This window comes from Bradyrhizobium sp. USDA 4353 (genome assembly GCF_054063215.1).
Window position 1 is genome coordinate 7,020,106 of sequence record NZ_JBSSGB010000001.1, and the last position, 57,408, is coordinate 7,077,513.

At 63.1% G+C, this 57,408-nt stretch carries 48 protein-coding genes and 6 pseudogenes (2 of these 54 cut by a window edge); 11 read left to right on the forward strand and 43 right to left on the reverse strand.

The window, feature by feature from the left end:
- Window positions 1-452, reverse strand: the 5' portion of a protein-coding gene (locus ACVILH_RS31620; protein ID WP_456716396.1) for an alkene reductase. Its footprint begins 616 nt before the window's first position; the window shows 452 of its 1,068 coding nt (coding positions 1-452); its start codon is at window positions 450-452; the stop codon falls past the left edge of the window.
- Between the two features lie 164 nt (window positions 453-616).
- Between ACVILH_RS31620 and ACVILH_RS31625 the strand changes: the two genes are divergently transcribed.
- A complete protein-coding gene (locus ACVILH_RS31625) occupies window positions 617-1,507 on the forward strand; it encodes a LysR family transcriptional regulator (RefSeq protein ID WP_456716397.1) in 891 nt (296 codons plus the stop codon).
- A 296-nt stretch (window positions 1,508-1,803) separates the two neighbouring features.
- On the opposite strand, the pseudogene ACVILH_RS31630 reads toward ACVILH_RS31625, so the two are convergent.
- Window positions 1,804-3,140, reverse strand: a pseudogene (locus ACVILH_RS31630) (MFS transporter).
- 448 nt (window positions 3,141-3,588) lie between these two features.
- Window positions 3,589-4,581, reverse strand: a complete 993-nt coding sequence (locus ACVILH_RS31635) for a hypothetical protein (protein ID WP_456716398.1) — start codon at window positions 4,579-4,581, stop codon at window positions 3,589-3,591.
- A 101-nt stretch (window positions 4,582-4,682) separates the two neighbouring features.
- On the opposite strand from ACVILH_RS31635, the gene ACVILH_RS31640 reads away from it, so the two are divergent.
- On the forward strand, window positions 4,683-4,838 hold the full coding sequence (locus ACVILH_RS31640) for a hypothetical protein (RefSeq protein ID WP_456716399.1): 156 nt from the start codon (window positions 4,683-4,685) through the stop codon (window positions 4,836-4,838).
- Window positions 4,839-4,852: 14 nt separating this feature from the next.
- Entirely contained in the window at window positions 4,853-5,074 is a 222-nt protein-coding gene (locus ACVILH_RS31645; RefSeq protein ID WP_456716400.1) for a hypothetical protein, read from the forward strand.
- 4 nt (window positions 5,075-5,078) lie between these two features.
- Here ACVILH_RS31645 and ACVILH_RS31650 read toward each other — a convergent pair whose 3' ends face one another.
- The 27 genes and pseudogenes from ACVILH_RS31650 to ACVILH_RS31780 all read right to left on the reverse strand — a co-directional run bounded on the left by ACVILH_RS31650 (window position 5,079) and on the right by ACVILH_RS31780 (window position 33,663).
- Window positions 5,079-9,575 carry a PAS domain S-box protein gene (locus ACVILH_RS31650; RefSeq protein ID WP_456716401.1) on the reverse strand — a complete coding sequence of 1,499 codons (4,497 nt, stop codon included), beginning with the start codon at window positions 9,573-9,575 and terminating at the stop codon, window positions 5,079-5,081.
- Between the two features lie 118 nt (window positions 9,576-9,693).
- On the reverse strand, window positions 9,694-10,428 hold the full coding sequence (locus tag ACVILH_RS31655; protein ID WP_456716402.1) for an SOS response-associated peptidase: 735 nt from the start codon (window positions 10,426-10,428) through the stop codon (window positions 9,694-9,696).
- A gap of 2 nt (window positions 10,429-10,430) precedes the next feature.
- On the reverse strand, window positions 10,431-10,880 hold the full coding sequence (locus tag ACVILH_RS31660) for a hypothetical protein (RefSeq protein WP_456716403.1): 450 nt from the start codon (window positions 10,878-10,880) through the stop codon (window positions 10,431-10,433).
- Between the two features lie 9 nt (window positions 10,881-10,889).
- On the reverse strand, window positions 10,890-11,249 hold the full coding sequence (locus tag ACVILH_RS31665; RefSeq protein WP_456716404.1) for a hypothetical protein: 360 nt from the start codon (window positions 11,247-11,249) through the stop codon (window positions 10,890-10,892).
- Between the two features lie 272 nt (window positions 11,250-11,521).
- Window positions 11,522-11,752 carry a DUF2274 domain-containing protein gene (locus ACVILH_RS31670; RefSeq protein ID WP_456716405.1) on the reverse strand — a complete coding sequence of 77 codons (231 nt, stop codon included), beginning with the start codon at window positions 11,750-11,752 and terminating at the stop codon, window positions 11,522-11,524.
- A gap of 2 nt (window positions 11,753-11,754) precedes the next feature.
- Complete coding sequence (locus tag ACVILH_RS31675) at window positions 11,755-12,948, reverse strand: TrbI/VirB10 family protein (RefSeq protein WP_456716406.1); 1,194 nt, start codon at window positions 12,946-12,948, stop codon at window positions 11,755-11,757.
- Window positions 12,945-13,892, reverse strand: coding sequence for a P-type conjugative transfer protein TrbG (trbG, locus tag ACVILH_RS31680; protein ID WP_456717133.1), 948 nt, complete (start codon window positions 13,890-13,892; stop codon window positions 12,945-12,947). The genes ACVILH_RS31675 and trbG overlap by 4 nt, the downstream gene beginning before the upstream one ends.
- A 17-nt stretch (window positions 13,893-13,909) precedes the next feature.
- Window positions 13,910-14,593: pseudogene (gene trbF / locus ACVILH_RS31685) on the reverse strand (conjugal transfer protein TrbF).
- Window position 14,594: 1 nt separating this feature from the next.
- Window positions 14,595-15,806 (reverse strand): P-type conjugative transfer protein TrbL, encoded by a 1,212-nt coding sequence (trbL, locus tag ACVILH_RS31690; RefSeq protein WP_456716407.1) that lies wholly within the window; start codon window positions 15,804-15,806, stop codon window positions 14,595-14,597.
- 53 nt (window positions 15,807-15,859) lie between these two features.
- Window positions 15,860-16,585, reverse strand: coding sequence for a P-type conjugative transfer protein TrbJ (gene trbJ / locus ACVILH_RS31695; protein WP_456716408.1), 726 nt, complete (start codon window positions 16,583-16,585; stop codon window positions 15,860-15,862).
- Window positions 16,585-19,026, reverse strand: a complete 2,442-nt coding sequence (trbE, locus tag ACVILH_RS31700; protein WP_456716409.1) for a conjugal transfer protein TrbE — start codon at window positions 19,024-19,026, stop codon at window positions 16,585-16,587. Before trbE ends, trbJ begins: the two co-directional genes overlap by 1 nt.
- 8 nt (window positions 19,027-19,034) lie before the next feature.
- Window positions 19,035-19,298 carry a VirB3 family type IV secretion system protein gene (locus ACVILH_RS31705; RefSeq protein WP_456716410.1) on the reverse strand — a complete coding sequence of 88 codons (264 nt, stop codon included), beginning with the start codon at window positions 19,296-19,298 and terminating at the stop codon, window positions 19,035-19,037.
- A complete protein-coding gene (locus ACVILH_RS31710) occupies window positions 19,298-19,564 on the reverse strand; it encodes a TrbC/VirB2 family protein (RefSeq protein ID WP_456712881.1) in 267 nt (88 codons plus the stop codon). Before ACVILH_RS31710 ends, ACVILH_RS31705 begins: the two co-directional genes overlap by 1 nt.
- A 53-nt stretch (window positions 19,565-19,617) precedes the next feature.
- Entirely contained in the window at window positions 19,618-20,538 is a 921-nt protein-coding gene (trbB, locus tag ACVILH_RS31715; protein WP_456716411.1) for a P-type conjugative transfer ATPase TrbB, read from the reverse strand.
- Between the two features lie 318 nt (window positions 20,539-20,856).
- Window positions 20,857-22,221 (reverse strand): MFS transporter, encoded by a 1,365-nt coding sequence (locus ACVILH_RS31720; protein WP_456716412.1) that lies wholly within the window; start codon window positions 22,219-22,221, stop codon window positions 20,857-20,859.
- 43 nt (window positions 22,222-22,264) lie between these two features.
- Entirely contained in the window at window positions 22,265-22,792 is a 528-nt protein-coding gene (locus ACVILH_RS31725; RefSeq protein WP_456716413.1) for a ribbon-helix-helix domain-containing protein, read from the reverse strand.
- Between the two features lie 242 nt (window positions 22,793-23,034).
- A complete protein-coding gene (locus tag ACVILH_RS31730; protein WP_456717134.1) occupies window positions 23,035-25,011 on the reverse strand; it encodes a cache domain-containing protein in 1,977 nt (658 codons plus the stop codon).
- 170 nt (window positions 25,012-25,181) lie between these two features.
- Complete coding sequence (locus tag ACVILH_RS31735; protein ID WP_456716414.1) at window positions 25,182-25,613, reverse strand: ribbon-helix-helix domain-containing protein; 432 nt, start codon at window positions 25,611-25,613, stop codon at window positions 25,182-25,184.
- Window positions 25,614-25,623: 10 nt separating this feature from the next.
- Window positions 25,624-27,612 (reverse strand): conjugal transfer protein TraG, encoded by a 1,989-nt coding sequence (locus ACVILH_RS31740; RefSeq protein WP_456717135.1) that lies wholly within the window; start codon window positions 27,610-27,612, stop codon window positions 25,624-25,626.
- 19 nt (window positions 27,613-27,631) lie between these two features.
- Window positions 27,632-29,392, reverse strand: coding sequence for a relaxase/mobilization nuclease domain-containing protein (locus ACVILH_RS31745; RefSeq protein WP_456716415.1), 1,761 nt, complete (start codon window positions 29,390-29,392; stop codon window positions 27,632-27,634).
- A 460-nt stretch (window positions 29,393-29,852) separates the two neighbouring features.
- Window positions 29,853-30,368 carry a S26 family signal peptidase gene (locus ACVILH_RS31750; RefSeq protein WP_456714647.1) on the reverse strand — a complete coding sequence of 172 codons (516 nt, stop codon included), beginning with the start codon at window positions 30,366-30,368 and terminating at the stop codon, window positions 29,853-29,855.
- A pseudogene (locus ACVILH_RS31755) lies at window positions 30,365-30,830 on the reverse strand (DUF2840 domain-containing protein). The gene ACVILH_RS31750 and the pseudogene ACVILH_RS31755 overlap by 4 nt, the downstream one beginning before the upstream one ends.
- A gap of 292 nt (window positions 30,831-31,122) precedes the next feature.
- Window positions 31,123-32,004, reverse strand: coding sequence for a replication initiator protein A (locus ACVILH_RS31760; protein ID WP_456717039.1), 882 nt, complete (start codon window positions 32,002-32,004; stop codon window positions 31,123-31,125).
- 2 nt (window positions 32,005-32,006) lie between these two features.
- Window positions 32,007-32,309 (reverse strand): helix-turn-helix transcriptional regulator, encoded by a 303-nt coding sequence (locus ACVILH_RS31765; protein ID WP_456714645.1) that lies wholly within the window; start codon window positions 32,307-32,309, stop codon window positions 32,007-32,009.
- A 139-nt stretch (window positions 32,310-32,448) separates the two neighbouring features.
- The gene (locus ACVILH_RS31770) at window positions 32,449-32,970 is read right to left on the reverse strand and encodes a DUF2285 domain-containing protein (RefSeq protein ID WP_456717136.1); all 522 of its coding nucleotides are present in this window, start codon (window positions 32,968-32,970) and stop codon (window positions 32,449-32,451) included.
- A 58-nt stretch (window positions 32,971-33,028) separates the two neighbouring features.
- Window positions 33,029-33,217, reverse strand: a complete 189-nt coding sequence (locus ACVILH_RS31775) for a transcriptional regulator domain-containing protein (RefSeq protein ID WP_456716416.1) — start codon at window positions 33,215-33,217, stop codon at window positions 33,029-33,031.
- Window positions 33,218-33,384: 167 nt separating this feature from the next.
- Window positions 33,385-33,663, reverse strand: coding sequence for a DNA -binding domain-containing protein (locus tag ACVILH_RS31780; RefSeq protein WP_456716417.1), 279 nt, complete (start codon window positions 33,661-33,663; stop codon window positions 33,385-33,387).
- Between the two features lie 174 nt (window positions 33,664-33,837).
- Between ACVILH_RS31780 and ACVILH_RS31785 the strand changes: the two genes are divergently transcribed.
- From ACVILH_RS31785 to ACVILH_RS31800, 4 genes and pseudogenes are all read left to right on the forward strand, one after another.
- Window positions 33,838-34,095: a helix-turn-helix domain-containing protein gene (locus ACVILH_RS31785; RefSeq protein WP_456716418.1), complete on the forward strand. Its 258-nt coding sequence runs from the start codon at window positions 33,838-33,840 to the stop codon at window positions 34,093-34,095.
- Window positions 34,096-34,306: 211 nt separating this feature from the next.
- Window positions 34,307-35,227: a non-homologous end-joining DNA ligase gene (ligD, locus tag ACVILH_RS31790; protein WP_456716419.1), complete on the forward strand. Its 921-nt coding sequence runs from the start codon at window positions 34,307-34,309 to the stop codon at window positions 35,225-35,227.
- Between the two features lie 38 nt (window positions 35,228-35,265).
- On the forward strand, window positions 35,266-35,610 hold the full coding sequence (locus ACVILH_RS31795; RefSeq protein WP_456716420.1) for a hypothetical protein: 345 nt from the start codon (window positions 35,266-35,268) through the stop codon (window positions 35,608-35,610).
- 74 nt (window positions 35,611-35,684) lie between these two features.
- Window positions 35,685-35,839: pseudogene (locus tag ACVILH_RS31800) on the forward strand (nickel/cobalt efflux protein RcnA); the annotation flags it as partial.
- A 145-nt stretch (window positions 35,840-35,984) separates the two neighbouring features.
- Here ACVILH_RS31800 and ACVILH_RS31805 read toward each other — a convergent pair.
- Together ACVILH_RS31805 and ACVILH_RS31810 are read right to left on the reverse strand one after the other, a co-directional pair.
- Entirely contained in the window at window positions 35,985-36,890 is a 906-nt protein-coding gene (locus tag ACVILH_RS31805; protein ID WP_456716421.1) for a DUF1259 domain-containing protein, read from the reverse strand.
- 17 nt (window positions 36,891-36,907) lie between these two features.
- Window positions 36,908-37,141 carry a hypothetical protein gene (locus tag ACVILH_RS31810; protein WP_456716422.1) on the reverse strand — a complete coding sequence of 78 codons (234 nt, stop codon included), beginning with the start codon at window positions 37,139-37,141 and terminating at the stop codon, window positions 36,908-36,910.
- Window positions 37,142-37,744: 603 nt separating this feature from the next.
- Between ACVILH_RS31810 and ACVILH_RS31815 the strand changes: the two genes are divergently transcribed.
- From ACVILH_RS31815 to ACVILH_RS31830, 4 genes and pseudogenes are all read left to right on the forward strand, one after another.
- Window positions 37,745-38,779 carry a Cj0069 family protein gene (locus tag ACVILH_RS31815; protein WP_456716423.1) on the forward strand — a complete coding sequence of 345 codons (1,035 nt, stop codon included), beginning with the start codon at window positions 37,745-37,747 and terminating at the stop codon, window positions 38,777-38,779.
- Window positions 38,780-38,782: 3 nt separating this feature from the next.
- Window positions 38,783-39,379 carry an ABC transporter ATP-binding protein gene (locus tag ACVILH_RS31820; protein WP_456716424.1) on the forward strand — a complete coding sequence of 199 codons (597 nt, stop codon included), beginning with the start codon at window positions 38,783-38,785 and terminating at the stop codon, window positions 39,377-39,379.
- Window positions 39,376-40,176 (forward strand): annotated as a pseudogene (locus ACVILH_RS31825) (ABC transporter permease). The gene ACVILH_RS31820 and the pseudogene ACVILH_RS31825 overlap by 4 nt, the downstream one beginning before the upstream one ends.
- Window positions 40,177-40,627: 451 nt before the next feature.
- Window positions 40,628-40,783: pseudogene (locus ACVILH_RS31830) on the forward strand (response regulator); the annotation flags it as partial.
- 251 nt (window positions 40,784-41,034) lie between these two features.
- On the opposite strand, the gene ACVILH_RS31835 reads toward ACVILH_RS31830, so the two are convergent.
- From ACVILH_RS31835 to ACVILH_RS31885, 11 genes are all read right to left on the reverse strand, one after another.
- Window positions 41,035-42,894, reverse strand: coding sequence for a sensor histidine kinase (locus ACVILH_RS31835; protein ID WP_456716425.1), 1,860 nt, complete (start codon window positions 42,892-42,894; stop codon window positions 41,035-41,037).
- Window positions 42,895-43,333: 439 nt separating this feature from the next.
- A complete protein-coding gene (locus ACVILH_RS31840) occupies window positions 43,334-43,654 on the reverse strand; it encodes a DUF736 domain-containing protein (protein WP_006611602.1) in 321 nt (106 codons plus the stop codon).
- A 389-nt stretch (window positions 43,655-44,043) separates the two neighbouring features.
- Window positions 44,044-47,115 carry an efflux RND transporter permease subunit gene (locus ACVILH_RS31845; protein ID WP_456716426.1) on the reverse strand — a complete coding sequence of 1,024 codons (3,072 nt, stop codon included), beginning with the start codon at window positions 47,113-47,115 and terminating at the stop codon, window positions 44,044-44,046.
- A complete protein-coding gene (locus tag ACVILH_RS31850; RefSeq protein WP_456716427.1) occupies window positions 47,112-50,285 on the reverse strand; it encodes an efflux RND transporter permease subunit in 3,174 nt (1,057 codons plus the stop codon). Before ACVILH_RS31850 ends, ACVILH_RS31845 begins: the two co-directional genes overlap by 4 nt.
- Window positions 50,286-50,288: 3 nt before the next feature.
- Window positions 50,289-51,545, reverse strand: coding sequence for an efflux RND transporter periplasmic adaptor subunit (locus tag ACVILH_RS31855; RefSeq protein ID WP_456716428.1), 1,257 nt, complete (start codon window positions 51,543-51,545; stop codon window positions 50,289-50,291).
- 453 nt (window positions 51,546-51,998) lie between these two features.
- Window positions 51,999-52,229 (reverse strand): hypothetical protein, encoded by a 231-nt coding sequence (locus ACVILH_RS31860; protein WP_456716429.1) that lies wholly within the window; start codon window positions 52,227-52,229, stop codon window positions 51,999-52,001.
- A gap of 302 nt (window positions 52,230-52,531) precedes the next feature.
- Window positions 52,532-52,852, reverse strand: a complete 321-nt coding sequence (locus ACVILH_RS31865; protein ID WP_456716430.1) for a DUF736 domain-containing protein — start codon at window positions 52,850-52,852, stop codon at window positions 52,532-52,534.
- Between the two features lie 543 nt (window positions 52,853-53,395).
- Entirely contained in the window at window positions 53,396-54,022 is a 627-nt protein-coding gene (locus tag ACVILH_RS31870) for a hypothetical protein (RefSeq protein ID WP_456716431.1), read from the reverse strand.
- Complete coding sequence (locus tag ACVILH_RS31875; protein ID WP_456716432.1) at window positions 54,019-54,954, reverse strand: DUF2493 domain-containing protein; 936 nt, start codon at window positions 54,952-54,954, stop codon at window positions 54,019-54,021. Before ACVILH_RS31875 ends, ACVILH_RS31870 begins: the two co-directional genes overlap by 4 nt.
- Window positions 54,955-55,292: 338 nt before the next feature.
- Window positions 55,293-56,342: a DUF7146 domain-containing protein gene (locus ACVILH_RS31880; protein WP_456716433.1), complete on the reverse strand. Its 1,050-nt coding sequence runs from the start codon at window positions 56,340-56,342 to the stop codon at window positions 55,293-55,295.
- Window positions 56,342-57,408, reverse strand: partial view of a strawberry notch-like NTP hydrolase domain-containing protein gene (locus ACVILH_RS31885; RefSeq protein ID WP_456716434.1) — the end only. Its footprint extends 3,247 nt past the window's final position; 1,067 of the gene's 4,314 nt are visible here — the last part of the coding sequence; the start codon falls outside the window, past its right edge; it ends in the stop codon at window positions 56,342-56,344. Before ACVILH_RS31885 ends, ACVILH_RS31880 begins: the two co-directional genes overlap by 1 nt.

A 57,408-nucleotide genomic window follows, 5' to 3' on the forward strand; every position in this document is an offset into this window, starting at 1 on the left:
CTCTTCACTTCGGCGGTGGTCAATTCGCGCGGCTGAGGAATCGGCTGCATTCCCTTCAACGTGAACATGTCAACGCCGGGTGCGATGGGGGACGGGGCGACCGGTTGGCGGTGATGCGGAGTGTTTTCGGGATGCGAGATGCGGCCAACGTGCATCAATTGGACGAACAGGCGTCCTCCCGCTGAGTGGACTGCGTCAGAGACCTTGCGCCAGCCAGCCACATGCGCATCGGTGTAGGAGCCAGGCGTTGCCAAGTAGCCCTGCCCGTCATCGGAGGGCTGCGTGCCCTCGGAGATCAGAAGACCCATCGTCGCACGCTGAGCATAATATTCTGGCGCCAGGTCGCCCGGGGTTCCGTCCGGCTTCGCCCGGCTGCGGGTCATGGGCGCCATCGCGAGGCGGTGCGGCAGCTGCATGTTGCCGACCTTGATTGGGGTCCAGACTTCAGACATTTGTCATCTCCCTGATTGAGCGGAAAATATTGTTGCGTCCGATGACGCGTTGCTGTGCGACGCCGGGATGGAGCCGGCGATGGCTCCGTTCGGTCTCGATAATAGTGATCCACTTCAGGCCGATAGGCGCTATATATGGACAGTCTGTCTCAAGAGTGGAACGAATGGATTTGCTGGCCTTAGCCGATTTCAACCTGGTCGCGCGTCATGGCGGCTTCGGTCGCGCCTCGCGTGCCGCCGGTCGTCCCAAGGCCACGCTGTCGCGGCGAGTAGCGGAATTGGAAGCGACCCTCGAGCTGCGCCTATTTGAACGAGGAACGCGAACACTCAAGCTCACCGAAGAAGGCAAGGCATTGCATGAGCGCGCCGGCATGCTGTTGGCCGAACTCGAGGAAACGGCTGCGGCTATCGCGTCGGGTGCTGAGCGTCCGCGGGGAAGGTTGCGGATCAGCGCTCCGCTGCTCTTCTCGCAAACGGCCATGGGCAAGCTCGCCGCCGGTTTTGCCAAGAAGTATCCGGACGTCAGACTCGAGGTGACAACCGAAGACCGGTCCGTCGACATGATCGAGGAAGGCTACGACCTCGTGATCCGCGTGAACCCGGACCCGGACGAAAACCTCGTCGGCCGCGTTTTTCTACAGGACCGGCTGGTGGTCGTAGCAAGTCCTGAGATGACAAGACCACGCGACGGCACGACCGTTCGGGCCGTCGTTCGGTCAACGATCGATCGGTCGACCTGGAAGATCAAGTCGTCAAAAGGTTCATCCTCAATCGCGATCGAACCAGTGCTTAGTCTATCGTCGTTGATCATGGTCCGTGACGCCGTGCGCGCTGGAGTCGGTGCAGGACGCCTGCCCATTTCTCTCGTCAGCCACGATCTCTCGGCGGGAAAGTTGAAACATTGGGGTGACGTAGACGCGCCCGACATCAACCTGTGGACGCTGTATCCGTCCAGACGCTTGCTCAGCGCACGCGTCTCGGCATTTCTCGATTATCTCAAGCAGTCTTTTCCAAAAGGTACACCAAACGAACTTGCGGCGTTCCTAAACGAGTGAGGTCCCACGTCACGTTCCGCAGGGCCCCGCGCGTCCCACGATTACTGCATCTTCAGCGTCTATGATCTCTTCGAGACCGCGAAAGGTTGCGTTGGCCAGTAGCTGCACGAGCTACTTGAGAAAATCTGAGGAGCGAACTGCAGAATACGTCGGATTGCGTTATGACGCAGCGGGTCGACGCAGAAGACAGTTCCACAAATTCTTATCTCGCAGTCAGCTCTGAGGGAGTAGACCGGACCTGCCAGAGATCGGGCAAAGCCGTCGCGATTGATCCAAAGCGGACTTACCACGATCCCTTACGTGCTGGGATGGAGCTCGGATCGTGTCGGTCGAATGAAGAAAAATGCTGCAACGCTCGCAGCGAATAACGTGGCTGCCGCCAATCCGATTGAAATATGCATGCCTGCAACGAAGCGTGACGGGCCCGCCGCCGCGATGATGGATCCGAAGACCGCAACTCCCAGGGCACCACCAACCTGTCGGCCCGAATTCAGGACGCCGGCGCCGATTCCCGCGCGTCCGGGTTCAGATCCGGACATGGCAGCCGCCATCAGGGATGGTACTGCCAGAGCGATGCCGATACCCGCGGCAAGGAAAGTTGGAGCGATTGCGACGTAAGATGAAGCCTCGCCGATTGACAACATAGCTGAATAGCCTGCTCCAGCGACCAGGAGGCCGGCCAGCATGATCGGCCGCAATCCCCGATGCCCGATCAATCGTCCGGCGATGACATTCACCAGCATGATGATTGCCGTCATCGGCACAAAGGCCAGGCCCGTGGCAAAGGCGGATTTACCCTGTACAGCCTGGAAGAATAGGCTGAAGACGAAAACCAGTCCGTAGAAGACAAAATTGATCACAGCGCCGACAATTATCGCCGTTGAAAACGTCGCGTCTCGAAAAAGAGTGAGTGGCACCATGGGATGTTTCGCGCCGGCCTCGATACGAAGAAAGACCACGAACAGTAAGCTGCCCGCGATCAACCCGCTGCCGATCCACGGATTAGTCCATCCCAACTCGCCGGCCTGAGTGAGCGCACCGGTCACGCAGGCCAACGATAGAGCGGCAACAAGCTGGCCCACAATATCTATCTCGCGTTTCTCCGGCTTGGGCGAGGGAGGAGCGTAGGAGAAGACCAGCCACGTACCCACCAAGCCGATCGGCAAATTTATCAGAAAGATGCTGCGCCATCCGACATGTGCAATCAGTGCACCGCCGAGCACGGGACCGCCAGCGAGAGCGAGACTGCCGGCCCAGCCCACAAGCCTATCGCCCGAGCGCGCTGCTTTTCGTCCGGAAATGTCTGCTGCAGAAGCGCCATTGCCGATGGGACCAGGAGTGCAGCTCCCATTCCCTGCACCGTGCGGGCAGCCAGAAGCGCGAAGAAGGAAGGTGCGAGCCCGCACGCGAGCGACGACAGGGTAAAGGCGGCAAGACCTAACAGGAACGTAGCTCGGGCGCCAATGCGGTCGCTGAGAGCCCCGGCGCTCAGCAGGAATACGGCGTAGGCGAGGGTGTAGACGTTAAGAATCCATTGCAGACCGATCATCTGCACGTCAAGGGAACGCTTAAGCGCATCAATAGCGACGTTCACGACGGAGACGTCGACGGACACGAGAACAACGCCCATCATGGCCGAGATGAGTGTCAAACGGGATGCATAGACGGATGCGCGCCCTTCAGAGACTGGGGCTTCAACTTCGGACAATCAGGTCACCTTTGTGGAAAATGTCGCTCATTTTGGCCTTGAGTGGCCCCTGTGGGTCGTAGCCCTAGCTGAGACATATACCTATCGTCAGATGGCGATGTGGACCTTTAGGCTTTCTGCGGAATCTTCCAGGGCGGGCGGACGACGCTCGCTTGTGACCCAAGGCGCACATCAACTGGGAAACACTCGGATCGGTTCTGTCGCGTGCCCCTTGGTTGTGTGGTAGCGGGCTTACATTTCCTGCTCGCCGGCACGAAGCTTTCTGTCACGCTCCAAAATTTCGGCCTCGCTGGCAGGAAATATCATTGCCATGCCCTCGGTGGCGGCCCGCTTTTGAACGTCATCGACAAAAGCGTGGAGCTTGTCGTAATACTCAAGGAACGCGGCAGCGTGGTCGTTGCCGTGTCGCTCCAATGATTCGGCAAGCCGCCCTGCGCCGACGATCGCCATTGAGCCGCCCATGCCTGCCAGCGGGGAAACGCAATATCCGCGCGTCTCCCACCAGCACGATCCGTCCTTTCGACCACGTAGGCATCCGAATCTGGTTGACCCTGTCGAAATAGAAATCATCGTCGGTGCTCATAAGGTTCAAGGCAGCTGGTACTTTCCAGCCCAGTCCAGCGAAATGGTCGCGGATCATCGCGCGCTGCTGCGCGCGGTTGCGATAGTCGTATTCGATTTCGCTTTCCGTCCGAAAAGCAAAGGCGATGTCGGTGCGGTCGTCATAGCCGTTCAACATCGTTGTCAGTCCGGGCACGCTGTATACCTGCGATACATTAGGTGGCAGAAGTCCGGTCTCCTGCACGACCTTCAGGTAGACATAGCCTCCCATGAAGTAAGTGAAATTTTTTTCGTCGCCGAACACCAGCTTTCTGGTGTTGGAGCGATTGCCATCGCAGCCAAACACGAGCGCAAAAGCATGATGTGATCCATCGTCGAGCGTGACCATAACGCCGCCAGGACTATCCTCCAGGCGCTTGATCGATCGGCCGAACCGAAGCTCGACCGCCCCATCGATCCCGGCGAAGAGGATATCCGACAGATCATCGCGGTGTATCTCGAAACGAGAAGGCGGCGCAGCATCCGGATCAGTCTCAACACCGAAGCCGCCAAGCGTATGATCTTGGACGTCCTTAAATTCCAACGCGCGCGGGGGAAGCGTCTTGGCCCGAACGGCTTCTAACATGCCCATTCGTTTGAGGATGGTGATGGTCTCGCCTTCGATGTCGACCGGCGTTCCACCTTTACGAAGTCCGGGTGCAAGCTCGACAACCGTGACCCGGTAGCCCAAACGGTTGCCCTCCGGTGAAATCGTGAGGGAGTTCGGCCCCAGCGGTCTGAGCGTCGTCATTCGCTTCGAGGTCACACATCCTCTCCGTGACGACTAGGATCGGCGGACCCGCGCCGCGGGGATTCAACTAGGCACTTTCGCCTCCCGCAGATGTTGTCGATGAAAGAGGGAACGTGATGAAGAGCATCCTGGTCGTCGAAGACGAGTATTTGCAAGCCGACGACTGCGCAAAGCTGGTCGAGGCCTGCGGATTCAGGGTGATCGGCCCCTTCGGGAGCGTCGGAGAGGCGGAGGAACACCTCGCGGAGGCGGACGGGCCATACTCGACGTGAATCTTGGCGGCGAAATGGTCTATCCGCTGCTAGATCACCTGCGATCCAAGCGGGTTCCGATAGCCCTGCTGACGGGCTACGACGAGACCTTCATCCCGCGCGAGTATTGGGACGTGCCGGTGTTCTTCAAGCCCGAAAGCTGTGGCCAAGCCCTGGCCGCAGTTGCCGGACGCCTGGGGCATCCGTCCATTCTGGAGGTAGGCGACCGTGTCGGTCGGCTACGCCCTCGGGACTAGACCTTCAGACCGGGAAGTTACCCTCACGGAGCTGCCGGCAGAACCTTTCCATGGACTGGAGCGTGTCGAGGGAAGAGGCGACCACGCGGTCTGCCTGCTCCCGGGCGGCAGTCCCGGCTGCGAAGCCATCGCGCCAACTGCTCAATCGGTCGTAGCGCTTGCGGAAGCGCGCCGTCCTGCTTTCCGCGAAGTCGAGGTGCTCGGCATCTCGAGCCAGTTTCCTCTCCTCCTCGAGGATCAGCCTGTGAAGGATGGACCCGTCGTTCTCGCCGTCCAGCGCGTCGAGGAAGCGGTCGATGTTCGCTCGAGCAGCGGTCTGGCTGGCGGGAGCCTCTGCTGCGGCCTTGAGTGCCGGGTTTCTCCCGTCCGACAGCAGCTTAGAGATCGCTCCGGCGAGGCGGCGAAGTTGTATCGGCTTCTCCAGGCGACTGATGGCGTCGAACTCTGCCGGAATGACGGCCTGATCGTAGCCTGTGACGAACACGAAGGGGACTCCATTGTCCTTCAGTTGCTCCGCGAGCTTGAACGTTGGCCCAGACCCGAGATTGATGTCCAGCAGCACCGCGTGGGGGCGCCGCTTGGACAACTCTTCCCGCGCCTCTTCTTCCGACGAGCACGGCCCCAGAACCTCCGCTCTAGCGCCGCGCAAGGCGCGGGTCGCGTCGGTGGCGAGATAGTAGTCGTCCTCGACGACAAGGATAGAAACTCCGTCGAGATCGGGCTCACCTGTCATGTCCAATGCTCCTCCGAACACCGTTGCCCGTTGCGGAGCGCCGGTCTCCAGGATGCTGGCGCCGACCTTCAGCGGAAATTCGAGATGGCATTCCGCGCCGCCCTGTCCGATGACAAGTCTGCCTCGCCCCTTGAGTTCATAGGGAATGCGGCCCTCGATCAACTCGCTCCCGAAACCTCGGCGGCGCGGGTTATCCGTTGTAGGGGCGGCTGGCGCCCCCATTTCCATCCAGTCCAGCGACAGCCAGGGTGTGCCGTTCTTATCGACGATTTCCCAGCGGATCGAAACCTTGCCTTCGGAAAGTGATAGCGCGCCGTATTTCAAGGCGTTGGTGGACAGTTCATGGAGCGCCAGGGTGAGAACCTCGGCGGCCTTCGGGGAAATCTCGATGTCCGGGCCGGCGACTTCATATTGGCCTTCGTGCTGCGCCTGGATGCTGACCTCGTCCAGGATGATAGAGCGGAGGTTTACTCTCACATTTGCAGCGCGGGTCAGGAGCGTCTGCACTCTCGAAAGCGCAAGCAAGCGGCCCGCAAGTAGCTCGCCGTACTCGATCACGCTGCCGGCTCTTTCGCCGCTGCGAGCGGCGATCGAGCGAACGACCGCCATGATGTTGCGCACCCGGTGCTGCAACTCCGCCAGGAGGATCGCTTGGTGCTCGACAGCCAACTTGGCGTCCGTAAAATCCTCGAAGATGCCGCCTATCCGCTCTACGTTGCCGTCTGCGTCCAACAACGGAAAGCCGGTGTTGCGCACCCAGCGAAACGCCTGGTCGGACGGGCGCTGGATGCGGAACTCATGGAGCTCGATTTCGCCCCCGCGAATGCGCTCGATATGCGAGAGGGTGGCTTCGCGGTCGTCTGGCACAACCAGCGCTGCCCAAATGCTGATGTCACCTAGCAGGTTGGCAGGCCTGACCCCGTAAATCGTCGAGGCGCCGCGGCTGACATATTCCATATCGAGCGTAGCGGCGTCTCGCACCCACAGCACACCGGAGGAGGCGTCGGCGAACTGCTGGAAGCGGCTCTCGCTCTCGCGCAACTCTTCATCGGCGCGCGCGTGCTCCATGGCAGCCCAGGTTCGCTCCGCAGCTTCCTCGACCAGTGCAATCTCACCGGCCGTCCACCTGCGCGGCCGGGATGAAACGGCGGCCATCGATGACAGCGGGTTTCGCTCTCCCTTTCGAATGGTCGACGCCACCATCGCCCTCATGCCCAATGCCTTGCTGTTCGCGCGTTCGGCTTCGGACAGGCCGCGCCTTTCGAAGTCGTCCTCGACCACGAACGTCTTTTGGAGCACCTGCTCGTAGGCCTCCGGAAAGTCCGAGAGTCTCACCTTGGGCGGAAGAGGAGGAACCGTCGTGTTGCCGACCTGGTACGGAAAATCCGCTTCGTCCTGATCGGGTCGATAGTAAGTGATGTAGCAGCGATCGAGTCCCAGTTGCTCAGAAAGCAAACCGACGGCGCGATAGGCAATCGCGTCTATGTCCGGTTGAGCGCGTAGCGAGTCGGAGAACTTCAGCAGAAACTCCTGCCGCTCCTCGCTTTCGCGCTGCACTGCTTCAGCCTTCTTACGTTCAGTAATATCGTCGAACAGCGATACGCAGCAATCGCCTCCTGCCGCGTAAAACTTGGATTGATACCAGCGTCCATTTGAGCTGAGTTCGTGCTCGACCTGCTCGCGCTCCCCGGTCGTCACGACGCGATCTACGACCTCGATCCAAAATCGGTCGAGGCCGGGAAATACTTCGCTCGCCAATCGGCCGATAGCTTCGCTCGCCGGAACGCCTGTTAGTCGCTCCAGCGCCGGATTGTGCTCGAGATAACGAATGTCAATTGCGCGCCCTTGGGCGTCACGGATGACCTCATTCAGGCTATAACCTTGATCCATCGTTTCGAAGAGCGAACGATACCTCTCTTCGCTCTTCCGTAGCGCCGTCTCGGCATGCGCGCGTTCGATCGCGGCCCAGGTTCGCTCGGCGACCTCGATGAGAAGTGATGCCTCGCTTGCGGACCATTCCCGGATCTCGCTGTCGCCGACGAGCAGCGAGGCGATCAGCTTGCCCTCCTTCAGCAGGGGAGCCAGCATCATCGACCGAAAACCCAAGGCGGTGAAGTTCTCACGGATGCGCGTTGGAAGGTGCTCGTAGCTGGCGTAGTCGCGGACCATCAGCACAGCGCCCTTAGCCAGAATCTGAAAAAACTCGGGCGCATCCGAAACGTCGTGCGCGCCTCTAAGCGAAGGAAGCCCATCGCGCGCGCTGTCGCGGAGCACCAGTCCGGTTTTGCGGTCCTGATCCCAGTCGACGTAGTAGCACCAGCCCGCGTTCAGCTGTTCGCGCAGCAGACGGGTGGTCTCGCCTTGGATGTCGGCCGGATCGGCGAGTGGTCGGACGGCGTCGGAGAGCTTCAGCAGGAACGCCTGGCGCTCCTCGCTCTCGCGCAGGGAAGTCTCGGCGCGCTTGCGCTGGGTGATGTCGGCGAACACGCTGGCGACCAGGCGGCTGCCCCGCTCTCCAATGATGGACGCGTAGACGGAGTACCACCGACCGCTGTCGGGATGGAATTGCTCGAATCGGACCGGCTCGCCAGAGCGAACGACGGCATCATAGGTCGCAAGCCACAACGGAGCCGAAGCCGGCACGTATTCGCTGCCAAGCTTGCCGGTGGGATCTTTTTGTCCGGTCTGCTTGAGAAAGGCCGGATTGACCTGGACGTAGCGGCAATCCCGCGGCGCTCCCCCCTCGTCGTACATCATTTCCAAGACGCAAAACCCCTCGTCGATGCTCTCGAACAAGGTGCGGTACTTGTCCTCACTGGCGCGCAGCCCCGCCTCGACTCGGGCGCGCTCCACTTCGGCCCCGCAGCGACCCGCGACGCATTCTACAAGCGCGATCTCCTCGCTCGTCCAACGGTGCGGTTGGCGCCGCTTCACCGAGAGGACGCCTGCAAGATGTCCTTTCACGAGCACGGGGGTGGCGAGGTCCGCGCCGATGTCCATGCTGGCGGCAGTCGCGCGCATAGATCCGTCGGAGCGCGGGTCGGTCTGCGTATCATTGACGACAACCGAACGGCCCGAGCGATGCGAGGCGCTATACGGCTCCCACGCCTTAAGCGAAAAGCGGCCCTCGATGGGGAGCACGCCCGGCGAATGGACCGCCCCGACGGTGACGAACTCCTCCGTCGCCCTGTCGACCTCTGCCCAATGCGCATGGTCGACTTTCAATTGTTCGAGCAGCATGCGGCAGGCGGTGGTCGCCACCGCCACTGGATCTGCAAGCCCGCGCACCGCGTCGGAGAAGCGCACCAAGAACGAATGGCGTTCTTCGCTTTCCCGCAGCGCCAGCTCGACGCGCTTGCGGGCGTCGATGTCGATGTTGACGCCCGCCCATTTCTCTATGCTTCCGTGCTCGTCGAGCACCGGCGCGGCGCGGACATTGGTCCAGCGCCAACCGCCGTCAGGAGCACGAAGGCGAAACTCCGCATCCACAACCCGGCATGCAGTCATCGCCTCTCGCCACTGCCTCTCGGCAAACGGGCGGTCGTCGGGATGGATGGCGTCGAGCCAGCCGTAACCAAGCCACTCAGCCAGCGTTTGGCCAGTGTAGGCGCGCCAGCTTGGGCTGTCGGCGATGACCACGCCAAAGGCGTCGGTCTCCCAAGTAGCTTGAACCCAGCTATCTAGCAGCAGGCGGTGCAGACTGGAAATGGTCGCTTCAGCGTCCGCCAGGCGGCGCTTCAAATCGTCGGTGGTCGACCCGATGTCCATGCCCGATTAAGGCACGGAAGCGGCCGAGGAGAAACCTGGAACTCGCTTTCTGCGGCTGCTCTTGTGTCGCGAAGTCATGTTTGGCGGCCCCTGTTACGTGGCGGCTAGCTCTTACAGACTAAGTGGCCGGCACAGGATCCTCCTTCACGCCGCGGGCGACGATCTTCAACGCCCCGTCCGGCAACGGCCGCTGCAGCGCCTTGGCCTCGTCCCACGGGCCGCGCAGCCAGGCGTCGAATTCCTCGGAGGTGGTCAGGATCACCGGCATTGCCTTCGGGTGCACGGCGCCGACCTCGGCGTTCGGCTCACAGGTCAGGAAACCATACACGTCGATCGTGACCTCGCCCTCCTTGGCTTTGCGGACCGATGTCCAGGCCGTCCAGAGGCCGGCGAACGCCAGCAATGGCCGGCTCTCGTCGGCGGCGAACCAGACGGGCACCTTCTTGCCGTCGATCGTGTCGTACTCGGAGAACGAGGTGAACGGGACCAGGCACCGGTGGTCGGGGCCGAGCCAGCGCTTCCAGTGCGCGCTGTTGACGTTGCGGATGTTGGTCGTCCCGCTGTCCGGCTCGAGCCGCAACAGCTCCTTGAAATCAACGGTCTTGCCCTTGGCTTCAAGCTTCTCGGCCCGCTTCTTGGTCGCATCCATCAGCGCCTTTGCCGAGGACGGCATGCCCCACCTCGCCATCGCAAGCTCCAGGCCGGCCGCCGAGTTGCGGACGATCGGCGCCGGGTAGTCCGGGAAGATGCCCGGCATGGACGGCAGGTTGCCGGTGTGGTCGTTCCCCGGCTGCACTCCGAACAGCCGCCGGATGGCGTCGGCGTTCTTGGTCATCGAGTAGAGATTGCACATCGTCAGGTCTCCGGAGCGGCCTGGCGGGGGCGCTGCGCCAGTTGTACCAGCGTCGCAGGCGGCCGGCGATTGGCCCCCGCACACCGGCTGCACCGGAGCCGGCCAGCCAGGTCGTGGACAAACGTGGTCGGCGGATGGCGCAGCGTGGCCAAGTCGACCTCCCGCCGCGCCTTACAACGGGAGCACGCGATCTCGAGCCACGCATAGCCGCCGTTGATCGCCTGGTCGATCGCTGGCGACGGGTCGACCGGGCCGCCGTTGGCCCACATCCGCTCGTTCCAGCTTTCGCAGAGAAGCTTGTCGGCCTTGCGGATCAGCGCCTCGCCCTCGGCCCGTGCTTCGGCGGCCTGCTCGGCGAGGATGGCCGTCATTGCGCGCGCCCGGCCGAGCTCCTTCTGCAACGCCTTGCGGTCGCCTCCGCTGAGCGGCGTCGGGTGACGGTTGGGCGCCATCCAGCCGGCTCAGCCGAACGACGGCCAGCAGCCGTCCTCTTCGTGGCGTCCCGTTCTCTGCGTGCAGGTGTCGTCGAGCAAGCGCTGGCCCACGTCCCGCCAGACGGACTCTGGACCGTAAAGCCGGACGGCATCGGCCTTCTGGATCTCGACGGTTCGGCCGCAGCGCCGACAGCCGACGCGCAGCACGTGATCGGGCACCTGATTGAGTCGAAGCAGTCGTCCGGACGCAGCAGGGTCCCCTTGGTCGCCGCTGGCGCCGGCGGCCTCCAGGAGCGCCTCCCAGTATTCCGGCGGCAGGTCGTCGTTTGGGGCGAGCCCGCGCGCCGGAGGGGCCTTCCTGCCGACGTGGAGGGCAAGCTGGTCCATCTGTCTCCGCGTCGGCATGCGCCAGCTGGCAGGGCGGTCGGTCGTCATGACCACGATGAGAACACAACATGAACATAGAGTCGAGTCTTTGCACCGCTGCCCGGAGGGTCGGTGAGTTCAGGGCGCTGAGCAGCCCGCAATTCGGAACAAGGAGGCCGCAGGCAGCCTCTGTCGGAGACCTCCTTTCAGTGATGGCCCTCTGCCATTCGACGCCTCCAGCGCTGTGGTGACGTATTCGTCTATGCGGCCCGCCAGAGCCGGCACGCCGGCAGTCAACCGCGATCTGAAGTGCGTCTCTTTTTCAAGAACGCACGATCCGTTGCCATGAACCGCGTCACCATCGCCACCATCAGGTTAGGCAGCTCCTGCTCTGCTTTGCCGGTCTGCGGCACGATCAGCTGCGCATAAGCCAAGAGATCGCGATGCACTGAAGCCGGCAGCTCTATCGTGAGCTTCACGGGTTTCTCATTGGGCAGCGCCGTAATCTTCAAGATCGATGACATGGCTATCCTCGATAGGGCTCCAATACGAGATCACGATTGACGATCACCCGCACAGGAAAGCCAGGCCTGACGGTCAAAGTCGGCTGAACGTTCATCTGCTGACGTACGAGCTGCTGACCCGTCTGGCTCACTGCGTTGCCGAACCCTTGGCGCAGCGCCTGAAGGATCGTCGCATTATTTGTGTTCGGATTCGTGCCAGCATTCACCTCGCTGCCCACGGACAGCAATGTCGATAGCAGCGCCGCTCCGGCAAGTTGCCTCCAGTGATTGTCGACCTCGTCCGACAGCCCAGAATAGCCGCCAACGTCCGCTCCTTGCTGCCGCTCGAGCACGATCGATCGGCCATTCGGCATGATCAGCCGGGTCCAAACCAGGAGCACGCGCGCTTGGCCGGCGGTTACCTGGCTATCATAGGCTCCGATCAGCCGAGCTCCTTGCGGGACTAAGAGGACCCGTCCCGAAGGCGTATCGAAGATGTTCTCGGTGACTTGCGCCGTGATTTGCCCGGGGAGATCTGAGCGGATTCCTGTGATGAGGGCCCCCGGAATGACGGTCCCGGCCTGCACCACGTAAGGCGATGCGGGCCTCGTCACGCGATCTAGGCTTGTCGTACGGCGGTCGACAGGCGCATTCACGAACGCGAGCTTTCGCTCTTGTCCATTCTGGGCAAACGCATCGTCAGCGCCTGATGCAACAACCGGCCGATCACCAGACGCGGTCGCTGGCGGCTGGGTCTCGCGGGCGCTGGTGGTTGCGAACAGCCGGCTGACGCGGGCGGCCTCAGTCTCCTGCTCCCGCCGCTGCTGGTCCTGGTCGGGCATTACACTAGGTGTCTGTCCTTGAGCGGCCAGGATCGGCCGGCCGAGATCACCGGGCAGCGGCGGACCAAGAACGGGTACGTCCTTTGCCACGCTGGCGTAGTCGCGCGGCAAGGCCGACACGCCATCCGCCACGTCGTGATGCTCCGTATTGTAGAGCTCACCTGAACCTGCTGGGCGTGATCTGCTGGTCTGCAAAGCCCAGATGAAGCCGCCGCCAATCAAGAGCAGAACCACGGCGCTCCCTCCCGCCAACACCTTACGCGACAGCCGCGTGACCGGCGGCGGATCACCCTTCAGTCGCATCTGCTGTGCACGCTGGTCTGCAGCTGCAGAGATCATTGGCGCGACTGAGGCGCTCTCCTCCGGACTGGTCATTGGGACGCTCCGTCGGTTCTGACGATCCGGACCTTCTGCTGCTGCTCGCCACCCAGACGCAGCTCAGCCGCGGCAAACAGCCGATCGACGATGATCACGTTGCGGAAGGTCCGGTAGTTGACGATCTCCGGAGAGCCGTCCGCGCCGATCACGAACAGCGGCGGCAATTCACCCTGAACGATGCCGCGGGCGAACTCGATGTAGACCTTGCGTCCATCGTCATAGGCGTTCACCGGCTTCCACGGCGGATCATCGCCCTCTATGCGATAGCGAAGATGCCGCTGCGCCGAATCGGGCAACTCCGGCCTCAAGGCGGATTGTTGCGTACGGACCTTGGCATCCTGCGGATAGTACCAGGCGACGGCCGGCATATAGGGTTTTTCGCGCGACCGGAGCTCGATCAGATAGGTCCGCCGGTCGGTGTTGACGACGAGATTGGTTTCGATCGCCGGGCGGGTCGGCTTGACCAGAATGTGCACGCGGCGGGTCTCGCCGGCGCCGCTCTCGGTGTCACCGACGACCCAGCGAACGGTGTCGCCAGCCGAGACCGGGCCGGATCCCGTGAGCTGCTCCCCCTCCTCCAGCATGATGTCGGTGATCTGCCCGGGCGCGGCATAGACCTGATAGAGCGCACCAGGACTATAGGCATAAATCTGCGCCGCGTTGAAATAGCCCCTCTTCCGCGGCTCCACACGCGCCGCGCGGTTGGCCATCTCGACACGATCGAGCGGCTCTGCTTCCTCCTTAACCCCGGCTTTGCCGCCGAGCGACACTTTCCACGCGGGAGGCAAATGCAGCGGTCGTGGCTTGTCGTCGACGATTGCGGGCGGCGCAGCCAGAGGCGGCACATCGCTATCGTAGCTGATCTTCGGCGGTGTCGTCGTCGCGCATCCACCAAGCGCACCAGCAATCGCGGCCGCGTTGATCCATCTGGCTCGCAACATCCAGGCAATCGGATAGCTCACTGCGACAACTCCTTCGACCAATTGATGGCATGGACGTAGACGCCGAGCGGGTTCTTCCGCAGCCTGTCGGCATTGTCGGGCATCGCGAGCACGATGGTGAGGATCGCGCTCCAGCGCTCGGTCGCGCTCAGCGCGCCGTTCTCATAGCGGCGCTCAACCCACGCGATGCGAAAGCTGTCGGGTGAAGCGCGGATGACGCTGGAGACCTCGACCGAGACCTGGGTCTTACCGAGCCGCGTGAAGGGATCGTTGGAGCGCGCATAGTCATTGAGCGCCGCCGCTCCACGATCGGTCGTAAAGTCGTAAGCGCGCAGCCAGTTCTGGCGCAGCACGATGCCGTCGGCCGGCAGGCCCCTCACATCCTCGATGAAGCGGGCGAGGTGGAAGGCGACTTGCGGATCGGTCGGCTTGTAGTCAGCGATGGCCGGGTCCACGCGCTGGACCTCGCCGAGATGACCGACCTCGACCACCCAAGGTGTCACCGTGCCGCGCGTCGACTACCAGACGAGCGCGGAAGCAAAGCCAGCCGCGAGTCCAAGGCTGCCGAACGCCATCAGCCGCCAATTCCTAGCCTGGACGCGCGCCGAACCAATGCGCTCGTCCCAAACCTGAGCCGCCTTCTGATATGGCGTTACGGGCCCGGGCGTACGGCCATAGTGGACGGATGGACGCTTGAACATGTCAGGATTTCCCCTCGGAGAGATCGACCGAGCCGCCATGCCCGCCTTGCTCGGCGTTGCGCACGGCCTGCGTGGTCGTGGATGTGCCCTGTTGAATGGCTCGCGCCGCCTTGATGCGTTGCGCCCAACGGGGCGAGCCGCCGCCCTGAGTCCCGTGAGAGCCATCAACGCCGCTGCTCTGCGCCTCTGTCCTCTGACGCAGCGGACTCGTGGTCGCCCCCGCCTCCTCAGCTCCGGTCATGCCACCGCGCAAAGCGCTAGACACACCAGAACGAAGAGAAGCAGCCGCCTTTGCTGAGCCGGAGAAGGCAGTACCACCGAGCCCCGCACCTCCTGCCGCCAGCCCAGCACCGGCGACGACAACACCGCCTGCAGCCAATGATGCTCCGGCTGCACTCCCGGCGCCCAATTGCGGCCCGCCCGAAACCAGACCATTGGCAATGCCAGGTCCGAACAGTCCGAGACCGAGCAGCGACAGCGATGCCAGTACCAGAGCCATGGCGCTGTCGATCGTCGGGGGATCACCACCGGCGGCTTGCGTCAGCTGCCCGAACAAGGTCGAACCGATTCCGGAGATCACGGCAAGCACGAGGACCTTGATGCCCGACGAGATGACGTTGCCGAGCACCCGCTCTGCCGCGAACGCGGTCTTGCCGAACAGACCGAACGGAATCAGCACAAAGCCGGCGAGTGTCGTCAGCTTGAACTCGATCAGCGTCACGAACAGCTGAATCGCCAGGATGAAGAAGGCGAGCAGCACGACCACCCAGGCAAACAGGAGAACTGCGATCTGAACGAAGTTCTCGAAGAAGCTGACATAGCCCATCAGGCTCGAGATCGCCTGCAGGAGGGGACGCCCAGCGTCGAGGCCGACCTGCGCAATCTTGCCCGGCCGCAGGAAATCCGCCGTCGACAGCGCCGAGCCAGACGCCTTCAGCCCCAATGCAGCGAAACTCTCGAAGATCACGCGGGCGAGGCTGTTCCAGTTGCCGATGAGATAGGCGAACACACCGACGAACAGGGTCTTCCGCACGAGCCGCGCGATGACGTCGTCTTCGCCGCCCCAAGCCCAGAACAGCGCGGCCAGGGTGACGTCGATTGCGACGAGCGTGGTCGCGAGATAGCTGACCTCACCGCCGAGCAGACCGAAGCCGCTGTCGATCGACCGGGTGAACGTCTCCAGGAATTGGTCGATGATGCCCGTTCCGGTCATCGCGCCATCTCCTCAATTGGCTGTAAAGCGATCCGCAGATCGGCCACTCATGCTCAGTGGAACATCTGCACGTTCGATGGCTGGTAGCCTTGCCCCGACGACAGGAAGCGCCGAAGCTGCTCGCGCCCTTGATCCTGGGCGGCCGCACGCTGCGCCGTGTCCAGGCTTTGCGCCCTGCCCTGCGAGGCAACCGCGGCTGTAAGATCGGCCAGCTGTTGCGCCTGCAACGCCAGAAGCTGGTTGCCGGCCTGGGTGACCTGCAGCGCACCGGAGGCGCCCTGGCTCGCTGTGACCAGCGCGGCCGACCGGCTCCTGACCGCGTCGAGATTGCCGACGACACCCGCCTGGACCTTCAGCGCGTCCTGAAGCGCCGCAACCGAGGTCTGCCAGCGCGACTGCGCGTTATTGACGAGGTCCTGCGCTGTCGCATTAGCAGTCGCCGGCGCATAGGTCGTCGCGAAGGCGCGATCGATCTGCTGGACATCGTAGGCGAGGCGCTGCGCCTGCTTGAGCAGATCCTGCGTGCGCTGGATCGACTGCTGCAGCTGCGCCAGCGACGAATATGGCAGGCTCGCCAGGTTCCTCGCCTGGTTGATCAGCATCTGCGCCTGGTTCTGCAGCGAGAGGATCTGATTGTTGATCTGCTGCAGCTCACGCGCGGCGGTGAGGACGTTCTGGACGTAGTTGTTGGGATCGAACACGACGAGCTGCGCCTGCGACGGCGGTGCCGAAACGAGGAACATGACAGCGACTGAGGCGATCCATCTCGGCATCCACATCACGAGCCCCTCTCCAGGTTCTCAAGATTCGGGATGAGATCGGCTGCCCAGCCCGAACCTCGCTGCCGGAGCCAGGCCGCTGCGAATTCCTCCTTCCCGGCCGCCGCCCAAACCTCCGACACGGCCAGTTGGTCTGTCTTGGAGGAGACTGCCGAGAATGCGAGTGCCACCTCACCCAGCCCCAACTCGAACATCCGATTGCCGCGGCGCGACTGGCAGTAATAGTCCCGCTTCGGGATTGCGCGGCTGATGAGCTCGATCTGGCGATCATTGAGACCGAACCGGCGATAGATCGCCGCAATCTGCGGCTCGATCGCACGCTCATTCGGCAGCAGGATCCGGGTCGGGCAGCTCTCGATGATCGCAGGCGCAATCGCCGAGCCGTTGATGTCGGAGAGCGACTGGGTAGCGAACACGACGGATGCGTTCTTCTTCCGCAGGGTCTTCAACCATTCCCGCAGCTGACCGGCGAAATCGGCATCATCCAGCGCCAGCCAGCCCTCATCGATGAGCAGAAGCGTCGGACGGCCGTCGAGCCGTTCCGCAATCCGATGGAAGAGATAGGCGAGCACGGCGGGAGCGGCGACGGTCCCGATCAGCCCCTCGGTCTCGAAGGCCTGGACTGATCCGTCACCGAGCGCCTCGTGATCGGCGTCCAGCAGCCGGCCGTGGGCGCCATCTAGGCAATACGGCTTGAGCGCGCGCTTGAGGCTATTGGACTGCAGCAGCACCGAAAGGCCGGTCAAGGTGCGCTCTGCCAGCGGAGCAGACGCCAGAGACGTCAAGGCCGACCACAGATGCTCCTTGGCCTCCGGGGTGACCACGATCTTCTCGCGAACCAACAGGCTCGCGATCCAGTCCGCAGCCCAGGCGCGCTCGGTCACATCCGCGATCCCGGCCAAAGGCTGCAGCGCAACCGAGCTCTCGCTCTCCGCCGACAGCGCACCGCCGAGATCGTGCCAATCGCCGCCCATGGCCAGCGCTGCGACCCGCATGGATCCGCCAAAGTCGAAGGCGAAGATTTGCGAGCCGGGATAGCGGCGGAACTGCAGAGCCATCGTCGCCAGGAGAACCGACTTGCCAGCCCCCGTAGGCCCGACCACCAGCGTATGGCCGACATCGCCGACATGAAGCGAGAAGCGGAACGGCGTCGCCCCTTCCGTCCGGCCAAACAGCACCGGCGGAGCCTTGAGGTGATGGTCGCGCGTCTCGCCGGCCCAGACGGCCGAGAGCGGAATCATATGCGCCAGATTCAGGGTCGAGAGCGGAGGCTGTCGAACATTGGCGTAGACGTGCCCAGGCAATCCGCCGAGCCAGGCTTCGACGGCATTCACGCTCTCGGCCATGCAGGTGAAGTCGCGGCCCTGAATGACCTTCTCGACCAGGCGCCGCTTCTCGTCCGCCCGTGCCGGGTCCGCATCCCAGACCGTCACGGTCGCCGTGACATAGGCCTGGCCGACGTCGTCGGAGCCGAGGTCCTGCAGCGCCGCATCGGCATCGAAGGCCTTGTTGTGGGCATCGGTATCCACAAGGCTCGCTGGCTCGTTGGTCATGACCTCCTTGAGAACGGCAGCCAGCGACTTGCGCTTGGCGAACCACTGCCGGCGGATGCGCGTCACGAGCTTCACGGCATCCTGCTTGTCCAGCATGATGGCGCGGGTCGACCAGCGATAGGCAAAGGCCAACCGATTCAGATCATCCAGAACCCCCGGGGTCGTCGCAGACGGAAACCCGACAATGGTGAGCACACGCAGATGAACCGATCCCAGCATCGGCTCGAGGCCGCAAGTGAGCGGCTGGTCCGCCAGCAGGCCATCGAGGTGCATCGGGATTTCGGGCACGCGGACGCGCTGGCGCTGGGTCGAGATCGTCGAATGCAGGTAGCTCAGCACGGCGTCATCCCCGAGCCAGGCGCATTCCGGCATGAAGCCGGCAATCAGCTGCAGGATGCGATCGGTTCGGTCGACAAAGCTGCGCAGGATCTCCCCGCCATTGACACCATCCGACTGCGGCCGCCCTTCGTAGAGCACGCGTTCGGAACGTGCGACGTCCTCGCGCGGCGGCAGATAAAGAAAGGTCAGAAAATAGCTGGACTCGTAGTGAGCCCCCTCCTCCTCGAACTGCGCCTTCCGCTCGGCATCGACCAGCGCGGACGCGGCATCCGGAAACACGCAAGGAGGATACGCTCCCGCCGAATGACGTTGCGCCTCCACGAAGATGGCCCAGCCCGATCGCAGCCGCCGCAGCGTGCTGTTGAGGCGGGCGGCGACAGCCACGAGCTCGGACTCGACCGAACTCTCCAGATCAGGACCTCGGAAACGCGCCGTCCGCTGCAGCGAGCCGTCCTTGTTGAGGACGATGCCTTCATCGACCAGCGCAGCCCACGGCAGAAAATCCGCAAGACGGATGTTGGTGCGGCGATATTCGGCGAGATTGAACATGGCTTTACTCACTGACCGAGATGACCGGGAATACGCAGATGGCGGCGCACCACTTCGATGAAGGATGGATCACGCTTCGCAGCCCACACCGCGATCATGTGGCCAACGAAGCAGAGCAGCAGGCCCAAGAACCAGAGCCGCAGACCGAGGCCCAGCGCGGCCGACAGTGTGCCGTTGACGATCGCGACAGAGCGCGGCGCACCACCCAGCAGGATCGGCTCAGTCAGGGAGCGATGGACCGGCGCGACAAAGCCTTTGACCTCTTCATCCATCAGATCACCACCCCGCCGCCGAAGGAGAAGAACGACAGGAAGAAGCTCGAGGCGGCAAAGGCGATGGAGAGCCCAAAGACGATCTGGATCAGCCGCCGGAAGCCACCCGACGTCTCGCCAAACGCTAAAGATAGCCCGGTCGTAATGATGATGATCACGGCGACAATCTTGGCGACCGGCCCCTCGACCGACAGCAGGATCTGATTGAGCGGCTGCTCCCAGGGCATGTTCGAACCGGCGGCGCGAGCGGGGGTATCGAGCAGCATCAATAGCGCCGTCGCAACGGCCCAACTCGCCGGCAATGCTCTTTTCGGTATCGTCACCAGTGATCTCCCATGTGTGCGAGGACGTAGTCTCCGGATTCAGAAAGCCCCTCCACGCGCACGAGCTCGCTGAGGCGGCGCGCGCGACCGCGGCCGGTCAGCACGGCGATCACGTCGATGGTTTCGGCAATCAGGGCTCGCGGCACGGTCACCACGGCCTCCTGGATCAACTGCTCCAGCCGCCGGAGCGCGCTGAGCGCAGAGCCTGCGTGAATGGTCCCGATGCCGCCGGGATGGCCCGTGCCCCAGGCCTTCAACAGATCGAGCGCCTCGGGACCGCGCACCTCACCGATCGGAATGCGATCCGGCCGCAGGCGCAAAGAAGAACGAACCAGATCGGAGAGCGACGCCACGCCGTCCTTGGTCCGAAGCGCAACCAGATTGGGCGCGTGGCATTGGAGCTCACGGGTATCCTCGATCAGCACGACACGATCGGATGTCCCGGCGACCACCTCGAGCAGTGCATTGGTCAGCGTGGTCTTGCCCGTCGACGTGCCCCCGGCGACCAGGATGTTGCAGCGGTCGAGCACGGCTTTCCGCAAGCCACCAGCCTGCACCAGGCTCATGATGCCGTCAGCGACGTAATGATCGAGCGTGAAGACCGCGATGGCCGGCTTGCGGATCGCGAAGGTCGGCGCGGCGACGACGGGCGGAAGCAAACCTTCGAACCGTTCGCCCGTATCCGGCAATTCTGCCGAGACGCGCGGGGATCCCGCATGGACCTCGAGCCCGACATGGTGGGCGACGAGACGAATGATCCGCTCGCCATCATCAGCGGAAACCATCTCGCCCGTGTCAACCAGACCAGATGCCAGACGATCAGCCCAGAGCCGGCCGTCCGGATTGAGCATCACCTCGACCACAGACGCATCGTCGAGAAGGAGCTCGATTGCCGGCCCCAACGCCGTCCGCAGCATGCGCGCGCCACGCGAGGCAATCAGCGTTTGAGCGATCCCGGTCACCCCTGATCTCCGACTCGTCAAGCGCACCCACGCTGCGCGAACCGGATGATCAAAGAATGCAGGACCTCAGACCAAGCAAGATCACCCTCGCCGTCTGCGTGCTCTGGCGTAGAAAAGCGTAGACGGTGAGCATGGGGCCCGCCCCTGAAAGTCGCCAGGATTGGCGGTGCGCATGATGGTCCGACGCACTTCGAGGGTACGCCTGCTCGTCACGCATCACGGCTCTTAATGGATCTCACGTTCGGAGGGTCTGAGGACGTCGGAGCGACTGCCTCACCACTTGCCTTGGGCCGCCGGCTCCTCGATCAGAACAGGGAGTTCGGAGTACGATCCAAAATCGTCAGTGTCCTCATTCGGTGAGAAGCTGAATCGATGGTCTGATTTACTTGTCGCCTGCATTCCGCGCGGAATGGCGAACCGAACAAGAGCCGCAGTCTGGAGAGCAACGTTGACGCCGAAGGCGACCTGATAAGCGACGGCCGGATAGTGTCCGTCATGTTGGGCCCAGTGCGCCACCAAAAGTCCTGTCCCGTATTGGGCAAGAAACCCCCACCCGAAATGCACGACGTTCAGAACGCCGTTCGCTCGCCCGGCCATCTCCTTCGGAAAGTAGTCCGAGATGATCGCAAAGCTCAGGACGGTTGCCGATCCCACAATGGCGATCATCAACCAGGGACCGATCGTCGGCAGCGGCACTCGTAGCACCAGCGCCAGTTGGGCCAGGATGAACAGGACCGCCACGGCCGCGAGCAATGTCTCGGACCTGATGCCTTTCCCGCGGCTCCAACTCGCGAACATGCCGAGCAGCCAAGCCCCAAGACTGAGCACGATGGCCGTCGCACAGAGCGCCGTCACGACCTCGGTCCGTGTCATACCCTCAACGTCCGTCAGCCACGCGGGAGCCCAGAGACCTTGCATCGACCAAGCCGATCCGATGCAGGCGCCCGACAGCGGCGCGATCTTCCAGAAACGCCTATCGGTCAGGATCTCGCGCAGACCGCCCCCGGCTGCTGCGGTTGAAGCTTCAACATCGCGCTCCGGGACCAGGAAGAAGATCAGGATCGCTGTACCCGCCGTAGTCACGGCCAAGATATCGAACAGATCCCGCCATCCAGTGTTGGCGAGCACCGCTTCGGCCGGCAGCGTCGCGGCAACGGCACCGAGCGCGCCGAGCATGACCATGTATCCGTTCACGAGAGCGACACGCTCCCGCGGGAACCAGAGAACGATCGCCTTCAGGCCGGCAGTGAGAGCAGCTCCGACGCCAAGCCCAATGACCGCGCGTGACATTAGCAGCGATAGTGGTCCGGTCGAGCGCGCAAAAGCGGCTGCGCCCAGCGCAGCGACCAGCAGCAGCGCACTCTGAACACGTCGCGGCCCGTAGCGATCGAGCATCACGCCGACCGGAATCTGGGCGGCCGCGAGCACCAGAAAGTAGACTGCCGTAATCAGGCCAAGGTCGGCGGCGTTCAGGCCCAATTCGGCAGCGAGACGTGCGGAGACCACGCCATTGATTGTCCGGAACAGGTACGAGAGGAAGTAACCGGCCGCGAATGGAATGAACACCAAGGCCATGATGGCCGAGCCGGCGATGCCCTGGCGGTGGTCATTGGCGGTAACGCCGTTACGGCCGAACATGTAGTCCGGCTCGGAGTCTCCCGCAGAGTCGACATAAGGCCGCTCAGCGGAGCGATCCCTCCGCAAGGTGAAAGGGATCCTCGCCGCCCTCCCGGGCGGCGGGCACACCCCACGACACTTCAGTGATTGGCGCAGCGGTCCGTGTGCGGCTCGCTCGACGGGTCGGAGCTCCGAACGGCAACGGCTCGTCATGCTGCTCGGAAGAGCGGTCCTCCGCCACCCCCTCGCGAACCTCCCCTTCACTGCGTTCGATGGCCGGAGTTTCCCCGAGACGATCCGCCGAGGCTTCGGTCGTCCCGGCGCGCCCGAGCGACGTCAGGGCTAGGTGATAGCGGGCATGAAGGCCGACGGTGTCAATCAGCGCCTTCAGATCGCGCTGAATGCCTTCGAGCTGCTGTTCCAATCCAGCGAGGCGATCCTGCGGCGGCGCTCCGACATCCGCCGGCTCGCGGAGGAAGCGCTCCAGCGCCTTCTCCACCAGGATTGCGCGGTTCACGCATCGCTCATCGGTAGCGCTCTTCAGACGATCGAGAATGTCATCGGAGAGCTGCAGAGTGATCTTTTTCTTCATCGTACGGACCCCATTTGGTCCGTCCATAAGCCGCCCTCCGCCTGATCGCACGCGTGGGCAGCCACAAGTCGCGATCTGGCGCAGCAAAGGAAACCCTGGCGTAAATTTGTCGGGCCTCAGCTCGACCCCGTGACCGCCCCGGAGCATCAACCGAGTGCGGTCCCTTGAGGTCGCCGACGCGAACACCAGCGACGAAAGGCAAATCCGCGCTGGATTTTCACAGAGCCAGGCCCCGCCGACGCTTAAGCCGCCAACCGAGCCATGAGATGCTCAACCGTCGCTTTCTGATCTTCGGTATGCTTCCAGAGGATCACTGCCGATCGACCGTTCGTTCGCGCGATCGCTCCCTTCAGGTGCGAGCCTATCCCCTCGATCGCGAGCTCGAGCTGCCGATCAGTTGCTGGAAATGCCGCATCTGCGTGCTCGACCATGGCCCCACCAAGCGATAGGTCCCGCACAATCACGTTGATGATCTTGCCATCCGTCGTGATGACGCCCGGCCGGCCAATCTCTGCGCGGCTCGAGCGCCGCCTGTCTACGTCTCCCGTGGACGTCCGAATCACTCGAACCAGCGTCTCTCGCAAGAGATCGACCTTCTTGGCAATGTCGAGCGACCCATCCCTGATCTGAGATGCACGCCGGCCAGTCTCACTTGCTTCCCGGGAGACAGAGGCAATTTGAGTGGCCACTTCCCGAGCGGCATGGGACGTTTCTTCGACGGTACGCGAGATCTCCAGCGTCACGCCATCCTGCGCTTGAATAGCGTTCGCGATCGTCGAAGAGACAGCTTCAACGTTCCGAATCACCTCTCCAATCGCTCCGATCGAGGCTACCGAGGCCTGCGTGGAGCTCTGGATTTCGCTGATCTGCTGGGCAATCTCACTCGTTGCACGAGCCGTTTGCTCGGCTAGGGACTTCACCTCGGAGGCCACAACGGCAAAACCTCGCCCGGCTTCCCCGGCTCTAGCGGCCTCAATGGTTGCGTTAAGAGCGAGAAGGTTGGTCTGGCCCGCGATCTCGTTGATGAGACTGGTGACCGCGCCGACCTTGCTTGCCGCTTCCGATAGCTTTGCCACCGTGGTCTGGGCCTCTGCCGAAGCTGAGACAGCGCGAGCGGTGAGTTCTCGCGACGATTTCACCTGTGCTGCGATCTCCGAAATGGACGTTGCCAGCTGTGCAGATGCACGCGCAACGGTTTGCGTATTTGCCAGAGCTTGCTCGGCTGCGGCAGCTACACTGCTGCTGTTTTTACCCAGCGTGAGGGCGCTCTCGGTCATTGAAGACGCGTTTCCGGCCATTTCTTCCGTTCCGCCCGCGACTTCGCCGACGGCTTTGTTGGTCTCACGCTCGACGGTCTCTGCCATGTCCCGCAAGGCTTTTGCCTTCATACGGTCCATCGCCTGAAGTCGCTCGCTCTCCTCACGGGCAATTTCGTTCGCCCTCTCCATCGATTTGATCTTGAATTGCGCGATCGATCTCGCCATGTCGCCGAGCTCGTCCTTCCGAGCCAGACCTGGCAGCTGAATGTCAAAATCGCCGCTGGCAAGCCGGTCGAGCGCTGCCGTCATGCTGGCCAGCGCTTTTGAGGTTCGACGGGCAATCAACAGCGTAATGCCGCCGACTATCACAATGACTCCAAGCGCTGCCCAAATCACTTCGCTCGCACTGTGCCAGACCTGGGCCTGCATATCGTCGATATAGACGCCCGTTCCGACGACCCATCCCCAGGGCTCGAAACCTGCGACATATGACAGTTTGGGCTGCGGCGCATCCTTGCCCGGCTTCGGCCATTGATAATCAACAAAGCCTGCGCCTTGCTTCTTCACAACGTCAGCAAACTCCACAAAGAGACGCTTGCCGTTTGGATCCTTGTTCTGGCTGAGGTCCTGACCGTTGAGCTCCGGCTTGAGCGGATGCATGACCATGCGCGGCGCCAGATCATTGATCCAGAAATAGTCGCCGCTGCCGTACCTCAGCTTTGCAAGGCGTTCGGCCGCGCGCTTCTGCGCATCGACCATCGATGTGCTGCCGCCATTCGCCTTATCGTACTCGTCTCGGACGATGCTCAGCGCGTTCTGGACGAGATGCTGGAGCTCGCTCTGCCTCTGCTGCCGGAGAGAGGTCGACAGATTCAGCGCCTGAAACAGCGCCAGACCGAGAAGACCACAAAAGCTTAAGCCGATAATCGCGTAAATTCGAACGGACAGACTGATCCGCATGCACACACCAAAGCTGTATGTAAAGGTTGCGGCGCCGGTGCCGATACCTTGAACGAAGCTGATGCGAACAGCTTGCATAACCATTAAATATTGTGGCCGTTAAATTACGGCCGTCATCTTTCTAAGACAGCACTCTGAGTCAGGTTCCCGCGCTGGAACTCGGCTTATCCTTATGGCTGGATGGCTCTTTTGGGAAAATTTCTGACGAAATCCTCGGGGATCTCGCGCAAAAAGCTCTGCCCCTTTTGCAACCGCCGGCCGAGCGCTTCGACGAAGCCCTCGAAGCGCTCACGCCCCTTGAGATTCGCAGCGGACTGCGCCTCATTCGGCAGAGGCGGCGTCACGGTCAGCCAGAAACGGACGAACAACGCGAGCGTCTCGGCAAGAATACCGACGTCGCGCTCCAGTCGCTGCATCTGCCGCGACAGGCGGTCGAGCCTGCGCGTGAAGGCCGCCTCTCGCCGGTCGGCTCCGTCGGGCGACAGGAACGAAAGCACGGCCGCTTCCACGATCGCTGACCGCGACAGCTTCTTACGATCGGCGAGTTCTGTAATCTGCTTCAGAAGCTCGGGTGGGAAATAGACATTCATACGATCACGCATCGGACGATCCTCAGAGACCGAGATCGTCGCCAGGGTCGAGCGCCGCTTGGCGCGCAACACCCTGCATCGTCGGATCTCGACTACTGCTGGGCAGAGGCGCTTGGTCATCATCATCGAGCACGAGCGAAAACTCGTCAGCTGGGTCTCCCCGCACCGCTTCACTCGCAATCGCGACGTGCTCCGGTAGCTCCGGCTCACGGCGCAAACCACCATTGGCCTGATCCTCGCTCGTCGGCGATCTCGCCTCCGACCTGGCCAGCGCCGGCGCGATCGGTAACAGAGCTGACCAATCGTCTCCCCTCCGCAACCTTTCGGATTGGGAAATATCCGGTGGCGGCATGATCCGCGAGACGAGCCGCTGGTCCTCGAAGTAGCGGACCTTCTTCGCGCGGATCGGCGGTGCGCCTGCGACCATGACGATCTCATCCGCGGGTGGCAGCTGCATCACCTCGCCGGGCGTCAGAAGCGCCCGCGGAGTTTCCTGGCGTGAGACCATTAGATGACCGAGCCAGGGCGCAAGACGATGGCCGGCATAATTTTTCATTGCGCGCATTTCGGTGGCGGTGCCGAGCGCATCCGAGACACGCTTGGCGGTCCGCTCGTCGTTGGTCGCGAAGCTGACCCGAACATGGCAATTGTCCAGGATCGCGTTGTTAGCCCCATAGGCCTTCTCGATCTGATTGAGCGACTGAGCGATCAGAAAGCTCTTGATCCCGTAGCCAGCCATGAAGGCGAGCGCAGATTCGAAGAAGTCGAGCCGCCCGAGCGCAGGAAACTCGTCCAGCATCATCAGCACGCGGTGCCGGCGCTCGCGCGCCTGGAGATCCTCGGTCAGACGTCGGCCGATCTGATTGAGCACGAGCCGGATGAGCGGCTTGGTGCGGGAGATGTCGGACGGCGGCACGACCAGGTAAAGCGTGGCCGGCTCCTCGCCCGTGATCAGGTCTGCGATCCGCCAGTCGCAGCGGCCCGTGACCTCAGCCACGACAGGATCGCGGTAGAGCCCTAGGAACGACATCGCGGTCGACAGCACGCCCGATCGCTCGTTCTCGGATTTATTCAGAAGCTCGCGTGCGGTCGACGCGATGACAGGATGTGGTCCTGCCTCGCCGAGGTGAGGCGTTGCCATCATCGCCATGAGCGTGGTCTCGATCGACCGCTTCGGATCGGACAAGAAGGCCGCGACCCCCGCCAAGGTCTTGTCTGCTTCCGCGTAGAGCAAGTGCAGGATGGCCCCAACCAGCAGCGAGTGGCTGGTCTTTTCCCAATGGTTGCGCTTCTCGAGCGAACCTTCAGGATCCACTAGCACGTCGGCGACGTTCTGCACGTCACGGACTTCGAAGGCGCCGCGCCTGACTTCCAGCAGGGGATTGTAGGCGGAGCCCCTCGGGTTGGTCGGGTCGAACAGCAGCACCCGTCCATGCCGCGCGCGGAAACCGGCCGTCAACTGCCAGTTCTCGCCCTTGATGTCATGGACGATGGCTGACCCGGACCAGGTCAGAAGCGAGGGCACCACGAGACCCACACCCTTGCCGGAGCGGGTCGGCGCAAAGCAGAGCACGTGTTCGGGTCCGTTGTGACGCAGATAGCGCGCCCCAAGCCGTCCCAGCACGACACCGTCATCACCGAGCAGCCCCGCCTTCTCGACCTCCACCGGCTCAGCCCAACGTGCAGAGCCGTAGGTCGCGACGATTCTCGCCTCGCGCGCCCGCCACAACGACATGCCGATTGCGGCAGCAACGGCCAGCAGGCTCCCCAGTGCCGCGATCGCCGCCCCCTCAGTGAACACCGCCGGCGCGTAAGCGTCATAGACGAACCACCACCAGAAGAACGCCGGCGGCCAATAGACCGGCCATCCCGCAAGGGTGAACCACGGCGGTCCTAATCGAGCCTGAAATGCAAGCCGCCACGCCGTCCATTCAGTCGCGCCCCAGACCGCGAGCAGGACGATCAACGAGACGACAAGGACTTGGCCCCACAGGATCCTGGTTGCCGGCATGTACGCTCTCCCGATTGAACTAGAGGCCGAGGTCACGCTTGCGACCGAGCTGCCATTCGATGCCGCCGGCCTTGGCGAGGCCCGTGACGGACTTGCCGAGCCGCTGGTCCATCTCGCGCGACCACGGCACGAGGTGGAATCCGAGACCATTGTCGATCAGGGCGAAGCGCCCGGAGGCGAGCGCGAGCCGCTGGCGGTAGGTCCCGGCAACCGGCGCGCCAGGCTCGACCGGCAGATGCGGGAGCTTGAGCTCGGCCGAAATCCTGGCCCCGACGGCCTCCAACTCCCGCTGCCGCAGCGTCTTCAAGAGGTCGCGCTGCACGACGATCCGCTGACCATCGGGCCGGGCCAGACCTTGGCTCACGAGATGCTCGGTCCTGGCACGGAGTGCGTCCCTGGCCTCGGCACCAAAGCCGCCAGGGGCCAGCGGCATGGGCTCGCGCTCGACCAGCCGATGGTCGAGCCAAGTCGCGCCCTCGGCACCGACTTGTTCGGCCAGACCGAGATCGGACCGGGTCGCCAGCACCAGCGTCGGCCGAACTTCGTCTGATCCACCGAAGCGGCGAACCTCCACGATGCCGCCGGCCAGCGGCGCTTGTGCAAAGGCTTCAAGTCCGCGGAACCGGACGTGGTGCGCTCGCCCATCGACGCCGTCGATCACGGCATAGGCTTCGCCCGTCAGTTCGTCATGCAGCCCGCGGTCGACCAGCCGGCCAACAATGGGCGAGTCAGCCTGGAAACCATCGATAGCGTAATCCGCGATAGCCCGCTCTTCGCCGAGGTCAGCGAACGCCCGATGCATGGTCTTGATGATGTCATCACGCGTGCTGAGCTCCCGGAGCTTCCGCTCGGCCCCGAGCTCAATCATCCACTCGTTCGGGCCGGCCGCAGTCGCGAGCCCCAAGCGCTCGAGATATTGTAGACGCCCGCGCATCAGTCCGACGACCTGCCGATCCGGCAGACCTGGCGCATCTTGACGAAGATCGATGGCGCCGACCTCGTCGGCCGCCATCCGGATCTCGCCGTCAAGCCGGGTCCACCGATCGGCCGTGATCTCCTTCTCCAACGCGCTGCGGATCTCGTGCTCCGGCTTCGGACCGAGCTCGAGCCCAACCAGCTCCTCAGCCCTAGCGCGCAGGCCACGGCTGATGTAGTCGCGGGAGATCACGAGATCGGCGCCCGTCTCGTCGACGCCGCGGACGAGGACATGGACGTGTGGATTATCCGTGTTCCAATGGTCGACAGCGATCCACTCCAATCGCGTCGAGAGATCGGCCTCCATCTGCCGCATCAGATCGCGGGTGAAGGCCCTGAGGTCCACCATGTCGGCGGCATCCTCCGGCGAGACGATGAAGCGGAAATGATGCCGGTCACCCCTGCCCCGCGCTTCGAAGCCAGCCTCATCGGCCTGATCGCCAGTTGCATCGAACATCCGCGCCGGCTGGCCATCACGCGTAACCCCGTCCCGCTTCAGGTAAGCAAGGTGGGTTGCCAGAGGCGCTGACCGAAACGCGCGCCCCTTGTGTCTGGCGATGCGCGCCTTGACCGTGACCCGGCGGGCCGGAGCGAACAGGCGCTCTCGACTGAAGCTGACCCGCCCCCTTCCGAACGTCGAATGAGCCCGCGCCGCGTAGCGTCCATTCACCACTGAAAGCGGCGGCATGTGCCCCGCTGCATTTGCCGCCCGCAGCACGCGACTGATGAAGCTCTTCGCCTTGGCGCTCCGTCCCTGACGAATGCGCCCCGGTCGAATGCGAAACTCGCGCTCGCTCGTGGTCATGCGCGGCGCCCGGGGGCAGCCGGAAAAGCTACAGTGCCGAAAACAACATTGATCTCGTTACTAAAAGTCCAAAGCGCGGCACGCGCTCCGACCGACCGGCACGGTTGAACACAAGCCATATCAATGGCTTGTCGTTCAACCGGCGAGCCGCTTTTATCTTGCCCTGGAATGTCGCCCTCTTCCGCCCCGCTTCCTTCCCGGCAATCTGCTCGTACGACCGCGGTCTCCTTCGCAGGTTCGGCTACTCCAGAGCACTCTCGGCGGTCCTGAACGAGACGGAGAACGGACATCGCGAGATTGCGTCGCTCGACGGCAGCAAAATCAACTCCACATGCAACAACCCGCTCAACTTCGCAGACGAAAGATCGAGTCTTCAACGCGCGCATGGCTCGCATTCGAGCGCCGTCGCTTTGTATCAGATCGCACCCGTGTTTTGCAGTTCGGCTGCAGATCGAGCGCATCATGACGGCTCCCTGGTCCACAAGGGAGCGGCGCGTCCGATGACATCCGACATCGCCGTTAAACCAAAATATCGGCCGTCCAACGAGCTGTCCGACTGCCAATTCATCAGGAAAATCTGCCCGTCGCCGACGGCGCGACATCCCTGCCAATCCGGCAGCGGACGACCACGGTGATCGTTCGGTCGCGCGGCGCCAACTTCAACGCCATCCACGATGATCAGGAGTTCGCGGCGACAGACGTTTTGGCCGGGAAGGGCAAGGATCCGCTTGAGCATCGGCAGGCCGACCGGCAAGTAGCCGCTGGCGGCGAGGAACGACGCCAGCTGCGCTTGAGGCCTCACGACCACCAGCTCGGTGACGTACCAGTCTCTGACCGGATGCACGGCATAGAGCCCGATGGGCACGCTTTCCGAGGCATTCCAGATCAAGCGCGGCCGCAGATCGAGCGCGCTCGGTCCGAGCAAAAGCGCAACGCCTGAGAACATCGCGACGACGAGGGGCAAGCGCCGTCTCATAGCATGATGCTCCGGCGATGCAGCCAGGCGCGGTGCCGCAGCAGCGTGTAGGGCCGCGGTGGCTCATTCGCCGTGAAGCGGTTCTGGACGTGCCACCAATGATCCGGTGCGACATCCGCTGGATCGATGCCGAGCGCCTCGATCGCATCGATGTGCTGCAGCACGCGTTCGACCTTCGGCCAGCCGAAAACCTGCAGCAGAATGGCTGCTCCAGGGCCGACGAAGGGTACTGTGGCGCACGCCTCCCCTGGGTAAACAGCCTGCAGAATGTCGATCCGCGACAGCACCGTGCCGTAGTCATTCGACGACCAGCGGACGAACGCAAACACGCTGCCGGGTCGTGAATGAGACGACGCGGCGGAAGTGATCGAGCCGCAACTCTTGCACGGTTCGGCCGAAACGGATGCGGTTCTCGATTCTACCCTGCAGCCACAGCAGCTGGACGCACGTCAGCTCGCTCATCTGATCATCTCTCGTTTGGACAGGATTGGGAGGCACTAGGGGGCCCGGCACGAGCGCACAGAAGGCTGCTCGAGCATCCCCGAGGACCGCCCACGCAAACGTGGCGGGCGTCCGACGGGGCGGCACTGACGGTGCCCGTTAGACAAAATCCGAAGGATTTTGCAGTTAGGTAAGTTAAGGGGCCGAAAAGCTGAACCGACAGAGCGGGTTAAGACCGATTTCGGTCCCCGATAGCACGAGGATCCGGTCCCCGATGGCACGAGTCTTCCGGTCCCCGATAGCACGAGACAATTCACAGCTTGTCCCCCGCAACGCTCGATGAGGGATGCTTGGCGAAGCGGCGCGCGACAGGGTCCGTGACGGCGGCTGTAAAGTTCAGCCGCTCCGTTCCGTTCGGATCGCGCGTGAGCACGAGCTCGTAGCCCGGCAATGTCTGGCGGCGGACAATTTCGCGCAGGTCGTAGGCAAAATGTTTGAGCGGCGAGAGGCTACCGGACTTGGCGTGGAGATAGCCGAGATCGAAGCTCCAGCCGCCGTCCTGATGACCGCCATGCTTGCGCACGAGACGATAAAGCCAGCGCTCCAAGCCGCCCGTCAGTGCGAAATAATCGCGGTCGATCGTCAGCACAAGCGCAGCATCGACGACGCCCGAATAGAACCAATCCGGCAGGATCAGCTGCAATCCCGATGGCTTTCCGTGTGCATCCGCCGTCTCCTTCCACTCGTTGATCCAGGAGAAGCGGTGCCGTCGGCGCTCGGTCGGCTGGCGGATCGAGGTCAGCACAGTTGTCGATTGCAGACGGTCGAGCCCTGCCTTCAGACGGTCGTAATCGCGCACGCCCGTACCGCGTCCGACGAACGTCAGGATCTCATACGGCGTGGCCGCCATCAGGCGCGACGTCTTCAGTCCGGCGTCACGTGCTTCGACGATCTGCGACGCGGCCCAGATCAGAACATCCGCATCCCAGATGGTCGCCATGCCGTGCTCGGGGACGGCCTCGACCCGGATCGCGACGGTCCCGGCGCGGAAGTCGATCGGCACCACACGCTTGGTTTTGGCCAGCGAGAAGAACGGATAGGCCATCAGATCCTGCGCATCGCGTGGCGCGAGATCGCCCGGCAGCGCGCGAAACAGATCGAGCTGGGCGCGCTCGGACTTGCGCAAATGACGCATCGTCACGCCCGCACAGTCCGCTGCGCGCGGCGCTCTTTGCCCGCATAGGGGATGAGACCGGCATGCCGCTTGGCCGGCAGGACCGTCCCCTGCCCGGGATCGGCGGTCGACGTTTTCGTGCCGCGATCAACCCAGGCTTTGAGGTCATCGATCGCATAGACGACGCGGCCGCCGATCTTGCGATAGGTCGGGCCAGTCCCGTAGGTTCGGTGCTTCTCGAGCGTGCGGCCGGACAGGCCGAGATAACGCGCAGCCTCGGGTGTGCGAAGAAAGCGCGGCGGAAGACCGGCCAAGGAATCGGACATCTGGCAACCTCCAGGACAGACCTGCGCGCTTCCTCGTAGTGCAGCGCGTTGCCGGTCAGCATGGAGGCGTAGGCCCGCGAAGGGGGAGGCCGCAGATCGAGGTGGCCGTTTCCGGCCACCTCCCTTTGAATGCGAGAAGCTATTCGTCCTTACGCGGCGGTCGCAGGAGTTGCCGATATCCCCCGCGGATCAAGGACAGGCCGTCCTCGACCAAACGTCGGGTTTGACTGCGCACTTCGCTCGTCTTCCAAGCCCGGGCAGGAATGCGCGCTGCGCCGAACAGCGCTTCGGCAATCGTTCGATGACGATGACCCTGCTGCCAGCCGTCAATCGCGCGCAAGATCAGCACCAGGCGCCTGCGGCGCTGCTCCGTTAAGCCATCAGAGGCGGGTCCAAGCGGCTGCGCCCGCAGGGCACGCCAGAGACGCTCGGCAGCCTCGTTGCGCATCTTGAAGTCGCGATCGTACGGCAGCATTACCGCGTAGGACACCGAGCTCAACGGCCGCCTGCGCACCCAGACACGATGTTGGCTCGCGCCGATTTGCACGACGACATGCCAACCATCTGTCGCGCGGCGCAGTTGGTCCGGCGCGAACGACGGCAGCTTTACGATCGGCGCGACGACCGGCACGCGCGTGCCGATTTCGACAAGCGCAAGCACAGTGGACAACCGCTCAGGCGCCCAGAACACCGACTGGGCATTGAAAGATAGCCTTGGATCAGCGGCGAAATATCAACCCCCAGTGCTTCCGGAAGTTGGCGGGCGCGCTGCGCTCAGGATGAGAAACCTTCGAGAATTGCGCACGATAGTTCGGAGAGCGGCGAACACACTCCCAAGCGAATCCTGGGCGGTCCGCGCGATGAATGTTCGCGTAGGCCTTGGGTGCGCGCCAATCGAATTCCGACATCGTGCTGTCCTCATCAGGTTAGGACTGCAACGCAATAGGCCAATGATGGCGCCATTTAAGATTGTTGAAGAGATTCTCGACTCGTGCAGGTACATGGATGCGGATGACTGCCACAACCAACTACACGATTGCTTGAGGCGATCGAGTTCCGTCCTGGTTGCACAACTTCAGGTCTCAGGAGGACTACGTAGGAAGCCGTCGTAGCCTTCCTCAGACAACCACTTTGCTCGCGCGAGATGGCTGTCGAACGCGCGGCGCGCACGTTCGGGTTCGCAGACCGGATCAATGTGCAGAACGATCTGGGCGACCTCTTCCCAATCCGCGCCAGCGGCCTCGGCATCAAGAAGACGCAGATACGTGACGAGGTGCTCCTCGTCATACGGCGTCAGAACGGAATCGCTCGGAGCCGTATCGGCAACGTCAGGATCAAGCGGGGGAAAGGACATCGGTCAGAAACCCACAAAGGCAAACACTACGCTCGAGATCGGCCGGGGAGAGACGGGAGCAGCCCTACAGAAGACCTAGATCAGGCACCATTAGCCAACGTAATCAATCGCTTGGCCCCGCTTTGTAGAAAATACTCCGTGGTGAATACTCGACAAGCCTGTGCTGTCTTGGAGATGAACATCCGAGACGTCTTGGCCGCCAACTTGAAGCGCTTGCGCCGAACCAAAGGCGTTTCGCAGGAAGAACTCGCTCACCACGCCGATATCGATCGGACCTATATCAGCATGGTTGAGAGAAGCCGCAATGCCGTTTCGATCGACGTGCTCGCCGCTCTCGCGGCTGGCCTCGGCGTCGAGCCTTCAGACCTGTTGAAGCCGACGCCGCCGGCAGTGGACCTCAACAAGAAGGGGCGACGTATCAAGGACCGGTAATGCCAAAGCTTGCTCAAAGTTTGGCGGTCGGCTGTCGTGCGGCAGAGGCTCGTCGGTGCGGCCGGCATTCCGCCCCTCCAGCCGAGCGCTAGGGAACATCAGGCATTGCGCCCCCAGACTTGGCGACTTTCCTTTCCGCCATTCCCCAGCCCTTCGCCGGAACCAATTCCGCCCGAAAGACTCGAATCGCTTGTTTGAGTGGAGTCATTCAGTGGCGTTGCAGCGTCGCCGCCCCACAGCGGTCGGCACCAAATCAGCCTATCCCGGCTTTGTCGAACCAGCGCTGGCCAGTGCCGTCGAGCGCGTCCCGAACGGAGCGCGGTGGATCCACGAGATCAAGTTTGATGGCTACCGCGTCCAGGTCCATCTGAGGAACGAAGAGATCAAGGTCTTCACGCGCCGGGGCTACGACTGGACACAGCGCTTCCGCAAGATCGCCAAGGACGCGGGCGACATCAAGGCGCATTCTGCGATCATCGACGGCGAGGTCGTCGTCCCGCAGGCAAACGGTGCTACCGATTTCTCCGTTCTGCAGAATGAACTCAAGGGCCGCTCGCAAAAGATCGTTTTGGTCGCCTTCGACCTGCTCTACCTCGATGGTCGCGACCTCCGCCACGTGCCGCTGACAGAAAGGAAGGCGCGCCTTAGCGCGCTGATCGCCGGCACTCAGGTTCAGTTCAGCGAAAGCTTCGAGCTCGACGGCCGAGAGATGCTCAGTCACGCCTGCAAGGTCGGTCTGGAAGGCGTCGTGTCCAAGGTGGCCGACAGCCGCTACGTTTCAGGTCGCAACAACGACTGGGTGAAGAAGACCTGCGCGCAACGGGAGACCTTACCCATTGCGGGCTTCTCGCTCGACGGCGACGAATGGGACGGCATCTACGTCGGCCGCTACAAGGGTGATGATCTGGTGTACGCGGGCAAGGTCGATCACGGCTTTGATCGCAACTCGGCCGACGAGCTCCGCACCCGCCTCACGCCGCTGATACGCAAGACACAGCCCTACGCCGAGCGGATCGCCCACCGCGGAGTGTGGGTCGAGCCGGAACTCTTGGCCGAGATCGAGTACCGCACCAAGTCAGCCGAGGGAAAGGTACGGCACCCGTTCTTCAAAGGTGTGCGGGAGGATCTTTGATGGCGCGCTGTCGGCGATCGATGAAGTCCAGGAGGTCCATGAGCGTTGCGGAGCTACGCTATGCAATCTATGGGGACGCACCTCCGCAAAATCGCCAAGCAGATCATGACCGGGTGGTGCATTTGCAATTGATGCCGCAAAGCCGGCGCCCCCAAGATCCTCATCTCGACGGCCGGGATATGCGTTTCCTCGGCTATCACATCGCGACGCTCGAGCAAGGCGGCGAGTATCCGGACACGATGCCCCAGGCTATCGAGGCCATTGACGCTGAAGGCCGTAAGGCGCTCTATGTGCCTCTTTCGAAGGACGGCAAGGTCATCGAGAGCGCCGATATTGCAGAAACACTCAAGCGATGCGGCCTGATGATCGAGGACGAGCCTTAAGGCACGCGCCGAAAGGCGATAGCTCGATCTATCAATTGCTTGGCTCTGGTGCGCCATCCTTCGAGAGACCGCAGGCCGGCGTCGCCGCCGCACTCAGTCTGCGCCACTCGAGCGCAAATGGAGCGGCTTCAGCAGGTTCGCGCAACGGGCGCCATACGTATCTGCCTCCCTGATCGTCCTCGTTGGGCTCTATACGGGTTGGGCGGGGTGGCATGAGCTGATGATCTGAGCTGTCTTACGGGCTCAAGGACCCATGGGCATACCTGCTCGCTCCAGCCCTGGCGGCTCGAGGAGACCAATGGCAGCGGTTTGACCCGTCAGGACGTTCAACTCCCTCCCAGGCATTTCTTCATCAGAATTGGCTCTGCTCTACCTCAACTCCTCGTGCTGGCAGTCTTATCGAGGGCCGCGCGCAGCCCCTCCGCGAGCTTCACTGCGTCGTCATTTGCCCAGAAGTGCATGAAGAACAGCCGCGGCTGCTCGTCGAGCATGTGGCTGTGCAGGGCGGTCACCTCGATGCCGTGCGTTCGCAGCGCGATAATCACCGGGTTGACCTCATCTGCGGTCAACACGAAGTCACCTGTGATGGCGGCCTTCCCACTCCCGGTCGGCTGAAAGTTGATGCCGATCGCCACGCCCATAGGCCCGACAGGAGTCAACGCCATGCCTTGTTGCGAGATAGCGTCGCGCCGCTTGACGTTGAACTGATAGACGCCGCTGTTAGCTTGCCCCTTGACGCCGATGATCTGGTCGAGCTTTGCAGTGTCGAGATCGATCGCGGCCGGCGGGGTCCCCGGCGGGGCAACAGTCAGTGGCGTCTTGCTCTCAGCCAGGGCTTCGTGGATCGCCGACGCCAGCTTGACGGGGTCTCCATGGCCGGCGACGTGCATATAGAAGGTCGCCGGGTTGGCGCGTAGCAAGTGATTATGCACGGCGGTGATTTCCAGTCCGCTCGCAATCATCTTCGCCATCACGGGATTGATCTCGGTCTCGAGCAGCACCAGGTCGCCCATGACCATTGTGCCGCCATGGGCAGGCTTGAATGCGACCCAGCCTCCCAGGGCCAAGGCAGGCTTGATCGTAACTCCGTCCAAGGTCACCGAGAGATCGCTGCGGGGGAAACCGTAGCGCCGGACGTCATCTGCGACGACGGGCTTGCGGCCCAATGCGTCGTCGACCTTCTGCCATTCGGAATCTTGCGCATATGCCGGGACGATCGGCGCGAAGTGGTACGCCAGAAGAAACCCGAAGCCGATCAGGGAAATGATGGTCTTCATCATGCTACTACTCCTTGGGTTTAATCCCGCTCTTTGATCTGACCATTGCTGTCGAGAACGAGCGTCACGGGCCTGCCGCCCTTCTCCGCTTTGGCGACGATGCCTTCGGCCGTCGATTTAACGTCTTTCACCTGCGAGTAGCCGGCCGCCTGGATTTTGGCGATCAGCTCTTCCTGAGTCAGGGCGTGGGCTTGTGAGAGGCCCGCCGCAAGCGCCACGAGGAGCGCCTTTCGATAGAACGTCGATGTTCGCATCTTCAATCTCCTGGTTGTCCCTGCCCCAGAAGTCGTCCTGCCCCAGGCTCACTTGCTCCAGTTGGTCATCCAGGTGGTTGCGTCGCAGCGTGCCCGAAAAAAGTCACCTGCTCGCAGTGATCGACATGCGAGCGCTGCGGGGAGACATGGATCGAGGCGCGGATCGGCCGGAACATTCTCGGCCGTGCGCGCGTGGGTCAGCGACGGCGGCGACGCCGAACCAATCAATCGAAGCAATTTGTCGGATGCAATCCGCGTGTATGAAGCCGGCATGCTGCGCCCTTGGTGATCAGGACGCGATTCTTGGGCATGACGCCTCGCGGGGAGATCGCAAATCCCCGTGCTCTGAATGAAGACCCAGACGACGGAGCTGTCAACCCGTCCTCCTCGAAGCAGTGCAAAATCATCGGACCACCTCACGAGGATTTTTGGGCTGCTGAATGGAACGATTCGTTAAGCGCGTAAGCGGCGATGCCGGGCAAGAACAATGGCTGCTTGATAGCGTCGCCCGATCTCACGTAGACTATGCGGGCGGGACCAGGCAGACTCCCGGCGAGACTTCGGTCCAAGCTCTGCGCAGCACGCCACCCGTGGAGCTTGCGCATGAACACCGCACGACAGCCCTCCAGACGACGCGCCGTTGCCATCCTCTCGCGAGGCGACTCCGCCGCCCGCCGGGACGCAACCCCGAATAACAGTCGTTTCGCCGACGTTTTCGAAGCGCTCGGCGCCCTAGGGATAGAGGGTCGCCCCGCCATCTACGATGAGGGCTTCGCCGACGCGATCCGCGAACAGTTGCACGCAGTGGACGGCGTTCTGGTCTGGGTGAATCCGATTCAAGACGGCCAGAACCGCGCCGGCCTCGATGCCCTGCTGCGCGACGTCGCCAAGCAGGGCGTCTGGGTCAGCGCTCATCCGGACGTCATCCTCAAGATGGGGACGAAGGACGTTCTCTATCGTACCCGCTCGATGGACTGGGGAAGCGACACCGCGCAATACATGACCGCTGCGGCTATGCGTGCCGAGTTGCCGGCTCGGCTCGCCGCTGGTCCACGCGTCATCAAGCGTAGTCGTGGCAACGGCGGTCAAGGCGTCTGGAAGGTCGAGCAGTTGCCGGCGTCCTCCATGATCAAGGTCCTGGATGCGACCAAGGAGGCATCTGAAGAGCTGACGCTGGAGGACTTTCTCGCCCGTTGCGCGGAGTATTTCGAGAACGGCAGCGTCATCGACCAGGCGTTCCAGCCTCGCCTCACCGAGGGCGTTGTGCGTTGCTACATGGCAGGCGATCGCTGCGCCGGCTTTGGCCACCACAAGGTCAAAGCCTTGGTCGACTCGCCGGCCGCACGTTCGGAGGCGGGGCCGCGCCGCTACACCTCCAAAGCGGATCCGCGATTTCAGCGGCTTCGTCGGCTGATGGAGGAGGAGTGGACGCCACAGCTCACCTCCCTGCTGGACATTGCGCGAGGCGACTTGCCGGCAATCTGGGACGCCGACTTCATGCTCGGCCCCGTCCAGGCCGACGGGAACGACAGCTACGTGCTCGGCGAAATCAACGTCAGCTCGGTGCATCCCTACCCCGACGAGGCGCCCGCTGAGATCGCTCGCTGGGTTGCCGATCGGCTGCAGCGCGAGGCTTGACGCATGCTGACGGTCAGGGCGCTCAGGCGCCTGCACCTCTGCGTATCATTCGACCTGCAGGACGGCGAATGCGTCGCCCTGCAAGGACCCTCCGGCGTCGGAAAGACCTTGCTGCTCCGTTCCATCGCCGATCTCGATCCCAATGAGGGAACGATCAAGCTCGATGGAACGCTCAGGGAGGCAATGACCGCCCCCGCATGGCGCAAAAGAGTGACCTACCTCGCCGCCGAACCTGGCTGGTGGTCGGACACCGTGCAAGACCACTTCAACACCTGGGAGGATGCCCTCCCGCTGGTCAAGCGTTTGGGCTTGCCGGAGGATTGCGGACATTGGCCGATCCAACGGCTTTCGACCGGAGAGAGACAGCGGTTAGGGCTCGTGCGCGGGCTCTTGCTGCAATCGAAGGTCCTTCTGCTGGACGAGCCGACCGCGGCCCTGGACGCGGCATCGGTCGGGGCGGTGGAATCCTTGATCACTGAGCGAGTTGCCAAAGGAACGAGCGTCGTCTGGAGTACCCATGACAACGCCCAGGCCTCTCGGGTCGGCTCGAGGATATTTCTGATGAAGCCAGGCGGCGCCGTCGAGGAACGCCGGCCATGACCTACATCCAGCTTTCGTACAGCGATCTGATCTTGCCCGCACTCCTCGTCGTCATGGACGGCGTTCTGTCGCTCGTTCTCCGCCTGAAGCTTGAGAAGCAACTGGCGATCGCGACCCTGCGAATGGTGATACAGCTCGTCCTTGTGGGATACGTGCTGACGTTCTTGTTTGCCGCGGTATCGCCGCTCTGGACGGCGCTCGCCGCGCTGACTATGGTTCTCTTTGCGTCCCGGGAAATCATAGCGCGGCAGAAGCGACGGCTGCCGGGTATTTAGAAGTACGGCTTGGGCGCAGCAAGCACACTGCTTGCTGCCGGGACAGTCACCATGTTCGCGCTCCTGACCGAGCTTCGCCCAGACCCTTGGTATCATCCGCGTTACGCGCTGCCTTTGCTGGGCATGATCCTGGGCAATACCATGACAGGGATTAGTTTGGGTTTGGACGTTCTGACGAATAGCCTCGTGCGCGAGCGGGCCGCCGTGGAAGCGTGTCTTGCGCTCGGAGGCACGCGACATCAGGCGCTGCTGCCTGTCATTCGGGACGCGCTGAGAAGCGGCTTCATGCCGATCATGAACAGCATGGCAGCAATCGGCCTTGTATCCCTGCCGGGGATGATGACCGGCCAGATCCTCGCGGGAGTCGAGCCTGTGGATGCAGTGAAGTATCAGCTGCTGATCATGTTCTTGATCGCCGGTGGGACCGGACTGGGAACGCTGGCCGCGGTCTTAGGAGGCGCACACTTGCTGACCGATCACCGGCACCGGCTTCGACTGGACCGGCTTTCGACCGAAGCGTAGCTGTGTGGCGGAACCTTGTGAGCGTCCGGAGCACACGTTGCAGTCATCCAGGACCGCTCCGGCGCGCAGCCAGAAAATGTCGCCACTGCCGAAGTCTGGACAGACGAGACCGAATTTCTTGCGCAAGACCCCACCCTTGTCGCGCACCTCTGCGTAGGTCTGCTCGACCGGCGAAACTGCAGTGGATGCCAGCGCCGCGACGTATTGGCCGCCGAGCTGCAACTTCTTCCGATTAGAGCAACGAAGGCCATTGCTCAAAGACAGACGCGTTATGAGGCGGCGGATCCCGGCCAGCGTCTTCAGCGCAAACCGGCTTGGCCGGAGAACAAGGTTGACGCGCATGGATCTTTAGCGGGCCGACCACAATATGGGTCCGCCTGCGTGCAACGCGTCCTCGGACGACGTCCGATCTCAAGCTCAATAGGGGCAACCATGACGAGACCACGGGGGGGGGGCGGCCGGAGATCAATGGCCCTCCCAAGGAGTACCTGAGAGCATTCTCCTGCTGAAGCCATTTGCGCCGGCTCAGCTCGTGACGGCTGTGTCTCAGCTATTGAACGCGACAGCACCGACGATTGCTAAGAAGATTGCAGACTCTGAACAGTGACAAGCTGGCAGTTTCCCAGGATCAAGGCGCAGCTGTCGCTGCTTCATTCTGCTGGTGGCCGATCTCAGACCTTAAGATTCTCGGGAATCACCTCCGGTTTGGCTGACAACCGCTGCTCCCGCCGAGGCCTGCTGCTGATCCCTTTTGAGACATTGGCGCTCTATGTACGCGACTGGAGTACATCGAACATCGCGCCGAAACGCGTATCGTTCGTGACCCACTGCCACGTTGAACGAAGTGCGCCGACCAGATCACTCGGCCAGCCGTGCCCGGCTCAGCTCCAGGCGGAGTTGTACGCCAGAAGGTTGCCAAACGATATCGACGCTTCCGCCCAGCTGCCCTTCCACTGCAGACTTTATGAGCCTGCTGCCGAACCCGGTCGAAGTCGGCTTGACCATCGCAGCAGAGGAATTGCGCTCGCTCCAAGTCAGAACCAGACGGTCACCAGTCAGCTCCCAGCAGATCATTATCTTCCCGTCTGCATGACTCAGGGCGCCATACTTGACAGCGTTCGTGGCCAGTTCGTGCATGATGAGCGCCATGGCGGAGGCTGATTTTTCGCCGAGCAGGATTTCCGGTCCAGCTAACGTCACTTTGCCATCCGGCGCGTCACTCAAATGCGGTGCCAGAATCTGTTCAGCAAGATGGATGAGCAACACCGAATGCGCTGGCATCGAGTCCGCTCCGCCGATCCGGACGAGGTCATGTGCCCGCGAGAGCGCCTGCAAACGCTCTTTAAGAGCGGCGCTCATTTCAGCCGTCGTATTGGTCGATCGGCCCGTCATGTAAACCATGGCGCCGAAGAGCTGGAAGAGGTTCTTCACCCGATGATTCAGTTCTTGCATCAGCAGTTGGCGAGCCTCTTCGGCTACTTTCAAATCATGCACGTCGGTGCACGTGCCGTACCAGCGGATGATCTCACCCGCCTCGTTGCGGATGCACTGTGCACGTCCGATCACCCAACGATATTCGCCCGAGTGGTGCCGCAGCCGATACTCGATGTGATAAGGGGCGCCCGTAGCCAAGCTGTGGCGCCAAACTTTCCAGGCTCGCTCCTGGTCGTCCGGGTGAAACATTCCGTTCCAGGCCTCACCATCGGTGGAGCCTTTGGGCATGCCGGTGTACTCGTACCAACGGTCGTTGTAATAATCGTGATGACCGTCTGGCAGCGTCGACCAGATCATCTGGTCGATAGAGTTCACAATGGCCTGGTAACGTGCCTCGCTCTCGCGAAGAGCAGCCACCGCCTGGATCGTGTCTGTTACATCGGTTGCCTGCACGAATATGCCGTACCGATCGCCGACGCTATCTCTTATCGGCTGATAGACGAAGTCGAGATGCCGTTGTTCGCGAATCCCACTTCGTTCCAGGATGATCGGCATGGCGTGCCCGGCGTAAGGCACTCCGCTCTGGTAAACGGTGTCGAGTAGTTCGATGAAGCCTTGCGAGGCTACTTCAGGGAGGGCTTGATCCACCGATTTACCGAGGATGTCGTTACGGCCCACCAACTGCAAGTATGCGGGGTTGGCGATTTCGAAGACATGACGGGGCCCCCGCAGAATGGCGGTCGCGCCCGGCGCCTGTTCGAACATCAGAGAGAGGCGCGTAATCTCCTGCTCGGCACTGCGCCGCGCCAGGACGATTTGAGTTGTTTCGTTCCCTTGATTGAAGATGCCCGCAACCCCGCCCTCTTCGCCACGAATTGGAGTAAAGCTGTAGTTCCAGTATGTCTCCTGAAGGCTGCCGCCACGCATCATTGGCAGCATTTCGTCATAGGCGGAAAAGCCTTCACCCGTGGCCAGAACGTTCTCAAACTGCGGTCCGACAACGTGCCAAATGTCGGACCAAACCTCCTTTGCCGGACGGCCGAGAGCCCAAGGATGGCGCTCGGCCGGAATGATCGACCACGCATCATTATAAAGGAGCCTAAGGTCCGGCCCCCAGTAGATCGCCGTGGGAAAGCTCGAATAGAGGCAAATGGACAGCGCCGAACGAAGCGATTGCGGCCACGACTCGGGAGGCCCGAGTGGATTCGCGCTCCAGTCGAAAAGACGAACAAGCTCGCCCATCCGACCTCCGCCGCTCAGGAATATCGGCATCTCGTCACGCATCAACTGCCCTTCTCAGCCCCCCGGGCGCAGAGTTATCCAGTATTTCGGCGAACGGATACCCGAGCATGTCCTTAATGAAGCGACCTGGTGGCTCGCGTCGAAGCAAAGACTTGGTCAAATTGTACCGTCGCCAAGTATCCTAATCGCGATTTCAATCACGTCGACTTAGAATTTGAGGGGTGAACAGTCAACAGACGGCGCGGTTTGCCGAAGCAGACGTTGAGCTGGCATTTCTTCACGGCTCCCGGCGACCGAAATGGCCGCTATCGGAATGCAACCGGACGTTAGTGCCCGTGGAAGAGCAACGCGACTTTTGGCCCAACTCAGACCTGAGGTTCGCGCGGCTAGCGTCCGCCTTCGCGGCCTCGACCGGCTTTCCGCGGCACGCCTCAGATCAATCGGCTCCGCCCGGGTGAGCCGGGCGGAGCCACGTTACTCCTCACTCCGCCGTCTTGCGTGGCCGCGACCACAGGAGCGTGTAGCCCTCACCGCCCTCGTCGTCGAACAGGTTCGCGTAGATCGGCGCGTTGAAAGAGGGATCGTCGAGCTTGAGCGAGAGATAGTCGCGTCCCTCCTCGGAGCGGCGGGCCCAGGCGGCGCCGATCTCGACCCGGCCGGCGTAGACCCGATGGCTGGGCGCGTTCTCGCTGGAGCGGTTGGCTTCGGGGACGATGCGTACGCCCTTGGCTTTGAGGCTCAGGGTGATGATCTCGCCCTGGAAATCGTCGCCGACCTTCTTGAAGGAACCGATGGAAGCCATGTTGTCTCTCCTTGGCTGGTTCGGGCCGCGACCACCGCGGCCTCGATGGCGCATCTCGGGCGAATGGCGAGCGACGGCGCACCCGAAGGGCTGAAGCGACAGCGGAGGACGCCGCCGGCCAACTTTCTTGTCCCGCGAGGAATGGGCTTCAGCCCAGGGGAAGAAAGTTGACCGGCGGCGTTGCGCTCAGGCGATCGAGGCGTAGCCGGCCTTTGGCCAGATCAAGCCATCACGAGGCAAGGTGCGTCGCTGTCCTGATCAGCTCACAGGAGAGACATGGTGAACTGTGTCAGCGCTAGACGCGGGCAGCACCGGGCGTACGATCAGAAGCCGCCGGAAAAAATTGCATCTAGGAGGTTAGCTCCCAAGACGAAACCGGTCCGAATGCACTAGATCAATACGGGCGGCTCTCCGGGGAGCGTCGAATACTCGGCCGTACGTCGCCTGCCCCACCGATCCATTACGATGTAGATCACCGGCGTCGTGAATAGCGTGAAGACCTGCGCCACGAGCAGCCCTCCAACGATCGCAATGCCGAGCGGCTGCCGGAGTTCGTGCCCGGGGCCGGTGCCGAGCGCGATGGGAAGCGCGCTGAAAATGCCGGTCAGGGTCGTCATCAGGATCGGGCGCAGCCGCTGAGCGGCCGCGCTGCTGATCGCCTCGCGCGCGGGAAGACCGTCGCGGCGTTGCAGGTCTATGGCGAAATCGACCATCATGATCGCGTTCTTCATAACGAGGCCAACCACCAGGATGCAGGCGATGGTGGTGATCAGCGAGAACGGCAGGCCCGTGAGCTTCAGCGCGAGCAGCGCCCCGAACGCCGTCGAGGGCAAGGTCGACAGGATCGTCAGCGGATGGACGTAGCTCTCATAGAGCATGCCGAGCACGATATAGATGGTGACGATTGCGGCCAGGAACAGCAGGATCTGCCGCTGCGGCGACTTCTCGACTTCGCGCGCCTCGCCGCGAAACTCGGCGCTGACGCCGTCGGGTAGCCGCTGCGCGGCCTCCTCGGCCCGGATCGCGTCCAGCACCTGCTTCGGGGCGACCTTGGGGCTGACATCGAACGAGATGGTTCGGGCGGGAAACTGCGAGCTGTGACGCGCCCACATCGCCGCATGTGCGCGCTTCGGAACCGTCAGCGCCGCCAACGGCACCGCGGCGCCCGTTGCGCTCGGCACGTAGAGTCGCGTGACGACCGACGGATCGACGGCGAGCTTGGGGTCGATCTCGTAGATCACGCGCGCGTAATTTGTCGGCAGATACAGCAGATTGATCTGGCGCTGACCGAAGGCATCGTTGAGCGTGTTGTCGACGCCGAAGGGCGTGACGCCGAGCGAGGCGGCGCGTGCGCGGCTGATGGCAAGGCCGGCCTGCAGACCGCCCGTCTCCCAATCGGGGATGATATCGACCACGCCAGGCACGTTGCGAAAGCGCCGCACCATGGCTTCTCCCGCGCGATGCACGTCGGCCTCGTCGGTACCGTAGAGGCTGTATTGATAGCGTGCCGAACCGCCCTGCGCGCCGACATTGAGGTCCTGCAACGGAATGAAAAAGACGCGGACGCCCTCGATGCGCGATGCGCGCTCGCGCAGCCGCTGGATCACCTGCTGGATCGGCGGCCGGCCGGAGTCGAGCGGTTTCAACGCGACGATGAGATTGCCGATGCTGCGCGGCGCATCGCTGATATAGGACGTCAGGCCGGACACCGCGGGATCGCCCAGCAGCAGTTCGCCGACCTCACGCTGGCGATCCTCCATGGCCGGAAACGATATGTTCGACGGCGCGACCGTCCGCACCAGCATGACGCCCGTGTCCTGGGTCGGCATGAACGATTTCGGCAGGGAGAGATACAGCCAGACCGAGACGCCGGTCAGCACCAGCGTGGCCAACAGCGACAGGACGCGATGGCGCAGCGCCCAATCCAGGCTATGCGCATAGGCGCGCATCGGCAGGGACGGCCTCGGCTGCGACGTGGAAGGCTCGCCGCGCCCGAGCCAGCGGCTGCACAGCATCGGCGTCAAGGTCAGCGAGACCAGCGCCGAACCAATGATTGCGATCACCAGGGTCGCGCCGAATTCGAGGAAATAGCGGCCGACGATATCCGGCATGAACAGCACCGGGATCAGCGCGGCGACCAGCGCCGCCGTCACCGAGATGACCGTGAAGCCCATCTGGCGTGAGCCTGCGATGGCCGCCTGCATGGCCGTTTCGCCCCGCTCCATCCGCCGGATGACGTTCTCGATGACGATCACGGCATCGTCGACCACGAAGCCGGCGGCGATCGTCAAGGCCATCAGTGACAGATTGTCGAGGCTGAAATCGCACAGATACATGGCCGCGAGCGTCGCAGCCAGCGACACCGGAATGGTGACGCTCGGAATCAGCGTCGCTGCGAGCCGCTTGAGGAACACGGCGATGATGGCGACCACCAGCACCACGGCGATCATGAGCGTCTGTTCGACATCATGGACCGATGCCCGGATCAGCGTCGTGCGGTCATAGACCGTGTGCAGCCGGATCGCTGGCGGCAGCCACTGCGTGAATTGCGGAATCAGCGCTTTGACAGCGTCGACAGTCTCGACGACGTTGGCATCAGGCTGCTTGTAGACATAGAGGATCACGGCGCGGCTCGTGCCGAACCAGCCGCCGACACGGCTGTTGATGACGCTGTCGGTGATCTTGGCGATGTCCGCGAGCCGCACCGGCGCGCCGTTGCGCCAGGCGACGACGAGGTCGCGGTAGTCTTCAGCGTGCAGCAACTGGTCGTCGGCCTCGATCGTGTAACGCTGGGCTTCGACCGCGAGCGCGCCCTTCGGTCGGTTCTGCGACGCCGCGACGACCGCCATCCTCACGCGGTCGAGTGACAGGTTCATGCTGGCCAGAAGATCCGGCTGCATCTGAATGCGGACGGCATGGCGCTCGGCGCCATAGATGTAGACCCGCGCGACCCCCGGCAGCTCCGAGAGCTTCGGCGAGACCACGCTGTCAGCGAGATTGTAGACCTCGCTCATCGGCACCACGTCCGAGGTCATCGCGAGCAGGATCGGCGCGAAGCCGTTCGGATTGGCCTTGAAGGCGTAAGGCGGCCAGGGTCCCTTCGGCAGGTCGGGCGCGGCGTTCTTCATCGCCGCCTGTACCGCGCCGTAGGCGGCGTCCACGTTCTTCTGCAGCTCGAATTGCACCACGATGGTGGCGCCGCCGAGATCGCTGAAGCCGTACATCTCGGTGATCCCCGGGATCAGCCCGACGGCACGGCTGAGCGGTTGGGTCAGCGCGGTGGCGACCGTCGTCGGGCTGGCACCGGGAAACCACGCGTTGATCACGATGGTCGGACGTTCAACCGACGGAAGCGAGGCGATCGGCAGCCGCGCGAAGGCGACGAGACCAAGCAGCATGACGCCCAGCATGATGAGCGATGTCGCCACGGGACGCGCGATGAAGGGCCGCGAGATGTTCATGGCCCGGCGTCAGCCTCGGCCGCCGTGAGCACCACCGGGGCGGCCACTGCCGCGGGCGCGCCCGTGAAGGACGCCAGGGCAAGATAGATCACCGGCGTTGTGTAGAGCGTGATGATCTGCGACAGGATCAGCCCGCCGACGATCGCGATGCCGAGCGGCTGGCGAAGTTCCGCTCCGGTCCCGGTGCCCAGCGCGAGCGGCAGCGCACCGAACAAGGCGGCCATCGTCGTCATCATGATCGGCCGGTAGCGCAGCAGGCACGCCTTGCGGATCGCCTCGAACGACGACATCCCCTCCTCGCGCTCGGCGGCGAGGGCGAAATCGACCATCATGATCGCGTTCTTCTTGACGATGCCGATCAACAGCACGATGCCGATCAGCGCGATCAGGTCGAGATCGCGGCCAAACAACATCAAGGCGAGGATCGCACCGATCCCTGCCGAAGGCAGCGTCGATAGAATCGTGATCGGGTGGATGTAGCTCTCATAGAGAATGCCGAGAACGATATAGACGGTCACGACGGCTGCGAGCAGCAGCCACGGCTCGCTCTTCAGCGAGGTGGCAAACTCCGCCGCCGATCCGGCGAGGCTCGTGGTGACCGATGCGGGCATGCCGATGTCGCGCTCGGCCTGGTGCAGCGCTTCGATCGCGGTGCCCAGCGAAATACCGGGCGGGACGTTGAAGGAGATCGTGGTCGCCGGGAACAGGCCCTGATGTGCGCTCAGCAGCGGCGCCGCGCGGCGCTCGAAGCGGGCCACCGCCGACAGTGGCACCTGCGCCGCCGCACCGGTGAAGCTGGCGTTGATCCCACTGGACTGCTGGTCGAGCGTCGCGCCTTGGGCCGAGGCCGGGCTGATGAAGATGCCACTCAGGATGTCGTCGTCACGCCGGAAAGCGGGATCGACCTCGAGGATGACGCGATACTGCGTCAGCGGCCCATAGACTGTCGCGATCTGGCGCTGCCCAAAGGCGTCGTACAGGGTTTGATCGATGGCGTTCATGGTCACGCCATAACGCGCCGCCGCCTTGCGATCGATCGCGAGCGAAAGTTGCAGGCCATCGTCCTGGCGATCGCTGGCAACGTCAGAAAGTTCGCTGCGCTGGCGCAGCGCCGACAGCAGCCGGCCGCTCCAGGTCTTGAGCTCGGCCCCGTCGAGATCCTGCAGCACATATTGGTATTGTGTGCGCGAGGCACGCGTCTCGATCTGCAGATCCTGCGCGGCCTGCAGATGCGCCGTGACATCGCGCAATCCGGTCAGCGCAGCCTGCAAGCGGGCCATCACCACCTGAATGCCGTCCTTGCGGGCTTCCGGCGTGCCGATGTCGACATAGAGCCGGCCGCTGTTCAGGGTGGCGTTGACGGCGCCTGCACCGACGAAGCTGTCGACCGCAACCACGGCCGGGTCGCGCTGGATGATGTCGGCCACTTCGCGCTGGCGCGCCGCCATTGCGGCGAATGAGATGTCCTGTGGCGCGTCGGTGGTCACGACGATCAGACCGGTGTCCTGCAACGGCAGGAAGCCCTTGTTGACGGTCCAGAACAGCAGACCCGTCACGATCATCGTCAGCAGCGTGAACACGAGCGTCACCGACCGGTGACGCAACACGGCATCGAGGGTCCGCGCATAGAACCGCGCCGAGAGATCGAACGCGGCTTCGCTCCAGCGCAGCAGCCCGCCTTGCGGGGCATCTTCGGAGCGCAGCAGCCGGGCACACATCATCGGCGTCAGGGTCAGCGATACCACGGCTGAGATCAGGATCGCGATCGAGAGCGTGATTGCAAATTCGCGGAACAACCGGCCGACAACGCCGCCCATCAGCAGCAACGGAATGAAAACCGCGATCAGCGACACCGTCAGCGAGACGATCGTAAATCCGATCTGGCGCGCCCCTTTCAATGCGGCGGCGAGCGGCGGCTCGCCCTCCTCGACGTGGCGCGCGATGTTCTCGATCATCACGATGGCGTCGTCGACCACGAAGCCGGACGCGATGGTGAGCGCCATCAGCGACAGATTGTCGAGCGAAAAGCCGCACAACGCCATCGCCCCGAAGGTCGCGACCAGCGACACCGGCAGCGCAATGCCCGGAATGACCGTCGCCCAGAGCTTGCGCAGGAACAGGAAGATCACCAGCACGACCAGGATCACGGTCAGAACCAGGGTGAACTGCACGTCGAAGATCGCGGCCCGGATGGTGGCGGTGCGATCGGTGACGATTGCGACCTTGATCTGCGCCGGGAGCGACGCCTGCAAGCGCGGCAGGGCGGCCCGGATCGCATCGACCAGCTGCAGCGTGTTGGCGCCGGGCTGGCGCTGGATGTCGAGCAGCACCGCCTGCCGTCCCATATACCAGGCCGCCTGCTCGGCATCCTCGACGCTGTCGACGGCACGGCCGATATCCTTGAGAAACACCGGCGCGCCGTTGCGATAGGCGACGACCGCGTCCTGATAGGTGTCGGCGCTGAACAGCTGATCGTTGGCATCGACCAGGAACGACTGGCGCGGACCATCCAGCGATCCCTTGGGGTTCGACACCGTGGTGGCGGCGATGCCGCTGCGCACGTCTTCCAGCGACAGGCCGAGGCCGGCAATCCGGGTCGGGTTGATCTGCAGCCGCACCGCGCGGGTCTGGCCACCTTCGATCGTGACCTGCCCGACGCCAGATACTTGCGACAGTTTCGGCACGAGGATCGTCAGCGCGTGATCATTGACCTCGTGCAGCGGCATCGCATCCGAGGTCAGCGCCAGGATCAATACTGGCGTGTCGGCGGGGTTCACCTGGTGGAACACGGGCGGGCTCGGCAGCAGGCTCATCGGCAGCCAGCCGGCAGCGGCATTGATCGCGGCCTGGACATCCTGCGCGGCGCTGTCGATGTTGCGGTTCAGGCTGAATTGCAGCGTGATCTGGCTGACGCCGAACGAGCTCGTCGAGCTCATCAGCTCGAGCCCCGAGATCACACCGAAATAATGCTCCAAGGGCGTCGTGACCGAGGTCTCGACGACCTGCGCCGAGGCGCCTGGATAGTTCGTCACGACCTGAATGGTCGGATAGTCCACGCTCGGCAGCGGCGCCACCGGCAGCAGACGATAGCCGAGCGCGCCGAGCAGCACGAGGCCGATGATGAACAGCGTCGTCGCCACCGGTCTGATGATGAACGGGGCGGAGATCACGGTCTATCCCCTCTCCGCGGCCGAACTCGTCTGCTTCTTGGCTGGCTGCGGCTTCGCCGGAGCCGGCGCCTCCTCGACGATCTCGATCTTCGCACCCGGCTCGAGCCGGAAGAAGCCTTCGACGACCACCTGATCGCCGCGCCCAAGGCCACGACTGATCAGCGCGCGCCCCTCATGAATCTGGGCTACCCCGACGCCGCGCACCGCGACGGTCTGGTCAGGCCGTGCCAACCAGACGAAGTCGCCTTGTGTGCCATGCCGAACGGCCACGGCAGGCACGGTGACGCCGTCGCTCTTCACTTCGAGCGTGATGCGGCCGTTGACGAAGTTGCCGGGCCACAGCTTCAACGCCGCATTCGGGAAGCTGGCCTTGATCTTGATAGTGCCGGTCGCGGGGTCGACCTGGTTGTCGACGATATCGACGTTGCCCTTGTCGAGCTCGGTGACGTTGTCCTGGTCGTAGGCCGAAACAGGCGCCCGGGTCTGGCCGGGCACGAGCTGCGTCTGTGCCAGCGCCGCGGCGGAGACGGTGAAGACGACCGAGATCGGCTGCAATTGCGTGATCGTGGCGATCGTCGACGGCGCACTGGCGCGGACGAAATTGCCCTGATCGACCTGCCGGATGCCGATGCGCCCCGACAGCGGGGCACGGATGGTCGTGAAGCCGAGCTGCGTGCGCGCGTAGTCGATCTGGGCGTGGTCGTTCTTGATCTGCGCCCGGTACTGCTCGACCAACGCGCGCTGCTGCTCCAATTGCTGGCGCGACGACGCCTGGGATTTCACCAATGTCTCGTAGCGCTCGAGATCGAGTTCGGCACCAGCCAGAAGCGCCTCATCCTTCTGCAGCATCGCGAGCTGCTGGTCGAGCTGCGCCTTCAGCGGCCGCGGGTCGATGATCGCGAGCGCGTCACCCTGCTCGACCTTCTGCCCCTCCTGAAACAGGATCTGCGTGATCTCGCCGTCCACGCGACTCTGGACGCTTACGGCATTGTAGGCTTGAACGCTGCCGATGCAGGTCAGGAAGATCGGCATGTCCTCGCGACGCGCGGCGGCGATCTTGACTTGCACCGCAGGGCGCGGCGGCGCCGCCGCCTCAGCCGGGCGCCACGCCGCCGTCAACCAGTCCCACGCGATCCAGGGCAAGCTCGGTGCGGCCGTTTCAACATAGAGGATGGCGGCCGATCCGATGCAAATCGCGACCGCAAATGCGAGTCTACGCGCGAACCCGCCGCCCGCACCACCTGTCTGACCTCCCGCCATCGGTTCCTACCAACTCGGCCTCTGCAATCCTGACGTGCATCGCAACGATGCCATGACGATCGAATGTTCCGAAGTGTAGGAGGTATCTGGAGCCGCAGCAACTTCTACGTTTTCAATCGTCCGCTCGCTCGCGAGGCATGATGGCAAATGTGTTTTTTAAGCCACTATCCAGGTCACTCAGCGGCTTTGACGGATCGGCGGCCAAAACAAACATCCAGCAATGTTCAGAGCTTGAGTGATCCTCTGGGACGACGGCAAGGTCAGTCGGGTTCGCCGACAACCATTACGGACCCCTTCAAAGGCGCCGAGGCGCAACCTGGACCGTTGAAATCTCAAACATCGCGTCAGAGTCAGCTACATCAGAGATTGGGCTTCGAGCCGAAACATCCACAAGCCGGCTGAGCGTCCGCTTCTGACCCGGAGCGGACCAATGATGTGCGCAAGAGATTGCCGCTAGCTTGAGTGAGTGTTGATCGAAACGAGCTTTGCTCCCAATTCCATGAGCAAGATCATCGTCAGGGACTGGATGTCTGACTTCGGGTTCAGAGCGGCTGTTTTTGATCCGTGCCGCGTTTCGAGATGCAGCCGGTCATCCTTGATCTGGATTGCGCCGTAATGTGGTGAGCCGTCGAGTTCATATTTAACCGCATGTTTAACTGGCGCAACCGACTTCTTTTTTGCCATTTATGAAGCTCCTCACAGGAGCCTGACTCTACCAGACAAACACTACGTGTCCCTTTGTGGCCCATATCGGACCTTCGGTCGGTCCGACGATGTCCGCGCCCGAGACTATCTCGGACGTTGACCCGTACAGAGGATGTCCGCTTTCGGCGGCGACCGGAATTGAGCGGTCGAAGGGCTGGAAGGCCGATCTGGCCCAACTCAGACAAACAAGCCTCGTTTTCGGGCTTCCAACGGCTGTTGGTCGCCGTGTCTCAGATCAATCGGCTCCGCCCGGATGAACCGGGCGGAGCGCGATTCACTCCTCACTCCGCCGCCTTGCGCGGGCGCGACCACAGGAGCGTGTAGCCCTCGCCGCCCTCGTCGTCGAACAGGTTCGCGTAGATCGGCGCGTTGAAAGAGGGATCGTCGAGCTTGAGCGAGAGATAGTCGCGTCCCTCCTCGGAGCGGCGGGCCCAGGCGGCGCCGATCTCGACCCGGCCGGCGAAGACCCGGTGGCTGGGCGCGTTCTCGCTGGAGCGGTTGGCTTCGGGGACGATGCGCACGCCCTTGGCCTTGAGGCTCAGGGTGATGATCTCGCCCTGGAAATCGTCGCCGACCTTCTTGAAGGAACCGATGGAAGCCATGTTGTCTCTCCTTGGCTGGTTCGGGCTGCGACCACCGCGGCCTCGATGGCGCATCTCGGGCGAATGGCGAGCGACGGCGCACCCGAAGGGCTGAAGCGACAGCGGAGGACGGCGCCGGCCAACTTTCTTGTCCCGCGAGGAATGGGCTTCTGCCCAGGGGAAGAAAGTTGGCCGGCGGCGTTGCGCTCAGGCGATCGAGGCGTAGCCGGCCTTCGGCCAGATCAAGCCATTACGAGGCAAGGTGCGTCGGCGGCCCTGATCAGCTCACAGGAGAGACATGGTGACCTGAGGCAGCACAAGAGGACGGCAGCACCAGGCGTACGATCAGAAGTCGCCGGAAAGAAAAGGGCGTCTCGATCGCACCCAATGCCTTGCGAACGCGCCTTGCTTCAGCCGTCCAACCGATCGAGCTGGGTCGAGATCCTCGCCAAAGTGGCCGCAAGCTGCGCGGTGGTGTGCTCCATCCGCTGAAGACGCCCTCATCAACTACGCCCCTATCGTCGACGCCAACTCGACAACAAGCGGCCTAGCACCCCGCAGGAGTCACGGCTGCAAAGAACGAAAAGGCTGGTCGTGATCCCGCCCGGAACGAGACGGACGGGGCAGCTCTTGACCAAGCAACTGCCGCAAGGCGACACAACACGACAGCAGCGCTCCAGAACCCCCGATGATCTCGCGCCAGAGCGGGAGTGGCCCGACGAGCAGTGCCAGCCCCAGCGCCGCGTGACGCCCGGCGATCGCAGCAGGAATGAGGAAAGCGGCCGCGATGACGCCGCGCACCAGAACAGATCCCGAGACGGCGAACGGAACCCGGCCACAGACCAGGGTGAGCACGCCCGCGATGAACCCGGCGAGACATGCCACCCCGACTCCATTTCCAGCATTCACGAACGTGAAGCCGATGCTGACCGCGACGAAGAATGGCAACGCGTTGACGGCAAGCGCAAACAGCGTCCGGCACATCAGGCCAAGACTGATCAGTCCAAGAAGGAGAGCAATGGCAAGCATGGTGGTGGCCTCCGCACATGACTTCGACGGATGCGCCTTCCACCAACCACCGCGGCGCGATCCAAGCGGCATCAATTTCGATTTGGACAAAGTTGCGGAGAGGCGCGCCGACTTCGGCGTCTCCGCTCGCCTTCCATAAAGGGTTGGCTCGGCGGCGCTCACGCGCCGCCCTGCCCGAAGGTCCAAACGGGAATACCGAGGCGACGAGCCTTGTCGGCGAGGTTGCCCTGGATCCCCGAACCGGGGAAGACCATGACGCCGATCGGCAGCGTCTCCAACATCGCGTCATTGCGCTTGAAGGGTGCGGCCTTGTTGTGCCTGGTCCAATCTGGCTTGAAGGCGATCTGCGGTACCTTGCGGTTCGCGGCCCATTTGGAGGCGATCAATTCGGCGCCTTTCGGCGAGCCGCCGTGCAGGAGAACCATGTCTGGATGCTTCGCGTGGACCTTGTCGAGCCGATCCCAGATAAGAGCGACATTGTTGAAGTCAGGTCCGCCGGTGAGTGCGATCTTCGGACCCTTTGGCAGCATGACCTCGGTTTCGGCCCGGCGCCTGGCCGCGAGGAAGTCGCGGGAGTCGATCATGGCCGCTGTCAGCGTGCGATGGTTGACCTGCGATCCAGACCGCGGGCGCCAAGGTGATCGCGCGTGGAGCTCGAAGGCCTCAGTGGCGAGGTCGCGGAACAGCTCTATGGCGTTGCGGCGCTCGACCAGTGACAATCCTTCCGACGTCAGGCGCTCGAGCTCGACCGAGCGTACTTCTGAGCCATTCTGCTCACGCTGGCTCGTGCGCTGCGCTTGCTCGTTGTCGTCGAGTTCTCGTTCGATGCGCATTGTCGCGCGGTGGAACAGGTTGACCGTCGACCACAAGAGGTCCTTCAGCTCGGGCTCGAGGCGGGTGTCGGAGAGCGTCGCCACCAGGGCATCGAAGATGTCGGCGACCGCGCTTGCGATAACTCGGCCCTCGGGCAGCGGCCGCGGATCAGGCTCGTCGTCGAATGGCCGGTAGCCATGCAGCTGGAGTTCGGTCAGGGCGTCGTCGGTCGTCGATTGGATGTCGCGCGGCTCACGCATCTCGTCTTGCGGGTCGGACATGGGACCTCGTCTTTGATCGTCAGAGCCGCGCCCATCGCGGCCTTCCATAGCGATCTCCAAGACGGCGGGCGGCCCGGACCAGAACCCGCTGCCTTCGAGCAGCGGGCCGGAGCGATAGCGGAGGATGGCGGTGCGCAGCTATTTTGCTTCGCGATGCAAAGGCCCGCTTGCGGGCCGGCGGAAAATAGCTGCGAACCGCCATTGCCGGACCGGACCGGCTGACGTCCGATCGCCTCTGAAGAAGGCCCTCGGCGCGGCCCTCTCGGGCATAGACGAGATCCCCCTTGCACCCGCACGCGTCGCTGATGCCGAACGGCACCCAAGGAAAGGGCGGGCGTTTAGGCCGCACCCACGCCCATGAACCTCGCGGCGTCTTCGGGCAGCAACTGAGGCCGCAGCATCTCCCGAAGCTCGGTTTTCCCGAACGCGCGGAGATCTTCATTGAAATCTTCCAGGCGCGGACAGAGTGAAATGGCCTCAATGCCGGCGTCCAGCGCACGTCTCGTCAAAGCCTCCGCCGCATTAAGACCTGCGGCATCTGCGTCGGCAGCGACATAGAGCCGGCGCAGTGTGGCTGGCCACAGCAGCGTCGCGAGATGATTGGCAGAGAGTGCGGCGGCAACCGGCAAGGTCGGCAGCACCGTGCGCAACGACAGCATGGTCTCGATACCCTCCCCCGCCGCTAGCACGTCATCAGTCGTGCCGAAGCGAACGGCATGTCCGAGCAGATCCCCCATCGCCCGCCGCGGCGTATCGATTGGCGCCTTGCCACGCCTGCGATCGTCGAAGCCGTCGGGATCGAGCCAGGTTCGATGGACGCCTGTGATACGGCCCTTGAGGTCGGTCACAGCGGCGATCAGCGCCGGCCAGGTGTCCACAACGTCTGTGCCTTCCGGACGATAGAAGCAGCGCGGGTGGAAGCGCAGAGCATCGGCGCTGATCGGTGCGTCGATCCCGCGGTTGGCAAGATAGGTCTCTCCGAGCGTCCCAGGCAGCGGTTGCGCCATCGCAAACAGACGGCGGACCGCTTTGATCGCGTCGCGCGGGCGGACAGCCTTGGCCTCGACCGGCGGCTCGCGCTGCCACCGAGGCAGCTTCAAGAACCGCCGCGCCTCCTCAGCAATCTCGCGAAAGCTCCGCAGACCACACGTCGCCCCGATGATGTCGAGCAGATCACCATGCTCGCCGGTCGCGGCATCGACCCATTTGCCAGCGGCCCCCTTCGATGAGGCATGCAACCGTACGAACAGCGATCGTCCGGGCGTGTTGTTGACGTCGCCAACCAGCCAGTAGCGGCCCTCACGCCGGCCGTTGGAGAGATAGTGACGGCACACCGCCTCGGCCTCACGCGCAAGCCGGTGTGCCAGTTCGGACGCGTCACCTGCCATCACGTCCGCTCCCGACCGCGAACATCCGCAATCGGAAACCGCTCCACAACCTTGGCCAGGACCGCAGCGCCACTCGCATCTGTGGGCACGAACATCCTGAGCTTCCAGGAGATGATCTCAGCGAACAGCCCGTAGGCCTTCAGACAGTCCCTCAGCCCTTCAGCAAAGCCCGACAGCTCGATACGATGGACGCCCATGACACGGACGCGCCGGAGCTGCAGACCTTCGGCGAGATCGAGCGCATAGTCGGCGCGCAGCAGCGCCGCGAACGCGTCCTCGGGCGCGAGCACGGGAGCCTCCCTCGACATGGCCGAGACCCAGCTGAGCGGGACCTTGCGGCCAATGATGCGCTCGCCCGCGTCGGTCTGAAGCCGGTAGACGCGCGTGAACTCCTGCGGAAGGCGCTTCCAGATCGGCAGCAGCAGGCCCGTGACGAGATAGATCGTGCTCGTCGAGAACTCCGGGATGAACGCGAGCTGCGCGCTCCAGGCCTCCTTGAATTGCTCGCGATCGACTTCCACCCAATCGTGCTCAGCGACTTTGGCGAGAGGCAGAGTCTGGCGTCCCATCGGCCCCACGAGATGGACGCGTCGCTCCATCTCGCCATCGTCGAGCAGACCGCTCAGCGCCGGCAGTTGGATCGCTGCATGTCCGGATCGGACGTTATGCAGCGGAACGGCACGGCGCTGCAGGAGCCGCTCCAAGGCCTCGTTCAGCGGCATCGGCCGGTTGCGGTCGCGCTGGGTGATGGTGACGAGATGAGTCTCCGCGCCGGTGGCCGGATGGCTGTAGATCGTCCTCCGCCTGGTGACGACGAAGCTCTCGGCGCGCAGCGTCTCCAAGCCGACGTCCAAGGTCCCAGAGGCGATCGCCCCCTCGATGCGTGCCGCAAGCAATTGCTCGAACACCGTGAACAGGATGTTCTGCAGCTCAATCGTCAGCGCCAGCAGCCGGTTCAGGAACGTCGTGATTGGCGGCAGCTCATCGCGCAGGCCATTCTCGTCCGTCAGCTTCAGTCCCGTCGCCTCCTCGAAGCGCTCCAGCGAGCAGCTTCCGACCTGACCAC

What these genes read in the sequence shown, in the direction of transcription:
- ACVILH_RS31625 (WP_456716397.1), top strand. Translation starts at nt 617, where the DNA reads ATGGATTTGCTGGCCTTAGCCGATTTCAACCTGGTCGCGCGTCATGGC.
- ACVILH_RS31640 (WP_456716399.1), top strand. Translation starts at nt 4,683, where the DNA reads ATGAAGAGCATCCTGGTCGTCGAAGACGAGTATTTGCAAGCCGACGAC.
- ACVILH_RS31645 (WP_456716400.1), top strand. Translation starts at nt 4,853, where the DNA reads ATGGTCTATCCGCTGCTAGATCACCTGCGATCCAAGCGGGTTCCGATA.
- ACVILH_RS31650 (WP_456716401.1), bottom strand. Translation starts at nt 9,575, where the DNA reads ATGGACATCGGGTCGACCACCGACGATTTGAAGCGCCGCCTGGCGGAC.
- ACVILH_RS31655 (WP_456716402.1), bottom strand. Translation starts at nt 10,428, where the DNA reads ATGTGCAATCTCTACTCGATGACCAAGAACGCCGACGCCATCCGGCGG.
- ACVILH_RS31660 (WP_456716403.1), bottom strand. Translation starts at nt 10,880, where the DNA reads ATGGCGCCCAACCGTCACCCGACGCCGCTCAGCGGAGGCGACCGCAAG.
- ACVILH_RS31665 (WP_456716404.1), bottom strand. Translation starts at nt 11,249, where the DNA reads ATGGACCAGCTTGCCCTCCACGTCGGCAGGAAGGCCCCTCCGGCGCGC.
- ACVILH_RS31670 (WP_456716405.1), bottom strand. Translation starts at nt 11,752, where the DNA reads ATGTCATCGATCTTGAAGATTACGGCGCTGCCCAATGAGAAACCCGTG.
- ACVILH_RS31675 (WP_456716406.1), bottom strand. Translation starts at nt 12,948, where the DNA reads ATGACCAGTCCGGAGGAGAGCGCCTCAGTCGCGCCAATGATCTCTGCA.
- trbG (WP_456717133.1), bottom strand. Translation starts at nt 13,892, where the DNA reads ATGTTGCGAGCCAGATGGATCAACGCGGCCGCGATTGCTGGTGCGCTT.
- trbL (WP_456716407.1), bottom strand. Translation starts at nt 15,806, where the DNA reads ATGACCGGAACGGGCATCATCGACCAATTCCTGGAGACGTTCACCCGG.
- trbJ (WP_456716408.1), bottom strand. Translation starts at nt 16,585, where the DNA reads ATGTGGATGCCGAGATGGATCGCCTCAGTCGCTGTCATGTTCCTCGTT.
- trbE (WP_456716409.1), bottom strand. Translation starts at nt 19,026, where the DNA reads ATGTTCAATCTCGCCGAATATCGCCGCACCAACATCCGTCTTGCGGAT.
- ACVILH_RS31705 (WP_456716410.1), bottom strand. Translation starts at nt 19,298, where the DNA reads ATGGATGAAGAGGTCAAAGGCTTTGTCGCGCCGGTCCATCGCTCCCTG.
- ACVILH_RS31710 (WP_456712881.1), bottom strand. Translation starts at nt 19,564, where the DNA reads ATGCTGCTCGATACCCCCGCTCGCGCCGCCGGTTCGAACATGCCCTGG.
- trbB (WP_456716411.1), bottom strand. Translation starts at nt 20,538, where the DNA reads ATGCTGCGGACGGCGTTGGGGCCGGCAATCGAGCTCCTTCTCGACGAT.
- ACVILH_RS31720 (WP_456716412.1), bottom strand. Translation starts at nt 22,221, where the DNA reads ATGTTCGGCCGTAACGGCGTTACCGCCAATGACCACCGCCAGGGCATC.
- ACVILH_RS31725 (WP_456716413.1), bottom strand. Translation starts at nt 22,792, where the DNA reads ATGAAGAAAAAGATCACTCTGCAGCTCTCCGATGACATTCTCGATCGT.
- ACVILH_RS31730 (WP_456717134.1), bottom strand. Translation starts at nt 25,011, where the DNA reads ATGCGGATCAGTCTGTCCGTTCGAATTTACGCGATTATCGGCTTAAGC.
- ACVILH_RS31735 (WP_456716414.1), bottom strand. Translation starts at nt 25,613, where the DNA reads ATGCGTGATCGTATGAATGTCTATTTCCCACCCGAGCTTCTGAAGCAG.
- ACVILH_RS31740 (WP_456717135.1), bottom strand. Translation starts at nt 27,612, where the DNA reads ATGCCGGCAACCAGGATCCTGTGGGGCCAAGTCCTTGTCGTCTCGTTG.
- ACVILH_RS31745 (WP_456716415.1), bottom strand. Translation starts at nt 29,392, where the DNA reads ATGACCACGAGCGAGCGCGAGTTTCGCATTCGACCGGGGCGCATTCGT.
- ACVILH_RS31750 (WP_456714647.1), bottom strand. Translation starts at nt 30,368, where the DNA reads ATGAGACGGCGCTTGCCCCTCGTCGTCGCGATGTTCTCAGGCGTTGCG.
- ACVILH_RS31760 (WP_456717039.1), bottom strand. Translation starts at nt 32,004, where the DNA reads ATGCGTCATTTGCGCAAGTCCGAGCGCGCCCAGCTCGATCTGTTTCGC.
- ACVILH_RS31765 (WP_456714645.1), bottom strand. Translation starts at nt 32,309, where the DNA reads ATGTCCGATTCCTTGGCCGGTCTTCCGCCGCGCTTTCTTCGCACACCC.
- ACVILH_RS31775 (WP_456716416.1), bottom strand. Translation starts at nt 33,217, where the DNA reads ATGTCGGAATTCGATTGGCGCGCACCCAAGGCCTACGCGAACATTCAT.
- ACVILH_RS31780 (WP_456716417.1), bottom strand. Translation starts at nt 33,663, where the DNA reads ATGTCCTTTCCCCCGCTTGATCCTGACGTTGCCGATACGGCTCCGAGC.
- ACVILH_RS31785 (WP_456716418.1), top strand. Translation starts at nt 33,838, where the DNA reads ATGAACATCCGAGACGTCTTGGCCGCCAACTTGAAGCGCTTGCGCCGA.
- ACVILH_RS31795 (WP_456716420.1), top strand. Translation starts at nt 35,266, where the DNA reads ATGAGCGTTGCGGAGCTACGCTATGCAATCTATGGGGACGCACCTCCG.
- ACVILH_RS31805 (WP_456716421.1), bottom strand. Translation starts at nt 36,890, where the DNA reads ATGATGAAGACCATCATTTCCCTGATCGGCTTCGGGTTTCTTCTGGCG.
- ACVILH_RS31810 (WP_456716422.1), bottom strand. Translation starts at nt 37,141, where the DNA reads ATGCGAACATCGACGTTCTATCGAAAGGCGCTCCTCGTGGCGCTTGCG.
- ACVILH_RS31815 (WP_456716423.1), top strand. Translation starts at nt 37,745, where the DNA reads ATGAACACCGCACGACAGCCCTCCAGACGACGCGCCGTTGCCATCCTC.
- ACVILH_RS31820 (WP_456716424.1), top strand. Translation starts at nt 38,783, where the DNA reads ATGCTGACGGTCAGGGCGCTCAGGCGCCTGCACCTCTGCGTATCATTC.
- ACVILH_RS31835 (WP_456716425.1), bottom strand. Translation starts at nt 42,894, where the DNA reads ATGCGTGACGAGATGCCGATATTCCTGAGCGGCGGAGGTCGGATGGGC.
- ACVILH_RS31840 (WP_006611602.1), bottom strand. Translation starts at nt 43,654, where the DNA reads ATGGCTTCCATCGGTTCCTTCAAGAAGGTCGGCGACGATTTCCAGGGC.
- ACVILH_RS31845 (WP_456716426.1), bottom strand. Translation starts at nt 47,115, where the DNA reads ATGAACATCTCGCGGCCCTTCATCGCGCGTCCCGTGGCGACATCGCTC.
- ACVILH_RS31855 (WP_456716428.1), bottom strand. Translation starts at nt 51,545, where the DNA reads ATGGCGGGAGGTCAGACAGGTGGTGCGGGCGGCGGGTTCGCGCGTAGA.
- ACVILH_RS31860 (WP_456716429.1), bottom strand. Translation starts at nt 52,229, where the DNA reads ATGGCAAAAAAGAAGTCGGTTGCGCCAGTTAAACATGCGGTTAAATAT.
- ACVILH_RS31865 (WP_456716430.1), bottom strand. Translation starts at nt 52,852, where the DNA reads ATGGCTTCCATCGGTTCCTTCAAGAAGGTCGGCGACGATTTCCAGGGC.
- ACVILH_RS31875 (WP_456716432.1), bottom strand. Translation starts at nt 54,954, where the DNA reads ATGTCCGACCCGCAAGACGAGATGCGTGAGCCGCGCGACATCCAATCG.
- ACVILH_RS31880 (WP_456716433.1), bottom strand. Translation starts at nt 56,342, where the DNA reads ATGGCAGGTGACGCGTCCGAACTGGCACACCGGCTTGCGCGTGAGGCC.